Origin of the sequence: Olsenella phocaeensis (assembly GCF_048189965.1) — a bacterium.
Classification (GTDB): Bacteria; Actinomycetota; Coriobacteriia; order Coriobacteriales; family Atopobiaceae; genus Olsenella_I; species Olsenella_I phocaeensis.
In genome coordinates, this window is the sequence record NZ_DBEZHV010000011.1 from 111,027 (window position 1) to 166,043 (window position 55,017).

Genomic DNA, 55,017 nt, shown 5'->3' on the forward strand with positions numbered 1-55,017 from the left:
CGTCGGCTCCTCGATGAGCGTGCGCGAGTTCATGGATCAGTTCCTCGTCTACAAGGAGGGCTCGGGCACTATAGAGCCCTCGACCGTGCGCGGATACCGCGCCGAGGCGCGCCAGATAGACTCCTACATCGGGAACGTCCGCCTGGCCGACCTCTCCGTGGAGGACGTGTCGGGATGGATGCGCGACATGAGCGCCGACGGCTACGCGCCCAAGAGCGTGTCAAAGCCCTTCCGCCTGCTCAAGCAGGCGCTCAAGTGGGGCATGGCTCAGGACCTCATCACCAAGAACCCCTGCGACTTCTGCAAGCCGCCCAAGCGCGTGAAGACGCCCATCAACGCCCTGCCGCGCGAGGAGCGCACGCGCATGCTGGAGCTTGCGAGGCGCGCGCAGCCTGCGCCCCTGGGCATAGCCATAGAGCTCGCCCTCACCACGGGCATGAGGCGCGGCGAGGCATGCGCGCTCAGATGGTCCGACCTCTCCGACGACGGCACCATAACCGTGAGCCATGCCCTGGGGAACGGCGACGGCGGCTTCTACGTGAAGGAGCCCAAGACCTCGAGCTCGCTGAGGACGATTCCCCTTACCAGGCGCACCTTCGACATGCTGCGCCTGGTGCGGGCGGACGCCGTGCGCATCGCCAACGAGTTCGCTCTTCCCTTCGGCGACCCCTACATACTGGGCACGCAGGAGGAGAAGAGCAGGCCCTACAACCCCACGCAGCTCGGGAAGGACTTCGCCGCCTTCTGCAAGATGAACGGCTTCAAGTGCACCTTCCACGACCTCAGGCACACCTTCGCCACCATGATGATCGCGGGAGGCTGCGACGTGAGGACCGTGGCGAGCTACCTGGGACACGCAAGCGCGTCGATGACCCTGGACATATACGCGGACGTGGACCCGGAGGCCAAGCGCGCCGCCGTGAGCAAGGTCGAGGAGAGCTTCGACGCCGAGATGAGCGGCTACGGCGACGCCATCATGGACAACGTCATCGGAGCTCCCAAGCGCCGCGAGCCCGCGATCAGCTTCTCGGTTGACCAGCTCAAGGCGATGCTCGCCGCAGCAGAGGAGAAGGAGGCGGGTCATGGGCGTCTTTAGGCTCGTCTGGCGCTTCGTGCGCTGGCTCTTCCGCGCCGTATCGCGATGGATGTGAGCGCGCGCTTGATAAAATTGCATCAACGGCTCGCGCAGAAAGGCCACGGCTATGCCCGATAAAGAACCTCCCAAGACAGAGGCATCAATCGCGCTCTCAAGCGGTACTCAAATCAAAGACATGATCTACACCGTGCGAGGCCAGCAGGTCATGCTCGACAGCGACCTCGCCAAGCTGTATGGCGTTGAGACGAAGGCACTCAACCAAGCTGTAAGCAGAAACCCCAAGCGCTTTCCCGAGCGGTTCTGCTTCCGCACAACGCGAGAAGAGGCCGAAGGCCTAAGGTCACAAATTGTGACCTTACATCCTGAACTGGTAGAACGGGACACATGGTGGCGCTATATGCCACGCGTCTTCACCGAGCAGGGTGTGTCGATGCTCTCCGCAGTGCTGCGCAGCGACACGGCAATCGACGTGAGCGTGCGCATCATGGACGCCTTCGTCGAGATGCGCCATTTCATCGCATCCAACGCCACCATGTTCGAGCAGATTCGCACGGTTGAGCTCAGGCAGCTTGAGTATCAGAAGAGCACAGATGAGAGATTCGAGCGCGTCTTCGACTACATGGAGACCCACGAGGCGCCGAACCAGAAGGTCTTCTTCGAGGGGCAGGTCTACGATGCATTTGAGCTCTTGGTTACACTCGTGCAGAGGGCAAAGCGCGAGATCGTCTTGGTCGACGGCTACGTGGACACGGGGACACTCAACATCCTTGCTAAGAAGAAACCCGGCGTTTCCGCCACCGTGTGGACGCACCCCAAGACCAGCCTCACCGAGCGCGACGTAGCGACCTTCAACGCGCAGTACCCAACGCTCGTGGTCAAGCACACGACCTCGTTCCACGACCGCTTCCTCATCCTGGACGGAGCCGAGGGCTACCTGATTGGAGCATCGCTGAAGGACGCAGGCAAGAAGAGCTTCGCCATCACCAAGCTCGAAGGCTCAAGCATCATTGAATCGATTATCGCCGCGCTCGACGAGTAAGAGATTAAAACGTGTGACATCTTTGAGGCCGCAGTTTGCGACCTCAAAGCGCCTAAGCCCCTAAGCCAACCTGGCGCGTGATAAATGAAATAAACCGTAACCAGTAAACCCGCCTGGCCTCCGCTTCCGAGCATGCACACTGGCGGGTCTTCTTTATGCGATGCGCCTGCAATCTGCCCTGCCCCGGGCCCGAAGGCAGGGACGGCCGCATGGGCCTACCTCCCGTCGAGACGATCGGCGTGGTGGCGGAGCGACCCTCTCAACCAGCCGCCAGACACAATGTCAAAGCAAACGCCAGGGGCCTCCATGCACCGCAGCGGGCAGACCACGACGCACGAAGCGCCCCGAGCACCTCATGGGCATGACAACCGCACACCGCACGGCATCCACGAGAGCGCCCGGTCGCCCAGTGAAGCCGCCAGCAGCCAGCCAGCCAGCGCACCGCACCTCCGCCAGACGCCCCGGCGCACAGACACGCAACGCCTCGCGGCAACCGCATCGCCGCAATCCCACGGGCAGCCTCCGCGCACGCCCCACCCCGCCTCGCCTTGGGAGCGAAGACTCGCCCACGGTCGCTCTAGAGCAAGGGGCGCGAAAACTTTTCCGAGAGGCACAAGGCGCCCCTCGGAAAACTCGGGCGCATCCGCGTTTCGCTTTTACCCCTTGCGCTGCCGCTTTCCCGCAGGCGCCATCCGCACCACAAGGCGCGCCAAGGGGGCGGGCCCCAACACGAGGAGACAGACAGCCATGGGAAAGAGCATCGACGAGAGGTCGCACGAGGCAATCCGCGCGTACCTGAAGCACAGGGGCGTCGAGGTCCTGGAGGAGGGCTGGGCGCGCGGCTCGGGCAGCATCGACCCCATCGCCATGGACGACGAGGAGCTCGTCTTCGTGGACACCGCCACCAAGTGCGGGGGCTACGACATGCCCCGTGAGGAGCCCGACCAGGGGCGCTTCGAGCGCATCGCGGCGGCCTACCTCGCCGAGGCCGAGGTGGAGGGACTCACCAGCATCCGCTACGGCATCGTGAGCCTCCTGGTGACCGGCTCCGAGAGGGCCCTCCTGCGCCACCACAAGAACGTCCTCCACGACAGGAGGTAGGCCCTAAGGAATCTTGCTCCGGGCCTTCGGACTCGGAGCAGATTGGCTCACATCCGTCTGCGACTCAAATAATCTCCCATAAAACACGGTGAACTATGTCGCACATAGGTAGATATAAAATTTCTAGTGGAGAGTATCGATTGTGCGGAGCGCTATGGGTCAAATTTCTTCACAGCAATTAACTGACAAGCTCAGGGAGCTCATCTTGTCGAGCGAAGACCTTCCTGAAACCTCAACGCTTGAGTACAAGGAAATTCCGCATGACATAAAGCTCCATCGCTGTGAGTTCTATAAGGACATACTCAGTCTTCTAAATTCATCCGAGTTTCCTGATGAGGACAGATTTCTCGTGTACGGAGTCAAAGATCAGGAGCGAACACCATGTGGGTATGACCGAAGTAAAGGAAACGATGATGCCACATACCAGCAACTCTTCGAGAAGATAAGCCCCCGCCCAACGATTCAGTTTGCCGATATCGAAGCGTCTCGAATTTTGGACGATGAGAAGCTCGCGAGGAGGCTCTTCGGGTTCTTCTTCATACCATCGAGTAATTTTGGAAAGGTATATGAGATGGCAGAAGGGGTATCTGATGACATCCCACCAGATGACTCCTCAACTAGACAGAATGCCCTATTGCGCAAACGCAAATCCATTTCTGAAGGAGCATCTTTTACTCGCAACGGCAGCCGCGTTCGCCCATTGATGCAATCCGACAGAACGCGAATCCTCGAATTCAAAAAACAGCCCGAAACTCCCACTAGATTGGTAGATGCCAGTACTTTTGCCTTTGATGCAAGAGGCACCTCTATTTTTGCGCTTGCAGCGATTTTTGGCTCGTGGGATGAAACGCTGCCTGGAGATATTCAGGCTATCGAAGCTGCCGCGAAGATGAAATATGAAGAATGGATTACCCCCTTAAGAGAGCTCAGGGCAAACGAACCCTCAATTCTTGCGGTAGAGGGCTCTGTATGGACCATTCCAAGCAGAGTTGAGAATATTAGGCGCTGTTCAGAGCATCTAACACTCGCGCAGCTTCATGAGATTCAACCGACTATTGGCAGCATCCTATCGACAGTAGACCCCAAGTACGACCTACCGGCGGACAGTCGTTTCGCTGCAGCGATTTACGGGAGGGCCAACCCGTGCTCGACAGGCATGCGCCAGGGCGTTGCCGAGTTTCTCGCAATTATCGGAACCGCAGCTGTTGAATTGCCCCACTGCGATAGGCGAGCAGTCGACCGGTTCGTAAGCGATACTATGAAACAGATAATTTGCACAACAGATTGGAGAGTGCTTGCATCAGCGGACAGCGAGTTTCCTCTACTGGCAGAAGCATCTCCTGACCTCTATCTCGCCTTGGTTGAATGCGCCTATGATGAAGGAGGCAGCCTCGGTGACTTCCTTAAACAAGCACCATCCACTTTTGGCGTTAGCAACGGTTACGGTCTTTTCACAGGCGTACAGTATGCCGCACAAGACCCCAAGACATTCGCAAAGGCAATGTCTCTCCTAGAAAAGCTCCACGACACAACTCCCTTAGCAGCACAGGCGATAGAGAGCGTCCTCCTGCCATGGAGACCGGAGACACGAGCAGACATCCAAACGAGAATTGCGATGGGTCGCAGGCTAGCTGACAAGGGTTGCTGGAAATCGTTATTGAAGCTGCTGCCCGGCGCAACTCGCACCGCGATACCCATTCCTACTCCACGCTACCTACCCGCGATCTCCTTTGATGAGCCTGTTAAAATGGACGAGTATCGACAAGTCAGTCAGGAATATACTGAAGTTGCGATTGATGCTGCTGAGGGTAATGCCGACCGCATCATCGACTTGCTTGGAGCGGTCAACTCTATCGACATGGCTGGAGAGATACCTCGTTTCGCAGAGCTTCTAAACAGGACGCAAAAGCATTTAACAGATGCTGATACATTTAGGGTCTGGAACGAGCTTGAGATATTGTTGCGCCGCTATCGAACATTTGGCAAGGACAATGAGCTCGTTGATCATGATGGATATGCGCTCTTGGGCGATGCGGCACGTGCATTAAAGCCAGATGATCCGTACCTCATAGCGCTGTTCCTCTTTACCCATGCAACATACTCCTTGGCATCCAATACAGAATCCCGCGCAAGTGGAAATGAGGTGGAAGATGAAAGAGAGAAAGCGATTGATGCGCTTTATAAATCTGAGGGGACCGATGCGCTGAAACGCCTTGCATTGAACTGCACAGAGCGTCGCTCGCTCGGCGCAAGTGCGTCCGCAATCGTCCATTCAGAAGATGCAATTTTGGAGGTTATTGACTGGTTAAGTAACGAGAAAAGCTTGGAGGAGACCTTTGCTGGCTTCGTTACGGGTATCTATATCAACGACGCACAATCTTGCCTTGATTTACCTAGAAAGCAGAACTGGTCTGCACAAAAAACCGCCATATACTACGCTCACCTATCCTGTGAACCCCGTGTATGGAAAGCCGTCGAGAACACGCTGGGTACTGAACGGGCTTCCTTGTATTGGCAAATAGCTCCCCCATGCCTGAGCGTTGATTCTGTTGCTGAAGCTGAATACGCCATTAGTATGTACACCTCGCAGGAAAGGTACGGCGTTGCTACTACCTATGCCGGTTTGTGCATTTCGCAAGGACTAGAGCTAGATGCATGTGTAGTAGATAAAGCACTGCAAGGACTTTCTCCCATAGATGCGGGAACGGAGTTAAGCGAATACTATCTGAGCGTTGCATGCTCATACCTTGATGCAAGACATCCTACTGAGGCGCTTGCCTGGAAGGAATTTGAGTGGCTTCCGCTCCTTCGCAATGCAGGGGCTTTATACCCCGATTCAAACCTCCATCTTTTTAAGCTGATGTCACAAAGCCCTGAATTTTTCATAGCAATACTCAGCTTGCTTTACAGTAAAGACTGCGATGAGAGCAATAAAGATCAAGTTAAGAGCATTAAAGAACGAGCCTTTGAAGTACTTAACGCCTGGCGTGTGGTACCAGGAAGCACCGAGGACGAAATTGATCATGACGAATCAGATAGCTGGCTTTTACGTGTAAATGAACTTGCAAGTGATGCCGGACTCATCAACCAAGCCAGCCATGCAATTGGCAGATGCTTCCTCCACGCCCCTGCAGATGTCGATGGCCTCTTTATTGACAAGGGGGTTGCAAAATACTTAGATCAAGATGAACACATGCTTAACGGATATTCTGAAGAAGCAGTTAATTCGCAGGGTGCAATCTGGGTTGGCGAGCATGGCGAATCTCTTTTCGAAATAGCACGCAACTTTGACGTGAAAGCAACTGAGCTGGAGCATGCTGGATTCATGCAATTTGCCGCCGCTATCCGCAACTTAGCCAGGGAATATGAGATGGATGGGAAGCGTGAGCAGAAAGAAGAGCAGACGTAGGCATTGCAACGCTATTTCTGGAATAAGCCTGATATTGCTGCTTCCGAATTATCGCTTCTTGTCGCCGCCTGCCAGTAGTCACTAAATGATTGTTTGGCAGCGATATTAGATACCGAATTCAATAAGCTTGTATCACGCAAACCATCAGATTGGATATCAGCTTCTCTCCTAGATATCGTCAGCTACAAGAATGGTTTAGCAATGCAAAAGTTTCGCTCAACGGGGGGGTAATGTGAGGCCGCTAATCCTAAAGATTTGTGAACTCAGACAAGGTTACTGTGGCTCCGACACTGAAAGACGCCGTAGTGGCATCGATGAATTCGCGCTCGTTCATGATGGCGGCTTAGTCTTTTCATGGTTCAGAACCTTGCTCCTAGATTTCTGAACGGGTGGAAATGCTGGGCTTAGTCAACATCCTTTTAAGGCCACATCAAACAATCGAGCACCTGAGCCACGCGTCCAGCACTACCGATGCCGGTCGTATTTATCAGGATGTCGTTACCCCTTAGCTCCTTTTCTGGCTTCACTGCTTTCTTAGCAGAGTCATGCAATTTTGCAGGAACAAGGCTAAGACGTTGATTTCTAACGCGGCGCTGACCTACGACATAAACCGCATTTGGGTTACCCACGTCGATGTATTTTGGGACGATTCCCTCTGCCAAATAGCCAGTAAAGTCACCTAAAGGAGAGGTACACCACTTAGCACCCATACCTGATAGCCTCCAGGTTCTTCTTAATCTCCACTTGCAGGCGATTCGATTTCTCGAAGCACTTGGAGAGCTCGTCAGTGAGCCTTGCCATCTTCTCCTCGAAAGGCTCGTCATCGTTGTCTCTGTCAACAGTTAATTCCCCGGAATCACGGAGGGAGTTCCCCACCCTCGCGGTGGGGAGTTCCCTCCCTTCACACTGGGGCCAGGAGGCTCGCGTCAGCGCGCGCTTTAGCCTGTGGCTCCCTCCCCCGAACACGACGGGCCGGCCGTGATGGGCGACCCCGTCGATGATGGCAGCCGCCATCTGGCCGCCCGTGAGGACGGACCCCCGCCTGGAGAGGTCGACGTTGGCGGCGATTGCCAGGCCGCGCCCCTCGTAGCTCGCGTCGATCGCCTGGAAGAGCGGCCTCGCGCCGTCCCCGTCCACGGGGACGTAGCCGAACTCATCGATGGGCGGCGGGCCAGTCCCGTCAAGCGACCTCGTCGTCCTCTGGGGCGAGCCCTCGCGCTTGGCCTGCGAGAGCGCGGCGGCGAGCTCGGTGGTGGCGAAGCACCTCGCCCGCACGCCCGTCGGGCGGGCGGCGGTACCGGTCGCCACGAGCGTGCGGGCCTTGCCCGTGCCCACGGGGCCGTAGGGGGCCAGGTTCTGCGACTTGCGGACGAGCGCGCGGGTGACGATGCCCTCCCTCGTCAGCGTCGGCGGCAGCCTCGCCGAGGCCCGGTCGTACCCCTCGTGTAGACGGTAACGTGATTTACCGCGCGTGAGGTAAGTCACGTTACCGTCTACAATCCTCAAGGAGGGCGGCACAGGGCGGCGCTATGCGTCGAGACCGTCGAAGCCCTTCTCCCGCACCCAAGGCGCAAGCGCGCAACGTGGCAACGCCCCAGAACACGCAAGCGTGCACCAACACACACGCCAGCGCGATGATGGAAGGGAAACCCAGCGATGATCGTGAAGACCTACTACCAGGACGGGCGCATGGACGCGTTCGACACCGCCAATCTCACCGACGCGAGCATGCACCGCGGAAACGTCGTCACCGACTGGTCGCTCGACCTCCCAGGCGCCATGCGCGAGGGCGGCACGCTGCTCCTCTCCATGCGCTGGTACCCCGCGCCAGGGCAGGACGCGCCCGCCGGGCCGGAGGGCCTCCCCATAGCCCGCAGGCGCGACGGGCTCTGCGTCGTCGTGGCGGACGGCGAGGACGTGCCGCGGCTCTCCATGGTGACGGTGGACGGCGAGCTCGCCCTCCTGCGCGTGGGAGACGGCCTCGTGGACTGCAACCGCCTGGCGTGGGCCTCGCGCATCGCCGGCGGCCTGCCCGCCCAGGCGGTCTCGGCGCATCGCACGTTCAGCATGCTTGTGGGCGATGATGCAGACGGCACCGACGTGGAAGCGGAGGTCTGCCGCCTGATGGGCTTCGACCCTGCGACGTACGCGCTTGTGGAGGGGATGCATGAGATGACGTGTGCCAATCAAGAAAATACTGATGAGAGATTCAGCAAGGGTCCGCTTACCTAGAAAATACGCATAGCTCAACCCTGCGGATGCAATAATCCTCTTAAGGCAAAGCACGTTATTAGCCAGGTGAAAAATGAAAATTCATTACTTCCAACGCTACCAGCAAAAAGAAAACGTTGCGACTGCGAACACGATGCTGTTACTATCGCGCCTATACCAGTATTCCCCCGATAAGTTCTTCCGCTTTCTAAAGGCAGAATCCGATGCTTTTGAACCGGAGGTTACTTTTACCCTGCAGGAGAAGAACGAGTCCAGCGTTCCCGACGCGACGATTACCCAGGAAAGCTTCAAGGTCGTCGTGGAGACAAAACGGTCCGATAAGTTCGATCTGAATCAGTTAGTGAATCACCTTGCTGCATTCGACGATCAAAAATACAAGCGGCTAGTTACGCTTGCACCTATTCCAATGAGTGAAAGCATAAAGAAGCTCGTCGAGGCTGAGATATCAAAGCACAAAAAAGCCTCGGGCGAAAAATTTGGCATCGTTCATGTAAACATGACATTCAAAGAGTTGGCAGATGCGGTTCAGGACGTCCTCGATGACCATGATTACGATATGCAGGAGGTGCTCGACGATTACATCGACTACTGCCGCCATGACAATCTGATTGTCGAGCAGGACTCTTGGAAGTACCTGCGCATGCGGCTATGCGGCACCACCTTTGACTTCAATAAGAAGAGCGGTCTGTACTACGACAAAGCCGAACATGGATTTAGACCACATGACTATCTCGGCTTGTACAAAAACAAGAGTATCCGGGCGATCGGGAAAATCTGCGTGCGCATTGTGGCGTGGGAAGAATCTGGGAAAATGCGGTATCAGCCTGAATTCGGGGAGTGCACAAAAGAACACATGGACACAATCGTTGAGGCGATAAAGGACGGGAAAAATTACGGCTATGACTTGGCCGCAGAAAAGCATAGATACTTTTTCGTGGACCAATTTGTTGAGACTGATTTCAGAAAAGTCACCCCGTACGCTCCAATGGGAGCAAGGATCTTCGACCTCACTGATGTTTTAGGCGCTGACAGTCTCCCTGACGTACAAGAAATCGCAAAAACACTCAGCACGAAAACATGGAGCTAAGTGCCTGGAAGCTGTTTTTCTGACAATAGGGCAAACACCGAACTGATAGCAGAATGCGCCTCGGATGACCGGGGTGCATTTCGTTCACATTCTCTCTCGTATTCTTATCGCTCCTGTTCCTCCGCCCGCGACGCCGCGCCGGATGCCCTGCAGCAGGCGTAGGCGGCGAGCGTCACGAAGCCGGAGAGGAAGCCGGCTATGTAGGCGATGATGCTAGACCTCCTCCCCCTCGTCCTCCTCGCGGCGCGTGCCGATGCTGCGCGCGATGCCGATGACGGAGGCGGCGCAACCCGTCGCAGCCAGGGCGCAGATGCCCGCTATCGGCAACTCGTCTCCCGTCTGCGGGAGCTTGCCGCCGGGCGCCAGCGCCTCGGGGGTCTCGGGAGTCTCGGGAGTCTCGGGCGGCACGAGCTCCACGGTCTGCCCCTCGTCGTTCACGTCGGCATGGGACGCGACCTCCTGGCCGTCCAGGGCGAGAGACTCGAAGGCCACGACCGCGTGCCCGGAAAGCTCCGCGCCGTCGAAGGTGAAGGTGACCTCCTGCGTGCCGTCCGCCGCGTCGGGCACGAAGGCCACGGTGGAGGTGACGGCCTTGCCGTCCGAGCGCACGGGCTCGCCGGTCTCTTTGTCCACGAGCATGCCGGTGAGCGTGTACTCCTCGCCGGGCGTGAGCCCCGTGCAGGAGACGGTGTCCATGATTGTCACCGAGTCGTCGGCCACGGCCTCGTGGTCGCCGTCGTCCGCGTCGGTCGCCTCGGTCTGCACGCCGGACGCGGGAGGCGTCTGCGTGGGCGGCGCATCGTTGGTGAGCGTGCCCAGGTCCACGGTCACGCCATCGCGGTAGACCGAGACGTCGAAGGCCGGGATGAGCGTGCGGTCGGCATTGGCATCGTAGGGGAGCTCCTCGACCGTGTAGTCGTCGTAGGGCAGCGCGCCCTTGGCGTCGTCGGGGTCGGAGCCTCCGAACCACACGCCGGATTCCGCCGTGCCGCCGTTGGTGTCCGTGGTGTGGGCGTTCCAGCTGGCAGCCGTGGAGGCCTGGCCGTTGCCGTCGGTCACGATTATGTGGCTCTCGCCCGTGGTCTTGCTGGTGATCTTGAAGGGCACGCCCGCGAGTCGCTGCTGGTGCCGTCCGCCACCTTCACGAGCGCGAGGTCGCCGCGCACCACCTGCTCGGTGAACTCGCCTTCGGGCGTGAGCTCGAAGACCGCAGAGCCGTGTGGCCCGCATCCTCATTGGCGGGGCGGCACGCCAGGCCTTCCTGCACCACCTGACCTGCGTGAGGTGCGCCGGGACCGACAGGCGCCAGCTCGAGAGGCGGGTAAAGGAAGGAGCGCGCAAGGGCAGGTGGGCCGCCACCGTGCGCGCCCTCTCCTGCGTCAGGAGCATAGACGAGATAAGCGCGTTCTGCCTGGCCGCGGAGGCTGGCTGCCTCTCGGGGTTCCCCGCTGCACCGGAGTATGCGAGCTGGTGCGGACTCGTCCCCTCCGAGCACTCGTCAGGCGAGAGGGAGGAGACGGGGCACATCGCCAAAGCGGGCAACTCCGCGTCGAGGAGGACGCCCGTCGAGAGCGCCTGGCACCATGCGAGCTGCTCGGCAAGGCCCAAGCGGCTCCCCGGCGAGTGGGGCGCGCCCACTGCCGCCATACGCCCGCGCGGCAACGCCTGCGCCCGCGAGCTCGCCTGCTGGGTCTGGGAGATAGGCCGTGGGGCGGAAGGCACCTATCACAGATAGTTCCCCCGTATCCCATGGGCATCTCTGCCAGGAGGGCCTGCGGCCCTCGACGCACCGCCGGGAGCCGCTCGCGACTCCTTTTTTGGACAACCGCAAGGCTGCGTCCGCCACAAAGACTGACGTTCGCACGAGGCTCCCAGGCGAAGAATCGAACTGCGGCACCACGCCTCCCTACCAATTGCTGGGCCCTATGACCGGCAGGGGCGCGGGCACAAGCCCGCGAACATTAGCTTGCCAGGCAAGCGTCGACCAAGAGATGCGTGCCCCCAGGCCCACGCCTGGCTGGAAGTGACGGCAGGCCGCTTGACAACGCTTCTCTCGCATTAAAAGAAAGGCCAGGGGTTTTCGCCGCTGACCTCCAGTTTTATGGTCGCGGTGGCAGAATTTGAACCTGTGACCTCCGGGTTATGAGCGACCCAGAGGGCGTTTCATACCAGTTCCAGCGATTCCAGAATTGCAGCGAACGGTACCTGAACTGTGGTTTTCCCATTCTCCACGTTCTGTGCGCTCTGGGTTTCCTGTCCTTCCGACATCCGTTTGTCGGTCATTTGTTGGTTCTGATGTCGGTGAGAATGTCGGTTAACAAATGGCTGTGGAAAACGGACGTTTGGAGGACCGATGGAGTACGCGAGCAGGGGGCCTGAGGAGGCGCGGCGACACCGACCAGTGGGAGGTGACGCTCTCCCGCAGGAACCCGATAACCGGGGAGCCCGAGAGGCTCTACTGCATCGCGAGGGGCAGGACGAGGCGGGCAGCCGAGAAGGCGCGCGACGAACTCATAGCATAGTGCAGCTCGAGCTGGAGGGCGGCACCGCGGCGTCCAACGTGTGCGTTCGCGACTTCATGGACGCGTTCCTGCGCTACAAGGAGGGCTCCAAGACGATAGAGTCCTCCACGGTACGCAGCTACCGCGCGAGACAAAGCAGATCTGCCACTACCTGGGCGACGTGAGACTCTCGGCGCTCACCGTGGCCGACGTCAACGGCTGGATGGCCCGCATGACCGCCGACGGCTACGCGCCGAAGTCGGTGGCCAAGCCCTTCCGCCTGCTGAAGCAGGCGCTCAAGTGGGCGATGTCGCAGGACCTGGTGCGCAAGAACGTCTGCGAGTTCTGCAAGCCGCCCAAGTGGGTGAAGACGCCCATAAACGCGCTCGATCGCGCCGAGCGCACGCGCATGCTGAGGCTCGCCGTCGCGGCCGAGGCCACGAGCCCGCTGGGCCTGGCCATAGAGCTCGCGCTCACCACCGGCATGAGGCGCGGCGAGGTGTGCGCGCTGCGCTGGAGCGACGTGGGGGGCGACGGCACCGTGACCGTCTCCCACGCGCTGGGCAACGGCGAGGGCGGCTTCTACCTGAAGGAACCCAAGACCGGAAGCTCCGCGCGCACCATACCGCTCACGGCGCACACGGCGGCGACCCTCAGGGCCAAGCGCGCCGACTCCCGGCGCGTGCTGGCCAAGATGGGAGTCCCCGCCGGCGACCCCTTCGTACTGGGGACGCAGGAGCCCGAGAGCAGGCCCTACAACCCCACGCAGCTGGGGAAGGACTTTCTCGGCGTTCTGCAAGATGAACGGCTTCGACTGCACGTTCCACGACCTTCGGCACATCTTCGCCACCATGATGATCGGGAACGGCTGCGACGTGCGCACCGTGGCGAGCTACCTGGGGCACGCGAGCGTGAACATGACGCTCGACATCTACGCGGACGTGGACCCGGAGGCAAAGAGGGCCGCCGTGGGCAAGGTGGACGAGAGCTTCGACCTGGACATGAGCTCGCCGGCGCTCTGGGAGCCGCAGGTCGCACAGCCAGCCGCCGAGTCGGAGGGCCTCACGTTCACCGTGGGACAGCTAGAGGCCATGCTCGCCGAGACCAAGCGGAGGGAGGCCGGCCATGAGGGCGCTTAGGGCACTGCTGCGGTTGCTGAAGGCCGTCGCGCGCATCGCGCTGCGCTGGATGTAGCCGCGCCGCTAGAGCCTACTCGAACCCGAGGTTCGACCTCCATGGGCCCCTTTACCTGTGAGGCCCTCGGACGGGCCGGCTTTACTCGAACCTACTCGAACCTACTTGGACCCGAGGTTCGACCTCCACGGGCCCCTTTACCTGTGAGACCCTCGGACGGGCCGGCTTTACTCGAACCTACTTGGACCTACTTGGACCTACTTGGACCCATGCAGGGAATAGTACTGCGACGGGTCGTGGGCGCTGTTGCCGTGCCAGTCCAGAATCCCCTTCTTTACCAGGGACTTGAGGACTGGTCGCGAGACCTTTACGCTGCGGCCGAGGTGGTCGGCGAGCTCTCTGGCGGTCACCCGCCCCCTCCCGTACACGTACTGGAGGGCGGCGAGCTCGTACTCGCCCAGGGCGCCAAGCGCGTCCTTGCCGATGTCACTCGCGATCGTGTCGCCCCGGCGCAGGACGCGCGAGGTCGCGCTGTTCTCGAGCGTGAGCCTCACCGAGGCGCCGTTCGGCTCCGAGAAGGTGGGCTCCCTCAGGAAGAAGCTCACCATCTCGTCGTATATGCGCTGCACGCCCTCGTTGAGCTCCCTGACCCAGCCGAACTCGACCAGGGTGCGCGCGATCGTAGGGTTGCGCGACCAGCGGGTGTACTTCATGTTCTCGAGCGTCACGATGTTGGGGAGCTTGCCCGGGCTCGTTATCTCGAGGCGGTCGTCGTACATCATCACGCGGATGTGGTCGCCGCTCATCGCGTAGTCGCGGTGTGTGACCGCGTTAACGAGCCCCTCGAACCAGGCGAACTCCGGGTACTCCGGTATGACCTTGAACCTGCCGTCGTCCCCGAGGTACTGGAACTCCCTCAGCTGGCTCGAGATGAACTCCTTCGCGCCATCGATGGTCTTGGGGAGCGGCCCGTCGAAGGTCCTGTCCTTGACTATGTTGAGCCTGCGCCCCGTCTCCATCTTGCTGCCGTCGAGGCGGATGACGCGCACCCGCGCCCACGGCATGAATCTGGCGGGGCTCTCCGAGAAGAGGAGGACTCCCGCGTTGGTGAGGTGGCCGTCCTGGAGGAAGCCGCGGCTCCGGAGGACCTGCTCGTCGCTCGCCTCCGTGCCGAGCTCGGCCTTGTAGCGGGCCATCACCTCGGGGTCCACGTCCCCTATCGAGGAGCGCTCCTGCACCTCGTCCTCGTAGCGGCGCTGGTTCTTGTCGTACTCGAGCGCCAACACCTGGTCGCGCTCGAGCTCGACGCTGCTGTCCTTCTAGCGCAGGAAGACCGCCTTGTCGCTGCGCCTGGATATGACGTGACCCGACGAGGGGCTTATTTCGAGCACGAGGATGCGGTCGTCCTCTCCTCGCGAGTTGATTACGGGGATTCGCGCGGGATGGACCTCCGGCACGGGCTCGCACCCCGCGAGCGCCGCCTGTTCGAACTCCTCGATGCTGCGCGCTCCGCCCCTCTTGAACCCGGTCACCGTGCCGTCATCCTCTATCCCGATGACCAGCTTGCCGCCCGACGCGTTGGCGAAGGCGCAGATGTGCCGGGCCGTCTCTTTGGGATTGAGCCGGGCACTCTTCCGGTCGAAGTACTGGTTCTCGTCCGCCTCGGCGAAGAAGCCAGGGTCGTTGTTGTCCAATGGCAGCTGCATGCGCGTCTCCTAAAAATCAGAAAGGGTGCAGTCCCGTCCCCTCTGGCTAGCCGAGCAGGGCGTTGAATACCTCCGAAGAGCTGGGATGCGTGTAGATGCCCTGCCCAAGCTCGGTTGCGCTCACGCCGTGCGCCATGCAGACGGCGACGGTGTTGATGAGCTCCTGCGCGTCCGTGCAGAGCAGGGCCGCCCCGAGGATGAGGTCAGTCTCCGTGTCCACGATGAACTTCGCCATGCCCTCGCTCTCGCCGAGGATCTTGGGGCGCGGCATCACCGCCAGGCTCGCGATCGGCGCCTTCCGCACCGCATACGGCCTGCCAGAAGCCGCAGCCTGCTCCTCGGAGACGCCCACCGTCGCGAGCGGGGGCTCCAGGAAGGTGGTCGTGGGCACCGTGCGTCCAGCGGTGCTGCGACCCGCCAGGCCGGGGTAGACCTCGGGCCAGGCGTCGGCGAGAATCACGCGGTGATCGTCGAAGGAGACGTAGGTGAACTGCGGGCCGCCGTTCACGTCGCCGGCAGCCCAGACGCCCTCGACGGAGGTCCTCAGGTGCTCGTCCACCTTGATGGCACCCCGCTCCGTGAGCTCGATGCCCGCCGCAGCGACATCGAGCGCAGCGACTTCCGGGCGACGACCCACGGCCACGAGGGCCGCATCGGCAACGACGCTGCGGCCGTCCTCCAGGACCACCCGCACGGCGCCGTCCACGTCCTCGAAGCGCTGCGTCCGCGCCTGGCAGACGAACTCGACGCCCCGGGCCCGCAGGACGTCCGCGGCACAGGAGGCGACGTCCTCGTCGAAGCGGGAGAGGGGCCGCGCGGCCGTCTCGAGCAGGGTCACCTTGGTGCCGTACGCCGAGAACAGCGTGGCGAACTCGAGGCCGATGGGACCACCGCCGACGATGGCGAGCTGCGCAGGCAGATGCTCGATGTGCTGGATGGAGGTGGAGTCGAAGACGCGGGGGGAGTCGATACCCGGGAGGTCGGGCCTAAAGGCGGCAGACCCGGTGTTGACCACGATGCGCGGGGCGCTCATGCGCACGACGCCCTCCGCCGTATCGACGGCGACCGCATGAGGGCCTACGAAATGGGCCTCTCCCACCACGACCTCAACGCCCGCATCGGCCACCATCTTGAGATTGGCGGCGTTGAGCTTGGCGATGAAGCCGTCACGGTGCTCCTGGGAGCGCGCGAACGCGGCGGCTGCCTCGGCGGGGCCTGCGGCGCCAGCGCTGGCGCGCCTGTGGCGGTCGGCATCCACCAGCAGTGTCTTGGTCGGGATGCAGGCGATGTTGATGCAGGTGCCGCCATACATCTGAGGGTCTCTCTCAATTAGGGCAACTGAATCGCCGGCCTTGGCCCGCTTCATCGCAATAGTCTTGCCCGCCTTGCCGAAGCCGATGACCAACAAATCATAGGTATGAGCCATAGCAACCATCCCAGTCTCCTCTACCGAGCGGCACTGCCAGCATGCACGTATGTGCAAAGCTTATAGCAAAATTCCGCACAATCCAGGCAAGGAAAACCAATGCGCACCCGGTCCTAGGGCCCAGGGTCAAGAGCGTGGCACGGGCACGGTAGCCAGGGCGAGCACAGCCGCAACGCTAACGCACACGCCTCCGGCGCACAGTCACGCGGCAGCTACGCCGTTTTCTGAGCGGCTTCTAACCTGCCAGAAAAAATCTTTGGCGGTCAAATGTTGGTCAAAAGAAAACCCTGACCTGTCTTCACAGGTCGGGGTTGTAGTTTTGGTCGCGGGGGCAGGATTTGAACCTACGACCTCCGGGTTATGAGGGCCTTGGATTGAGTTGACAGAAGGAGACACGAACCGACAATAGTGCCTGTGAGCTGGCCTTTTCGATGACGTTAGTACCGCTGCACGACACAAGATGACACTGGTTTTTTTCGCCAAAGTCACGGCAAAGTCACGGCACCTGGGTTGCAAGTCCGCAGCTCAGGTGCCTTTGCTTTGTGCAGGTGAGAAGAACGGTTGACTAGCGGGGCTCCACCCGAAGCGTCCTGCACAGCTCGGGCACCCACGAGACGACCTTCACCACGCCGCCCTTTGCCGCGAACTCGTCCATATGCTCGCGAGGGAGGTCCATTGAGCGCAGCACGGCCCAGCCGTCCGCATCCTCGGGCAAACTCTTGTCCAGCACGCTCGACCCGCGCCAATCGGACTCCCCGACGAAGGCGATGGCAAACCGCATGTCCCCGGCAAGGATGGCTCTGATATCACGCTTCAAGAAACGGTAGTCTCGTTCGTAGCCGTCGTAGTGCGTGTGCCAGCCGCCTATGCCCAGCGTGTACTCGCTGCCGAACTCCATCCAAATGCCCTCGCCGCCGGAAGGGTTCGCGACCTCGACCTCGGTCTCCTCGTCATAGAGGCGGCCGTAGCCCTCCTCGGCGTTGGTGTGCTCGACGATCTCGCAGCCCTCAAACAGCTTGAGGATGTCGGCCTTGCGCTCCCAAGGCCGCTCGATCTCCATGAAGAAGTCAACGGAGCGATAGCCATACGCGCCAACCTCTTCTTTGTCGAACGTAACACCTTCGAGCTTGAGTCGGTCACCCATCGGGTCGACCGCCAGCCAAGGATTGGTGCGGCTCTCGTCGTCGTAACCCGTTATCCAGCTCACGCCGAAAACGATCCACTGCGCCTTGGCATCCACAGGCAGCTCCACGGTCGCGGTCAGCCCGTCGGCGGTGGCGGTGTAGTCGTACTCGTGCTCACCGTGCCCGTGGGCGAAGTCCTCGAAGTCGTATTCGACGCCAATCACGAGCACGGTGCCTCCGCCCTCGATCTCGGTGGCCTCGAGACGCTCGCCGCTGTCCATGCTGCCCTCGCACGCGCACGAGGGGTCAAGCCTGCATTCCAGCACATGAGAAGCCCCGTCTGGCTCGTGCCGGTAGGCAATGCGCATATTGCCATCAACGGGGTGCCTCGTGCCGTAGTCGGAGGTGTCCACGACCTCCCACAGCCCGTCGGCTGAGTAAGGCTCGTTATCCAGCCACAGCCCCACGTTGCCCAGCGGCATCTCGATAAGCTCCATGACTACGCCTCCTCACCCAAGCTTTGCCAGCTAATCTCGTGCTCGTTGCGGAACCAATGGCCGTTCTCCTCGAAGGGCGATACATCCGCTTCGGGCTTGATGCTGCTCACTGCTTCGGGCCCGCGCACGATGTCGATGTCCTCCATGAAGTGCCAGTTGCGGTCGAAGACGATCTGCTCGTCATCGAAAACGAACGCCACCGCCCGTGTAGTGACGCAGACGCCCATGCGCTCGTCCTCGAAGTCGCGCTCCATCTCAGTGCATACCAACACGTCGCGGATGGTCGTGCCCACAAGCTCGTCAATCATCTCGTAGCCATCGGGACCGGCGGACTCGCCATGTTCCAATCGTCTGAAACGCAGGAGGCACATGTCCTCGAGATCCTTGTAGTAAGAGGCGCACACATTTGTGGCCGTCAGCTGAAACATGACGCCATCGACCTCGATGCCTATGTACTCCCAGCTCGTATCGACACCACCCAGTTCGCGCATGCGCTGAAACTTCCCCATGGTCTTGCCGATGAGCGACCCTAGCAGTTCAAGCTCTCCATCCTGTAGTTGCTTGGGATTGACCGTGCCGATGAAGGGTTCGATACCGAAGAAGTGCGGCCACGACATCTCCTCGGTCACCTCGTCGAACACCGTCCAGAAATCCACGTCGGGGTCGTCCGATATGTTGTCAACGAACTGGTAGAGCGGCTGCATCCGGTCGCGCAGGAATTCCTCAACGACATCCGCCGACTGGCAGGGCTCGGCCTTGCCGGTCGGGAAAGCCTTCTCGAACATCTGCCTGAACTCGCTGTAGATAGCCGGGTCTGCAGAGGTCTCGCCAGCCCACAGATGGGGATTGGCCTCGGAAAGGAAGTATCGTGCCTTCTCAGGAACGTCATCGCCGGGATGGTACCGCACTTCCAGCACATCGACCATAGCGCAGAACGTCTCCCACGCATCGAACTCCTTCATAACCGCCCCCTTCCAGAACAATGGCTGAGGACATTATCTCACGCGAGTAGGACACGAATATAACCAGCAAATGCAACAGTCTCCGATACTTCTTGCCAGACCGCCTAGCGATTGAAAGTCCAGGTTACTTCCAGGTAGTCCCTGCTGATGGTGTAGACACCGATGGTCTCGTGATCGGCATCGAAGAACTCCACCTCAAAGTCATCGTCGTTGTACTTGTAGACTATGGCACCCTCGACGCCGGCTTTGAGGTCTTCGAAGTCGCGCGTTAGGCGCACACAGTCAAGCTCGTTCATGAAGTTGCTCCCATCGCGTTAGCCCTTCCTCAGCCAAGTGCTGTCATCATCCACCTTGATGCCCCAGTGCTGCTCATAGGCTTCGACGAAATCAAGCACGACTTTCTTGAAGGTCTCAGCATCAACGCGCGTCCCGCCGAACTCGCAGTCGAACACGACGCCGTCTCCTGCGTTTCGGTTGTCCCACGACAGCTCGATCATACCGTTCTTATATTCAAAGAAGATGTCGGGGAGGATTGCGCCACCACGCTCGCTAATCCAAGTATGCTCAAAGGACCAGTTACCAAAGAGATCGTATTGAGCGTCAAGCTCGTCCATCTCTTCGTCCGTGCTATCGTCGTCGACCTCCGGGAGCTGGGCACGAGCGTACGCGTCCTTCTCCGCCGCGAACTCGCCCTCAGCTTCGATGGGGAACGGGTCTTCCGTTATATTGCGGGCAAAGCTGTTAAGCCATGCGACAAGACCCTCGAGATATAGCCACCTCGTGGTGTAGTGGCAGTCCTCTTTGGTGAACCCCAGCAGGTTAATCCCATTGGCCCACATGCTGATTTCCGTGCAACGATTGTCGCCGAGAAAGGCGCAGCCGATGGCAAAGCCGGAAGGATCGCCGACAACGATCTGCTCAGCGATAACCTCCCGTGCTCCCTCCATCTGTGATGCGCCCATCTATCGCTCCTTGATTGAATAGGGAAAAGTGGGGCTTATCGAGTATGGCAAGCCCAACCCTTCGAGCTGTAGCGCAGCGCACTTAATATCCTCAGCCTTGGCGGCAAGAAGGACGGTGGGCGCAGCCTCAATCATCCGCTTCGCGCCGAGATAGTTGCAGGCCGCTATGTCGGCCACAGCACGAATGGACTCCTTGGAATTTGCCGCGCCTTCCTCAATCGATAGCTCGTAGACCGTCTCGTCCGTGCGGATGGGGTCGATGTAGGTCCTCGCCAAGGCATCCCCGCAGTTCGGGCAAGTCCAGGTGAGCGTTGACCCATCAATGCTCTTCTCCATCTCGGTGCCGCAGTTGTCGCACTTCATCGACTTCCCCTCCTTTGCGGGTAGAACGTCTTGAACGTTCCCATTTTACGACGGTTTGCCCGGCCATGACCATCATCGTCGGCCACATAGTGAGTTCCGCTTGGCCTGGCCCAAAGAATGCTCGTCGGTGCTGTAACGGCAACGCCAAGCTTATTGGCCAAGTTCTGAGCGAATCCGTCATCGAGCTTGCCCGTGCTGCACAATAGCAGCCTGATTTCCTGCCCATGGTACCCAGTGCTGTGCTTGATGAGCTTTGCCGCAACGCGATGGTCTATCAGCATCTTGCTACCGTTGTGGGTGATTTCAATAGATGTGGGCGATCCGTGGGCAATTACGTCGAATGTGCCATTGGCATCTACATCACGTCTGCGAGCAATGAACTTGGCAAAGTTGTCGTTCGAATCCATGTAGGTGACGTCACCCGCAGCTGCAACAATGACGGCGATGGAACCAGGCGCGTCCAACAGTTGTTGTGGGTTGCCTCTCGTCCCATGGAAACGGTTGCTGCTTCCTTTAGCCACGCTCGCGGCCCCCAATCTGCCCGCGACCGCGCCCCTCGAAGGCGTAGATAGGAATCCCCAGCTCGCGTGGGTAGTCGGACACGCCATACGCCTCCGACCCGTACCACACCAGCCCGCTCGGGCGCAGCTCGTCGCAGGCGATGCGCAGCCCCTCGCAGAAGAGCTTGCGGTCGTCAACATCCTTGATGCAGGCCCTCGCGCCAACGCCGATAAGCGACCCGTGCGGCAGGCCGTCGAGCGCCCAAGAACGGGTCAGCTCCTCCACGCGCACGTTGGGGATCACCTCCATCCCCAGGTGGTGCTGCATCCAGAATCCCGTGGCCCGGTCGCGGTAGGTGTTCCACACCTTCATTGCGCCTGGGAAGTCCGTGCAGGAGGAGAAGTCCGCCGAGACGGCACCTGCGAACTTCTTGAGCCGCTCGGCGTACCGCTCCGGCTGCGTCCAGACCCGCTCGAACCGGAAATCGTCCTCGTAGAACATCACGTAGCAGTGGAAGTCGCGGCACTTGTCGTTCACCGCCTCGGAGAACGGGATTAGCCCCTCGGGCACCCTCTGCGTACCCTCGATGCAGGGCATGTCGAACTCGCCCTCGAACCTCGCCCCGCGCACCAGCTCGGCGTGGAACACGTCGCGCTTGTGCATGGGCTTCCACTTGTGCGACCTATCAGCCATTGGTCACCTGCTTTCATCGTCGAAATGCTGACGATGTAAGCTTCGCCCCATGTCACAAGCTCGCTCTAGGAACGGTTCACAAGCGATTTCACAGAGATTTGGTGCGCGGTAGCCGGTTCTAGGCGGCGGTGAGGTAGCCTGCTTGCCCGGTCTTGTCGATGCGCATGTAAGTGTAGCTCGTGTTGCCCGAAGACCACGCCGTGCCGTTGCCCCCGACTAGCGACCGGTAGTTGTAGAAACACTGCATGCCGGATATGCCGCTCGTGGGCAGTGCCCAGGTGGCGTCGGCGTAGATCGTCGTGAGCGACCCGCAGCCGGCGAAGGCATAGAAGAGGTCGGTGAGGTGAGACGGGTCGAAGCCCCGGAAGTCCATCTCGGTGAAGGCGCAGGAAGAGAACGTGTAGCGCAGGGACGAGACGTTCGCCAGGTTGCCCAGCCCGGTGATGGTGGCGAGGTTTGAGCAGCTGTAGAAGAGGTAGATCAGCTTGAGGTCGGCGAAGCCTCCCATGTCGGAAGCGAAATGCACGCTCGTGAGCTGTGGCCTGTTGGAGGCGTCCCAGGGCGTGAACCCCATGCCCTGGTACTTGCCTATTGCGCAGATCCGCCCGGATGCCAGCAGCTCACGCGTGGAGTCGGGAGTTGCCGTCGCCGTGAGCACCGCCTGCCCGTCCGCGTAAAAGTGCCCCCAGAACCACGTGCGATTGTCGGCGTTGGGGTTGGTCAGGACGCCGCCCGCCCCCAGCTTGCAGACAGACCCCGCGCTCGTCGTGGAGGGCACGAAGCCGTCCGTGCCGCCCACGAGCCGGGAGCACCCGTAGAACATGGAGCCGGAGCTGGCGATGGCGTTGGTGAAGCTCGTGGCGTAGATGGTCTCCAATGCCCCGCAGGAGGTGAACATCTGCGTGCCGTTGGTGAAGTCGGAAAGGTTCTCGAAGCCCACCACCTCCGTGCAGTTGGCGAAGGCGTTGAACCAGTAGGCGCAGTTGGTGATGCCCAGCCCCGCGATGGACGAGTCGATGTAGACCCGCTTAACGTCAAGCTTGATGGAATCCCAGGGACGGGCGGATGCGGACGAGTACCCTGCGGTATCCACCTCGAACACCTGCTGGATGGTGCCGCCGGATGCCGAGTAGCGCCGCTCGTAGTAGTTGATTTCGAGAGTGCCGTTCGTGAGCAGCAGCGCGCGCACCTTGAAGCCAACGTCCCACTCCAAGGCAAGAATGGCAGGCGCCATGTCCTCGGGCCGGTAGAGCGTGCTTTCCCCGTTCTGCCCGCGAATGGCATCCGCGATGCCCTCGAAGACGCGCTCGCTCAAGATGCCCGATTCAAGCGCCTTGTAAGGCTGCGCCTGGTAGTTGCCCGCATCGGTGCCGTCAAGCGCCGCGACCGCCGCCGCCATTTGCCTGGGCTTGTAGAGCGTGGCCGTGCCGTTCTGGTAGCGGATCGCGTTCGCGATGTCCGTGAGGATGCTCGTGTTTATGGTTCCGACAGCCATCAGAACTCCTGATCAGAGAGGTCGTTGAGGTCGGCGATAGCCGCGCTGATCTGCTGGTTCACCCAGGTCTGTGTTGCGTAGGCAGAGAGGTCGATGGAGAGCGTGCCGTTGGAAAGCGACAAAGGCGAAGCAGGTGAGAAGGTCGTCCCGTCTGCGCCCGCCGGCCCGGTCGGCCCCTGGATGCCCTGCGGCCCCTGCTCGCCCGTCGCACCCGTCTCGCCCTTAAGCCCGTGGAAGTCGAAGGCGAAGGTGCGGGCTGATGCGGTCCCGCCCAGCGTGACGCCCACGGTCGGCGTGCCTGTGGCGGCATCGACCGTGGCGGACGCACTGGTTATCGTCGCGCTCACGCCGTCATCGCCCGGATCGCCCTTCGGCCCTTGCGGCCCCGTGTCGCCGGTCTCGCCCTTCTCACCCTGGGGGCCGGTCGCACCCTGCGGCCCCATCTCCCCTTGGACGCCTTGGATACCCTGCGGCCCGATAAGGTTTGCGGAGCTTGAGCCGGATGCGGAAGTCACGGTGAGCACGGTGTCGTCCCAGGAGTGGGTGCAGCTCACGCCGTCACTGCCAGCGGGTCCAGTCTCACCTTGTGGCCCGGTCGCACCAGTCGGCCCGACCTCGCCCTGCAAGCCCTGCGGGCCTTGCTCGCCGGTATCTCCCTTGTCACCCTTCTGGCCCTGCGGCCCAGCCTCGCCCTGGATGCCTTGCGGCCCGGTCTCGCCTGTGTCCCCCTTATCGCCCTTGACGCCCTTGGCAACGTCGGCCGTGGTGGTGCTGTTCCTATCGGTGATGGTGATGGTCGCGCCTTCGGCGGTCTGGATCACGGTCGCAACCGGGCTGAACCCGTCCAACTCACCGCTTGCAGCCGCCTCCACAAGCGCCACCCGCGCCTCGTCGGCGTTGCCCGCAGCCGTGTTGGCAAGCGCGGCGGCCCGGTTCGCCGCATCCGCCGCATCGGTCGTTACGCTCGTGGCGTTCTCGTAGGCGCGGATCGCCTCGATGAAGAGCGAGAACCCATCCCCGGATTCGGCTCCGCCAATGACGACCTGCTCCACGTGGATGCAGAACACCCGCGAGGAGATTGCGGCCTCATCCTCGGAGACGACCACCTGCGCATACACGATGCCCTCGTGCCCCGCCATCGTAGCCGGGTAGAAGATCTGGAAGGTGCCAGCGGAAGCATCAACAGCCACGAACTCCTCTGTGCCGCGCACGTGCGCCTCCTGGTGCCGCCAGGCAAGGTAGACGTTGGCATTGGAGAGGTCGACCGCCTCGCCGCCGCGCTTCACGGCTAGCGAGATCCCGCGCCCGTGCGCATCGGCGGGAGAGGCCACGAAGACATCCCCGATCACGTCGTCGGCGGTCTCCCACACCAGCTCGTGCAGCCCGTATCCGTCCAGAGCGCCCATAGCACCTCGTTCCAGCTCGAAGTTCCCGAGAGAAGCTTACGTTGCCGTCACGAGCTGGCCTTTAGAAGTCCAGGCCGGACAGGTCATCAAGTGCTGCGATGGCATCATCCACGTAAGACTGCGTAGCAATCGTCTCGACCGTGCCGGTAGAGGTATCCACTGTGACAGCATCTGCTATGGCGTTCACGTTGTCGGTCGCCACACCAGCAGCGTCCTCCACAACGGCCATGCGCTCCATGAGCGAGCTCGTGGCAGAGTAGGTGGCCTGCTGCACCGTGCCGATAACCACGCGCACGGAAACCGTGTCGCTGAACGTCCGCACCTGCTTGACCACCCGCGCCTTCAAGCGTCATTCGGGATCGCGCGACGTGTCGATGACGGCAACCGTGTCGCCCAGCATCACGGGCACGTCGCCCTCGACCAGCGCCACGTCGATGTCGTAGGAGACCTTGGGCTGCGTGCAATCGGCCAGGGCCGCGCGGGTGACCGCAAGCAGCAGGGTCGGGTCCTCGATCTCGCTGAAAGTGACTTGACCAAATGAATGCACTTTGGCCGTTCTGTCCGCGTTCCACCGCCCCCAGGCAAGCCGCGCCTGCTCGTCGCCGACCCAGTTCACGCCATTGTTCACGCTGCCGAAGGTCAGCTTCCTGCGGTAGCCGCCCGTCCAGTTGCCGTTCTCGTCCACGTTGGGCAACCCCGCACCGAAGCCGTAGAGCGCCGTGTAGACCTCATCCTCAAGAACGGTTCTCGTGCATCGCGCCAGGTTCTTCCCGTAGGTGAACCGCGCCCCGCGCCATGCCCCGACCCGCTCCACGATAGAGAGCGTCCGCGATGTCACGCGCCCGTCGGCAACCGTTATCACGCCCGAAGCCTCGCCGCCCCAGACCTCGCATACGCGCCGCAGGGCAGCCAGCGCGTTAACGTGGTAGAGCCAGCAGCCCCTGCGGCCAAGCTCGCCGCACGCTCCCACGGCCCAGCGCGAGTTGGCAAGCGCCGCCGTCAGCGCCCTCGTTGCCGTGGCGTTGGCAAGCACCGTATCCTCGATGAAGTCGTCCAGCAGCTCGCACAGGGAAGACTCCGCATACACCGAGCAAAGCCCCTCAAGCGGCTCGTCCGTGCGGACCACGACAAACTCCCGCCAGCGCCCGTCTAGGTCGTCGTGCCACACCAGTCTATCGCCCTTGGCCGGAACGTCCCGGCACTCGAACTCAAGCGTGTCCTCGCCGCCCAGCTCCTCGGTGTGGACCAGGGCACCCGCGACGGCAAGCACACCGATCCGCTCGTCGAACCGGTCGAACCAGTGCAGGGTGGGAACGGCCCCGGCCATCACAGCCACCTCTCGCGCCAGACCACCACATGGGAGGAGCATCCCGAGAAGGTCAGCTCCACCTGCCCCGGCTCCAGGCAGAAGAAGTCGCTCGATAGCGAGACGTCCGCACGCGCGTCAATGCCGTCCAAGGTGACGGTCTCGCGCCCGCAGTCGATGATAACGTCCTCGCCGCCGATGAACTCATGCTCGACGCGCACGAATGCGCCACCGCACCCGACCTCCACGGCAGAACCAGCCGCAGCCTCCACGATGAAGACTGGCCACGTGGCCCACGTCCCGCCGACCGTGAAGCTGGTGCCGTCGCTCGTGCGCGAGGCCCCGTAGGCCACCGGATCGTAGCAGGTGAAGGTGACATCGCACGACGCATCCCCGGTCACCGAAGACCAGGGAGAGGCCGCCGTCACCACTGCGTCATGCCATTCGAGCCCGGGGTACCCCGGCAGTACCAGCACGCCGCCGTCAGGGGCATAGAGCCATGAGCAGATCCGCCGTTTCAAGGCCGAAAGCCCCGCCTCATCCAGCGCCTCGCGAGCGTCCAGGAACAGCCGCACCCGAACAATGCGCGGGACCAACCTGCTGCCCAGCAGCAGCTCGCCCGCACGCCCCGGTACCACCTTGGCCGTCGGCACCACAGCATGCGGCCCCTCAATGACCTCGCAGGTCGTGCAATCCGAGAAGTCGTGCCCGCCGTAGGTGATGGAGCTCATACCAGCCCCCTCGCACGCGAGTAGGCGATGGAGCGCCGCTGAGTCTCGAGAGCGATCTCGTCGACGCCCCTCAGCTCCGATTTGCGGCCCTCGTCGGCGCCGTCCGGCTCTTTGCCCATGTTGGGCACAACAGCCCGTTCAACGGGCTTCTGCGCCCTCCTGCGCACCTTGCCCGCGTTCATTGCGGCCTCGCAACCGTCACGTACACAGCAAACCCCCACAGATACCGTCCCGACCCGTCGCGCCCACGGTACTCCGGCGCGTCCGTGTCCAGCCCCACGATGCGGTTCAGGAAACCCGCAGCGTGCTCATCCCAGTCGGCAAATCGCAGCGCCCGCTCGCACGCCAGCGCCACGGCCTCGGCCACAGCATTGACCTCCCTGCACACCACGACCTCCACCACGCGCTCGCCGCGCTCGGCACCCACCTGCTCGGAGTCCCGCTCGTACCCGCCCGGTACCACAACAATCGGCTCGGCGCACACGAGCGGAGACAAAGATTGTGTGAAAACGGATGTGAATTGGGCCTCTACCAGCATCTTCGCGACCAGCCCGCACACGGAGCCGCGCGCCGCCTCGTACTCAGCCATCACCGAAGCGTCGCTCATCGTACCGTCAGCTCCCAATGGTGCACGCGCCCGCCGACCGTCTCGCACCGCTTGCAGGCCGCGACCAGCAGAGACGCCCCGCCAATCTCCACCCGCGACCCGGCGGGCACCTCGAAGGCCCCAGCCGAGTTGACGGCATCCACGTAGACCTTCCCGGCCCCGCCATCGACCGGCCTATGCACGTCATCCACCACGCTCTGCGTCCGGCAGAACCTCACGTTGCGCACGAGTCGCCCATCGGCGAACGTCCCGTCCGCCCGCACGACCCGCACCACCATCGTGTCCGGCAGCAGCCGCCTGGGTATCGGCCGAAGCACAACCATCACCGCACCCCGCAGAAGGCAAGCCCGGTCCCATATAGCTCGGCCACAGCGGCGGCGGTAGCCTGCTCGGCCCCGGTCGCAACCCGGTCGCTCACGTACTGCGACACCTTGAAGTCTCCCAGCGAGAACCCGCCCACCTGACCAGACCCGAACTCCGCAAACGCATCCACAGCCGCACACACCGCCCGCTGGTAGGCCGCGTAGGCCGCAGCGTTCGCCTCCGCGTCCACCACGGCCCCGCCCGTCAGCTCCACCAGCAGCCGACGCGCGGCGGGCATCGCCGAGTGGAACCCCTCCACCGGCAAATCCCCGCAGTACTCGTCCCGGTAGAACTCGTATGTCACGGCCACGGCACCCACAATAGTCCCTACGCCTTCGCCGCGCTCACGTGGACACCCGCCAGCTTGTTGTCGAACAGCTCAACGATCCCGTACTTGCGGTACTTCATCATGTAGCTGTCCAGGTTCTCGAGCTCCGAGGGGTCGAACACCTTGCTCGCCACGTGCTTGTCGAACTTGATCACGGCCGACCGTTCCACCACCATGAAGTTGATGGCCTTGCCGGACGCCGCCTTGCTGTAGCCGAAGCTCGCCTCGCCCGAGTTCAGCGTGATCGCCGTGTAGAACCGCGTCTGCGGCACCTCCACGATGCGGGCGAAGCGCGTGAGCACGGCGTTGGAGCGCGTGGGGTTCGCCAGCGAGAAGTCGTCGAGCGTCCCCTTGAGCGTCGGCGTGATGAAGAGGATGCGCGACCCCGTGGAGACCTCGGCCTCGTCCATAGCGTTGGTCACGTCCCGCAGCGACGCCAGCACGTCCGCCGCCGTGGCCTTGGAAAGGTCCTCCTCAACCGGCGTCACGCCCGCATGCGAGGCGATGGTCGCGAAGGTGAAGGCGTCGGCCTCGGGCGCCACCTGGGTGCGCTGCAGCTCCGCGCCCGCCTCGATGAAGCAGTCGAGCACGCCGGCCTCCTCCACGTCCATCACGTCGGCCACCAGCTTGATGCCCCGGTCGTAGTTGAAGGTCTTGGTCTCGAACTCGTAGGTGATGGAACCCGTCTTGTAGCCCTCGTTGCGGGTGTAGTCGCCGAGTCCCGTCACGGAGATCTTGGGGATCATGATCTCCTTGGCGTTGTGCCCCGCACGCCGCATGCGCCGGGGGCTGTTCAGCACGGTGGAGACCGCCGCCCGCTGGTAGACCTCGTCCAGGATGGTCGTGTAGTTCTTGGTGTACGCGATGTCGTTTGCCATGTCAGCTCACTACTCCTTGTCGTCGTCGAGGCCAGCCAGCTTGCGCCACCGCCTCATCTGGTTCTCGTCCCTGCTTGCCACCCCTGCGGGGGACAGACCCGTGGTGCCAGCCTCCGGCTTGGCCTTGGCATCGGAGAAGAGCCACGGCTCCGCCTCCTTGAGCACAGCAACGTCGCCGCCGTGGTCGTCCAGCAATGCCTTGGCCGCTTTCACGTTGCGCACGCCCGCAAGGCGTAGCTCGAACTCGACTCGCTCGGAAGCCGCCTGGGCCTTCACCCGCTCGATCTCGGCGGAGAGCCTGTCGGCGTTGGCCTTGGTCTGCGCCGCCTCGGCCACCTGACCCTCCAGCTCCTTGATGCGCTCCTCCTGCTTGGCGAGCAGCGCCTTGAACTCGTCGGTGCCACTGTCCGTGGCGGTCACTTCTTCTTCCGCGTGCTGCGTTTGGTTGTCCGCTTGCCCTTGCGAGTGCTGCTGCGTCTCTGCCGCCTGCCCGCCATCGGTACCCTCCTTCATCGGTGGACCGCCTTTCTGCTCGGGAGGCGAGATACGAAACGCCCGCCTCATCTAGCTCGTACAAGAGCAGATTAATCAGGTGTCACAAGGTCACGTCTTGCGTGTAAAACGATGCTGAATGCCCACGGACATATGATGCGCTGGTATCATAGAGAGCTGCTTGGCAAGGTGGTTGTTCTTAGCCTGCTTGCCATGCGGCGATTCATCACCGCAAACAGGGATTGAGGTGTTCCATAATGAGCGAGCAACCAAACATTCTGGCTGAGATTGCCAATCAGATTCGCGAAAAGAAGCAAGAGGTGCGTTACAGCACCCGCGAGTATGTTGCGGAATACCTCATAGCGAAGTTCAAACAGGATGATTTCTATATTCCGTTGGAGTACCAGCGAAACTTTGTCTGGACAGACAAGGAATGCAGCTACTTCATAGAATCTGTCCTCATGGGCTTGCCTATTCCCTACATGTTCTTTGCCGATGCGGATGAAGGGAAAATCGAGATTGTCGACGGTGCCCAGAGGATGACCGCCTTAGCCAACTTCGCTAACGGCGAGCTGACCCTGACGGGACTTGAAATGCTCACTACGGTTAACGGCAAAACATACGCGGACCTTCCTAGAGAAGTGCAAAGACGATTTGACAATTCCAATTTCCGTGTGGTTTTCCTAGAAGAGGGCACAACGGTTGAGGTTAGACAAGAGATATTCCGACGTATCAATTCTTCTGGCAAGAAACTTCGCTCACAAGAAATCAGGCGAGGATCGATGGATGGTGGTTTCAGCCGTCTCGTGTCAGAGTTGGCGCAAAACACCTTGTTCAAGGAACTTGCCCCTCTGAGCGAGACCGCGCGCAAGCATTTTGATGACCTGGAGCTCATTACGCGGTTTTTCGCTTATGCAGATGGCTACCCGGCGTTTGATGGCTACAAGGATCGCGTGGCCGAATATCTCGATAAGTACACCGAGGCCATGGATCGCAAATTCGAAGAACAGGCTGACCTGAGAGAGCAATATACGGCTCGATTCAATGACATGCTCAACTACGTCAAGGGCGCAATTGGGGATCTTGGATTCAGGAAGACGCCGACGGGCAACTCAACACCGCATGCTAGGTTCGAGGGAATATCTGTGGGTGTTGCAATCGCGTTGGAAAAGAAACCCGATCTGCCAGTTCAAGATATGTCATGGGTTATGGACGAGGAGTTTCAGCAATTGGTACGCTCCGATTCTGCCAACGTGAAGGCCAAGCTGAGCTCACGCATTGACTATGTGGCCGAGAAGCTGCTAGGAAATCGGTAGGCACTATGGCAGACAGCAATTTGAACCTCGCCTATGAGCAGGTCTATCAGGATAGACTTGCGGAAACCAAGAGCATGATCACCCTTGCAACATTGCTTGATGTGCTAGACCAAGGCATTGCTGGAAGCATGACTTACCAAGACGTTATGGGCAAGGCATACGAGGAGGCTCATAGCGCAAATCCGAATGGTGTCCCTACGAACCTCCCTGACGTCACGCTCGTCTCAAGCGTCATCCGCTCGAACGTGAAAATCATGATCTACAACATTATCGAGTTCTCCGTCACAAGCCTATTCCAGGCTATTTATGATCGCCTTGAAGATGAGAATTGCAGCTATGTCGATGTCTCGGAGAAGCTGCGCACGCTATGGCACCATACGCGCATGCGCAAGCTAAATGACCCAAACGCAAGTAACGAGACGGCAGAACGGACAAGCAAAGAGCTTCTTGATGAGGTGATTGCTAAAACGACGGTACATATCACCGCACGTCAAACCATGCCCGGTGGCAACCTTGATGGAAAAGAGATTCTCAAGCTGTTCGATAACCACGGAATCTCTGTTCACGCGGCTGGTAGTGGCTATAGAGAGGACGAGCTTAAGGACATCAAGGATCGCAGAAACGCTTTGGCTCATGGATCCATCTCGTTTGCTGATGCAGGCAATCAAGTGACCACCTCCGAGCTTGCAGAGCTAATCACTCATGTCGACTCGTTCCTCATGCAGCTTCGCTCGGATGTCATCTCCTACCTCGATTCCGGCGAATACAAGGCGGACGGGACAGTCGCGAGCGAAGCCTAGCTAGCACAGGCTGCAATAATGCTCTTGCCGACAGCCTCGCCGAGCTTCGGCGGCACAGCATTGCCGATGTGACGCGCAATGGCCTTGCGGCTCAACTTCTCGCCCGGCTGGATGAATTTGTATCCAGCAGGGAAGCTCTGCAAGATTGCCCCCTCGCGCAAGGTAAGCGCACGGTCTTGCTCAGGATGACCAAAGCGCCCCGTGCCATACATGTAGAACTGCGTGGTGATGGTCGGAGATGTCTCGTCCCAGGCCATCCTGCCATAGACAGATGGATAGGTCTGCCCGCTGTCCTTCTTGTGGCAGGCAAGCTTCAAGTCTTCCGGCCAATCCCTCCATGTGCCATTGGGCACCGATGCCTGAATCCGTTGCAAATTAATCTTGGAAAGCGCAGACGCCGTTTGCAATGGATCGCCTTCGTACACTCCGCCAGCCTTCACGGCGGGGAGGCTACCGATGGCTTGCCGCACCGTAACCGCATTCGCCTCGTCATTGGTCGGCTCGATCAAGCTAATTGCACCCTTCTTAGATGCAAGCAAAAGCAAACGTCGACGATGCTGGGGCACTCCATACTCCTCGGCCTTTACCACGCTATAGGTTACGGAATACTCCAACTCCTCGAGCTTGACCACGAAGTCCGTGAAGATGCTCTCCTTCACCAGCTCGGGCACGTTCTCCATCGAAATGTAGTCCGGCTTGACCTCTTCCGCAAGCCTGCCGAACTGGGCAAGAAGCCCCCAGTCCTTGTGGCGGTCACGGTGCTTCTTGTCCTTGCGGTGGGTGGAGAAGGGCTGGCAAGGCGCACAACCAACAAGAACCTTGATGTCGAAGTCCTCAAGGAGCTTGTTGATCTCCTCGCCGGTGACCTCGCCGACGTTCTTGCAGATGAAAGAGCCCTCGCCGTTGTTCGCCTCGTAGGCATACTTGCAGGAGGAGTCGAGGTCGATTCCGGCAACCACATCAATGCCGCTAGACCGAAGGCCATACGTCAGCCCGCCTATTCCGCAGAATAAGTCAACAGCCCCGATCTTGGGGCTGTCCGCAATCGTGGGTATGTCAGCCCTGGTACCTATGACTACTCCCAACCTGCGCTCAAGCCTCGTATCACCTTTTGGAGCCAACCGCAAGAGCCGACTCGTTTGCAACTTCCTACAATATCAGCTCGTGGAGAGTTTGTGAACGAGCAATCGTCAAACTGCACCACCACTCCACCGAACTAACAGGCATGGCTCCGCGTCCTGTCTGCGCGTGCACGTCATGAGCCGGCTTCATGGTGGCCGACCGTCACAAAGTCACTTGGCGAGATGGGGCAATCTAGCGTGTCCCGCACATCTAATCCCGAAGCTGTTACGTGGAATCGCCCAACATAGCCCCCAACATGTCCGCACTCAGCGGCACCCCGGCTAGATACGCATCAAACACCACCCGCGCAGGCAACGCATACAGCTCCACCACGTTCGATAACGGCGCTTCCTCATCGGCGATTACACCGGGGAACCGCACCCGCCCCCTGTGCTCTATCACGTCACCCGCAGACGGCGCAACGAAGGCGTTCACCACCGCATCGAAGCAATGGTCGATCACGAACCCGCGATACGCCGCCTGGTAGAGGAACTGCTTGGTCACCGACTCCACGCCCGGCACGCCGCGCACCTCGGCGCCCAGCGTCGGCGTGTAGTACTTGGCGTCGAGGATGGCGAACACGCGCCGCCCGTCCGCGCCGCGAGCGAGCAGCACCGTGTCGGGGATGAGCGTGGCCACCTCTCCGCAGCCGGACTCGTCGCCGACATTGCCCATCGCGCTCCACTCCGGCCTCGGGATGATGTCGAGCAGCGTCTCACCGCACCTCGCGTCCCAGCCTTCGGCGAGGTCCAGCCCCAGATCCCCGAGGCGCTTGCCCAGCGTATCGTCGAATGCCACCTTGCAGGCAAGCTCCCACACGTGGTAGAAGGTCGACGTCCCCAGGCAGAGCGGCGTGTCCGCCCGCACGGTCGTGTCGTCCTCGCCCACGTAGCGCAGCAGCAGGTCTATCACGTCCTGCTTCCACGTCACGTACTGCACGCCGCGCTCCCGCTCCAGGCGGTAGGAAACGAAGTCTGCGTCGCCGAAGTCCTCCACGTCGGCGTCCGACAGCCATACCTCGTCGAGCGCCAGCAGGTCGGCAAGTTCGCTCTCCTGCATGAACTCCGAGCACTTGGTCAGCACGCAGCGGTGCAGCCGCATCACGAAGTCGGCGGCATCCTGGTCGCTCTCGTTGGTCTTGTAGTCCACGTATATCGGCCTGCCGCCGCTCAGGTAGGGCAGGTTCGTGTTGATAGTACGCTCCCAGTTGATGTCGCCCGGCCCGTTGTCGGCCAGCGTGCGCACGTAGTTCGAGTACACGCCGTACTCGTCGTACATCTCGAGCAGAGCGAGCATCAGGGCAAGGCGGTCGTTCGCCCTCATGCCCTCCTCGGTCATGGCCGCGATCTGCGAGTAGCTGCCACCGCTCTTGCGCAGCACGCGGAAGACCTGGCGCATGGCCGCCCGCAGCCCGTCGCCGGGATCGTGCGCGTCGGCCACGGGCAGGTACTTCGGGTACACAATCAGGCAGAGGTCATCCACTAGCACCAGCCCCACGTAGACGAACTGGTACTTGCCCCGCGCGTCCGCCTCGAAGTCCGCGTCGTACTCCTCGCCGTCGTCGCTTGTGCGCAGCTTGAGCACCCCATGGGCGCACAGCCGCTCGACCAGGCGCATCGTCGCGGCGGCGTCGAGGCCCAGCAGGCGGGAAAGGCTCTGAGGCGTGTGGAACGACAGCTCGCGGACATAGGCCGTCTGCATGGGCCTACTCCTCGACTTCTGCGGTGTCTTCGCCCTCCGGCATGCCATCGTCCGGCGCGTCCTCGGCAAGCGGTGCGCCTATCCACTTGAAGGCCCGCTCACCCTTCTCCCGGAAGTCCTTGCACACCAGCGAGTAGGTGAGCGTACCCTCGCGCGAGAACACCTTCGACTTCTTGGTCTTGACCGCGTCCTCGAACAGGTAGAGCAGCACCTTGTCCTGGAAGGTCTCGGTGAAATGCTCGGCGTCTTCAAGCCGCGGCGGTGATATGAAGAACGGACCCAGCAGCTTGTCCTCGTTGATGCCGGCCTCGAGCAGCACGCGGTTGATGCCGCGCCGCAGCTCGTCCCAGCTCACCAGGCCGCCGTGGCCCGCCACGGGCACGCGGTACCGCCCGATGGCGGCGCTGCCTGCGTCGATGTCCATGTAGTGGAAGTCCCAGCGGCGCTTGAAGGCCGTGTCCATTGGGAACACACCCTGGTCCGCGCTGTTCATGGTTGCCCAGATGTAGAGATTAGGCGGCAGGCACAGCCGCTCTGTCTCGGCCTTGAGGCGCATCTGTTCGGAAATCAGCTTCATCGGGTCGCTGATGTGCGCGTTGGTCGCGTACTCGGGCAGGAAGACCCGCAGGTAGTTGCGCATCTCTATGGGCGTGGCGACCTCGTACTCGCTCGTCCCGTCCGCCTTGCGGTCGAGCAACTGGAATATGTCGCCGAAGGCTGCGGCGGGGTTGGCGCGGTTGATCTCCTCGATTACGAGCAGGTAGTTCGTGCCGGGGTTCTGCACGGCCTTGATGTAGGTCTCGAGGAAGGGCCCGGGCACAAACCGGTAGGTTATCTCCTCCTCAATCTTGCTGGCGGGGTCGCCCTCGCCCTGCTCCTTGACCTCAGAATAGGGCTTGTAGCAGCCGACGAACTGGGCATAGGTGTAGTCCGGGTGGAAGGTCACGCGCGTCACGTTGGTCTTGTCGAAGCAGCCCGGCTCGTCCGCCGTGCCGACTGCGAGCTTGTTCAGCTCGTATGACTTGCCCGTGCCGGGAGCGCCGAAGAAGATGAGGTTGCGGGGTTGGTTGATCTCGGGTGCAATCTCGTTCTGATAGCGTTTCATAACGTCATCGAAGGAAGAACGGTCGTCTTCCTCCTTCGCAATTATGGGTTCCAACTCGGGATATGCCTCAACGATGCCGGCGAACGTCCCGGGCTGTGCAATGTCACAGGATAACAACAAGGCGCCTATATCGCTCTTCGGGGAACTCTCGACCACACGAATCGTTTGGTTCGCGAAGTCATCCATGCCGAACAGGGCCATCTCCGAATACCTCACGTATACCGATGGCGCAACTTCAAGCAGATCAGGCTTGGTAAGCGACTCTTCGAGAACGTAACCGATGGAAAGCGCAGTAGTAGTGTCATCATTGTGCCCAGCACCGAGCTTCACGTCTTCGATTCTTGCCAAGGCGCGGAATCCCTGCTTCCAGGAAGTCGGGATGCCCTTTGAGTTGTCGGAGCCAAGCCAAATGAGAGCATAAGAGCCAACAGCGATAGTGCGCGGAACCTGTTTGCACACGACAGGGTGCCTGGACAAGAATGATGCACCAAAAAGCTCCCCAAACGTGTCCCGCATCATGGACACCAACAGCGGAGATTAGAATGTGGCTCACGCACAACCGTCTTGCGCTTGCGGCGTTTGAAGATTTCTTTGCCGCCACCCCTGGCCGCTGGCCTGGCCGTGCGCTGCCAACCTCGGGTTGGGCCGCAGCTCGGCCAGTCCATCGCCCAGCGCAGGCGGCAAAACACTCCCAGCAGCGGTCACACCAGCAGGCACCGCACACCTCCGGCCAGTCCGCCTCAGCAGCTCCACCAGCGACCCCACACAACCGCACAGCAGCCCCTACGCGCTCGCATGCGCCAGCATCCCATCCGAGCCCGCCAGAGCCACCAGCGACCGCATACGCGCCTCGTAGCAGTCCGCACAGTGATACGGCACCCAACCGCCCGAATTGTCGCCAGGAAGCCCGCATGCGGCCCCAGAGCGCCCCCACAAAACCCGGATGTCCCCACACAGGCAAGCCCATCCCGAGAGCGCCATACGCAATCGCATCCGGCGGCTCTACGCGCCCTCAGAGACGGTGCCGACGGTCCCGGACACCCCCTTGCCCTTGAGGCCCCGCGCACGCGCCTTGGCGGTCTTCTCGTCCTCGCCGTACCACTTGACGCGGTACTCCCAGGCGTTCATGGTGACGCCCACCTCGGCCATGTCCTGGGCCTTCTCCGCCGCCGTGTCGGTCACGATGGAGTCGTCGAACATCACGCCTATGGTGCCCTCGTCGGGCACTTCCGCGCCCAGCGTCCGCGAGCAGGCAAGCGCCGCGTGCGAGATCTGCGCCAGCGCTCCCTGCAGCTGGTTCTCGTGGTGGCGGATGTTGCGCATGAGCGCCGAGTTGTCCGACGAGACCTCCGTAGCCGTCTTCACGTAGCCCGTGTTGTCGAAGTCGAAGTAGCTGATGCCCAGACCGCACAGGTCGCCCATTATCTGCAACGCGATCCGGAACGCCTCGGCCTGAGCATCCGTGCGCAGCGCGGGTGCGAACTCCTGGATCGTGTCCTCCGTGCTCATGACCTTGCGGAACACCGTGCAATCGCCCTTGCCGAAGGGTATGGGCGTGCTCTTGCCCCCGTCGCGCTCGTGGTCGAACATCACGTCCGAGAGGAACACCCGCATCTTGCTCACGTCCACCTCGTTTATGAGCGCGTCGAAGGCAAGATCGACCGACTGTATGGCATCCACCGCATCTGCGAACACCGACTGCCCGTAAGGCGACATATCCACGCGCGTGTTGGTGATGGCAGGTTTCACGATGGCGAAGGTGGGAAAGGCACTGCCCGTGTCGAAGTCGCCAACCACGCCCGCAGGCTCGATGACGTTTCCCTCCTCGTCAAAGCACACGGTGATGATCCGATAGGTGGAAGGTGAAGAAGAGCCAGCCGAGAAGGGCACTCCATCAGCCGCATTTGGTGAAGGTGAGAATGGCGAAGATGCCGATAAACCCTCGCCACCAAGCACGTGCATCTGCAACTGGTCCACCGGCTTCCCCTTGTAGAAGGCCCGCGTGCAGAAGGCGCATTCCGTCACCCCCTCGGCATCCCAGGTGAGAGGAACCACCATTCGCGCATCGTAATGCCGGATCTTCACCGCCTTGCGCCCCAAGTCCATCCATATGGCGAAGGCACCGGTACCAAGCCCAAACGCCCGCATGACGGTAGCCTGCGCCAGGCTCATGAAGTTGTTTGCCGAGAAGAACGTGTCGAGGAAGTCCGTGCAAACCTGCTCCTCACACACCACCCGCGTTTTCTCGTTCAGAAGCAGAGAACCCCACTCCCGGCATACGCGCATGGCCGGCATGATGGATCGCCGATGCACCTGGTACACCCGCCCGAACCCGTCGGTGTCCCGATAGTCGTAGAACGACCCCTGCGCCCGCATCCACATGTCCCACGATTGAATATGAGGCTCCATGTCCTCCAGCGGCAGCCGATACCCCAGCCCCCGCAGATACCCCCTCACATGCTCCGGCAACCAATAATCATGCTCGTCAAACCCGCTCATGCGCAACCTCCGTCCTCCGCGCAGATTTACAAGGCCAAGTGTCCGCCCCCGTCACAACATCGCCTTTCACGCATGGCACATTCCCGTTGACCAGCAGCGGTATAATTGCGAGGTAATGACGATTGGGCGCAGAGGTGAACACGATGGCAATTCTTCCCGCGAAGAAAAACGAACCCGTCCGACTCCTTTCTGAGGAGGATGTGAAGAAGTTCATTGGCGTTGAAGATTTTCGCCATGTGACGAAAAACCAGGTGGTGCAGCTGGTTAGCTCTTTGTCGCAGATGGATCCCGAGGTTGCAAAGAGAGTAATCGAGCAAGTGCCCGAGATGGGTAAGATTGCCCTTGGCATGGCGCAGGAACTGAAGGAGAGCTACGAGTCATCTCTGAAAGCAAATGAAGCATCTAGTAGCGACACGCTCAAGCAAATCAATGCCATCATCGACATCCTCTCTGAGCAGCTAAAGAACGACGGCGTTACGCCCGAGGAAAGAATCCATATCTATGACTGCCTTAACAGCCTTGCCGATAAATCCGTTGAGGTCCACCGCTTAAATCAAGACTTCATCAAGGAAGGTCTAAGGATAGTTGCCGGCTTTGCGGGATTTGCCCTAATTGGCATAGGTGCCGTTTTGGGCACGAATGGCAAGTTTGAACTTCCCGATTTACGTAGATAATCCAACGCATCGCATTTACCCCCGCAGGATGTCGTCCATCATGGCATAGCGAACGGCATCGATGGAGTGGTCCTGACCGTCCGGGATCTCGTCCACCCACGTCCCATCGGGCATGCGCAGGTACTCCTTCAAGGTGAACTCCTCGAAAGTCCTCGGGCACCTCACTGGGTCGATCACGATCTCCCGCAGCCCCGCCAGCCACTAGTACGAAAGCTTCCTCATTCTTGCCTTCCGCGCCGGTCGTATGCGGATGCCGAAGTCCCGCCTATACACGGCCATCTGCTGCTTGCCGTCCGGCGTGTCGTCGCACCACACCAGCTCATTGTGAAAGTAGGTGTCCTCGCCCGGCTCGTCCGCGTAAGTGAGAAAATCCACCACCATCTGCCCGGTCTCATGCGGCGTCTTCCGGTTGGCCGAGTGCTCCTCGAAGATGAGAAGCCGCCTGGCCCCAGGCTCCCAGGCGCACCGCACAAATCGCCACGGGTCGGGGAACCAGCCCCAGTCCACCCCATTCCTCGTTCGCTCGAAGTTCCGGATGCGGCCAAGTGAAAGCCTCTCGTCGCGTATGTTGGTGAAGACATTGCCCCCGGTGCCGGTGACCTCGCCCAAATACTCCCACCGCCAGGCCGTCTCGTTCACGTCCCGCAGATATTCCGCCTCGTCGATGAAGGGGTCTCCCAACCACTCCGGATGCGCCTCGACCACATTGAGGTAAGAAGACCGCCTCACCAGCGTGTCCGCCCGCTTCACGCGCTCCAAGCACTCCACGTTCACCCAGCTCCACATCGTGCGTGGGGGTTGTACGAGTAGAAGATCCAGAAGCTATCTCCACCGCGCCGCAGCGAGTTGAGGATCGACCTCACCGCCTCGATCCCGTCGAACTGGTCCAGCTCCTCGAACCAGACCACGGCCGGGTATCCCTTCGTGAACTTGAGACCCTTGAGCTTCAACGGGTCGTCCGCCCCACGGAAGACAATCCGCTGCCCCGTGGGAAGGTAGGTGATCTCCATCGGCGACAGCTTCGCCTTGAAGTAGCCCTCAAGACCAAGCGCCGAGATGGCCCACAGCACCTGCTGGTAGACGGAATCGCGCAGCGTGTTCCCGAACCGCCTCACCACCACCGCATTGGCCTGCGGGTTGGCGATGACGAGAAGGACGATGCAAAGACTGATGAAGGAAGACTTCGTGCTGCCTCTTCCCCCGTGCAGCCAGTAGTGCGTGTGCCCGTGCGCCATCACGTCGCCTAGCACGTCGTGGAAACGGGGGATGACGAGATCCGCCGCGCTAATCATCGTTGCCGCCCTCCACAGTCCGCACCTCCACGCCCAGCACGATCTGCGGCACGTCCTCACGCCCGTCGTCCCTCTGCCGGGTGGTCTGCGCGTACTCGTCCGGATACTTGCGTTCCAGCAGCCACGCCGCCGCTGTCCATTGCGGGTTTTTCTCGCGGGTGGCCGTCGTAAGGATGGTCTGCAGAAGCTCGGCCTTGTAGTCGGCCTCTGCCTTTTTGATTGACTCACTTAATGAACGATGCAGCTTGCAGCTCGGCTTGCTCAGCCAGCGGTAGAAGGTCTGCTCGGTAATGCCCAGAGCGGCACAGATGTCCTTGTTCGTGAGGCCGCTGCGTTTGAGCTTTGCAGCCCGATCAATCATCTCTTGGCTTATCTTCGGCCTTGCCATGACAACAGCCTCCTTTCCATGGGGCCATTGTCTGGTTGCGTCACAAGCTGGATTCGCCGTCTTCTCCCTTGTTTGCTCGCTCGATTCTCTTACGCAAACGCGAGTTACGCTGCCGCAGTGTGGCGTACTCCCTAGAAGCTGCCGCACGTTGCGACTCTGCTTCCGCCGCCTCCTCTTCAAGAATCTGGTTGTATGCCCGCGCCCGCTCCACGTGATAGACCTCGCTGCACCGTGCGCACATACCGGTCTGCCGGTTCAGGTGGTCCACCAGGTTGCCGCACTCGGGACACTCTTGCATCTTCCGCAGGCTCACATGCACCCGATGGGCGAACTGCTCCACGGCATGCGGAGAGTGGTACGCGCCGAACTGCTCCATGATTGCATCACTTACCGCCTGGGCGCCCTGATGGGCGTATTCGCGCAAGACCTCCTCATGCCCGGTTGTCCAGAAGCTCATGCGGCCACCGCCCCGTGAAGAGGGGCCACATGCGCCCGGCAACGACGATGGGCGGGCGAAAACGTGTGCCCCGGCACGTTTTTGGCCCGCTCGTTGTATGCGCCATGCAGGGGTACACAGCATGCAAGGCCCCTATAAGCGTGCTGCCTCCCCGCAAGGTCTGCATTTTGCAGAGTTTGCATACCGTGTCACCCCCTGTCCCTCACGCGCCGGATTGTGGCACTCGATGGCCCGGTCTCAAGTTCGAAGAGCGGGCTCTGCTCCACGTATTTGTTCACCGTCCGGGTGTCCTTGCCCACGTGCTCCACAAACGACTTGCGATCCACCTCGTCACGCTCGCCCATGAACTCGTCCAGCGAAGACTCGATGGCGCTGAGCGCCTTCTTGCCTTGCTCCTTGTGCCACGCCTTCGCGCCGCCCGGCTTTCGGGGCTTGCTGTCGGCCAGCATCCCGCTGATGTCCTCCTCGTGGATGGGGTAGCGGAACCACACGTCCTTGGGCCGGGGTGCCTTGAAGTCGCGCAGCACGAACTCAAGCCGGAAGGGGATGGCGTCGTACCAGCGCAGCAGCTCCTTGGACTCCTGCACGTTCTCGTCCCACTCCAGCTCGGTCATGTCGATGAGCGCGTCGGCATCGCGGGCGAACACGCCAGAACCGGAGGCACGGTCCTCGGCGTTCTTGCTGCCTTGGGCGCCCTTGGAATGATGATGCGTGTAGGCGATGGTGCATCCCAGGCCCTCGGCCAGGCGGTCGAGCTGGGCACAGAAGGCCGTTATGGCGTCGGCGTCGTTTTCGGAGCCCGGCTGCACCTTGTATGCCGGGTCGATGATCACCAGGTCATAGGTGCCCCGTGCCACCTTGGCGAGAAGCGCATCCACCAGCTCCTCGATGCCGCTCACCTTGCCGCGCAGGTTGGCCACGTCGAAGTTGGCGGCGACATCCTCTGCGGTCACGCCCATCTTGTCGTAAACGCGGTAGATCCGGTGCATGAACTGCGGCTCCTGGATCTCGAGGTTCACGTAGAGCACGCGCCCCTTGGCGCAGTCGAAGCCGCACCAGCGGGCTCCGCACGCTACGGCCACCGCCAGCTCTATGAGCAGATAGGACTTGCCCGACTTGGAAGCCCCGGCGATGAGCAGCTTGCCGCCGCGCCTGACGATACCCGAAATGGCCTCCGGCGGCAGGTCGGGCAGGTCCTCGCGCACGGTGATGGCGGGCACGATCTTCACTGCCGGTCCCGCATCGGCGTCGGCCCCTTCTTCGGGCTTGTGCCGGTGCCCTTCATACCACGTGCGGAAGTCCTTGGCACCGATGCTGGTGTAGAGCAGGGTCTGCCGTTGCGTGCCGCGCCGTATCCCCGCGATCCGGGTGAGGCGGCTGCAATCCTTGTTGGCGGGGTCCTCCTTGAGACCCGCCTCGTTACAGAGCTCGTGAAGGGCCTGGACCCGGTCCTCGTAGTGGTTTGGACCGTCGGCATCGACGCGCACCAGGGCATGGACGGACTTGCCGCCGCTCATGGTCATCGTGGCGATGGGCAGATCCAGCGTCCGCATGATGCGGATCTGGTCTGCGATGGGCGGCTCGTCGCTCTCGATGAGCGCGTGCCGGTAAGCCGTGGTCCTGGCCTTGCCGCGCCCCGTGCCGTCGGTGGGGTTCTGGCAGAGCCACACTCCGGCTTCCGGCTCGTATCCGTCAAGCACCCCGCCGCAGCCAGGCGACTCCAAAAGGCCGATGAGCTGGTCGCGCTCGTAGCACCTGCCGCCGTCGGCCGGCTCCCACTTGTGCCGCTTCTCGTCCCAACGGGCACCAACTGATATGTTCACCTGCTCGCCTGGCTCGAAGAGCACCCGGAGCTGTGCGGCCATCTGCTCCACCGGAGCGAGGTCAAGCGGCCTCGGGGTCTTGTCGGCCTTCGTCGGCACCCAACCACCCTCCACGCCGCCGCCCTGCCAGCCAGCCTGCTGGGCATGCCAGAAGAGCGTACCCGCCGTGATCCTGCCCTCCTGCTCCACGTGCTCGAAGAGCCGCCGAGCTTGGGCCTCGTCGTAGTTGCTGGGGTCAGACCCCGACCAGGCAAGGAACGTCTCGAGGTCGCCGCCTGCGGCCTTGTAGCTGATGCCGATGTTCTTCCAAGTCTCGTAGTCGGGCGGGGGTGCCATGAAGAGAAGCGCCGAGTCCGCCCGCTCCTTGTCCGTAGCGAACGCGCCCACTAGGCACCGCCGCCCTCGGGCTTGTGACGGTCGCATACCATCGGAACCGAGGAGGTGGTGGTGGTATGCTTTGAACGCAGGCCACAAGTGGCCTCACCAGTGGCGTCCGCCGTGCGCTGTCCTCGCCAAAAGACCAGCACGGTGGGCGTCCCCTTGTCTGCCAGCATGACTACACCACCTCCACCAGCCGTAGCTTGTCCGCCACCTCGTGCTTGGGGAAATACAGCCGCCTGCCAACCTTCACGTAGGGCAGCTCGTCCTTGTCGCAAAGCCGGTACACGGTGCGCTTGGAGGAGTCGAGTACCGCCGCCATCTCGTCGACGGTCAGCAGGTCGCCGAAGTTGGCAAGTTTGCGAGCGCTGCCCTCACCGCTCATCTAGCCCACCTCCACGGCATCGGGGATCTCATCGAGCAGGGAGGACGTCTCGCCCCTCCACCCCCGGCTGCGGTAGACCTTCGCTATCTTCTCGATCTGGTTGTCGTAGGGGATGAAGCGCCCCGTCTCGATCCACGTGATGACGCCGGGTTGCATCTCGACCTCGCGGGCGAGCTCGGCACGCCGCATGTTCAGCGACTCGCGCACCATCCCGGACCTCACCGGAACCATCTGCCTCATTTGCCCTCCTTCCATCCGATTCGCGGTAAAATATGGTTGCCGCTAATTTGTGCTTGCCTTTGTGCGAGCACCATGCTATCTTTGTACAAGTTTCGAGTAAAGTAGTTTTACCGATAAATTTTGGAAGGCGAGAAAAGATGGAAGAGAAGCAGTTCACAGGCATAGCTCTCGCTAAGAAGGACGAGCAGGGCATCTGCATCCTCTATGACATCGAAGCTCAGAGAAAGCGGTTGAAGAACGAGAAGGGCCTTGAGGAAGACCCCTACGTTGCCTTGGTCAATGCGACAACCTTGACCGAACTCATGCTTGCCTACGAGCAAATCCGACTCGATGACACCGAGACCCCTTTCGTCTCCGGCCATTTTGTCGTTGACCCCCAGCCAGTTACCTATGAGGACGTCCAGGGCATTTGCGCCCTATTCGGCGACGAGACCCCAACGAAGACCACTGTCGCTAAGGTTCGTGACGCGATTGATGCCTGGAGCGTTGAAAACGTCACCGAGGAAAGTGGGGAGCCGCTGGAAACGTCAGATGGGGAGAGGCATTGGACCTTCAACTGCACGCCGCTATCGATTATGGTTGAGGCGCTTGACGACCTTCGCAGGCACGCCCTGCTCCTTTCGTGGTTGGTGGGCAAGACCGACTTCGCGTCTGCTCATGGCCTTCCGGCAGGTGACAGGACGGCAAAGTTCAAGAAGCTCGGCGACGCCTACGAAAAAGACCTCGCGTATTATTACAGCCAGCTTGAAGAGGCACCAGGCAACTACTGGAACAGCATCAACGCTAACGCCCAGATCCAACAGATGCATCTGTATGAGCCAAAGACGATAGAGCGCGACCTAACCTACTACATAACGTCGGTGTTCGATCTCCTCATGTCGGATGACACGCGCAAGCTTGACCGCGATCTCAGGCCGTACATGTCCTGCAACACGCTGCTTGCCGCTGCGTGGACTCGCTTCGCAAAAGGCGTGAGCCAGGAGGACGGTTCCGGCGCGTTGGGAATCTGCAGGCGTTGCAACAAGTTCTTCGAACAGCAGCGCAATACCAAGCAGTATTGCAGCGAGTCTTGCAGAGTCATGGCGACGCGTGATAGAGCCGAGGGCATAACGGGGAGGCCCGACCCGGAACCAACAGTGATCTCGAAGCGTCGAGCGGAGCAGAAGGCACGCGCGGCAGAAGAGAGGGCCCGCATCGACGCCCTCGTAAAGAAGTACGGCTCATACACGGCTCCAGGCGGAACCATCTACTTCTAAGGCCAAACCCGCCCATCAGGGCGTTTGGACATACGTCATCGAAAGCAAAAGCCAGCGAGCAAGCAGAAAGGAGGGAACCCATGAGATTCACTGGAGGAAGCGTAAGCGAGGAAAAGCGCAAGAACGGCAAGAGCTACAACCCCAAGCACTGACGCGTCTGCCTGTCCTTCACCTTCGAGGAGGAGGAGCCCGACGGCACCACTAAGAAGAAGCGCAAGCGTGTCACGCGCATCGTTGAGGGCACCAAGACCCATGCCTACGAGGTGCGCGACCAGCTCATCGAGGAGCTTGATGACAAGGGCGAGACCCTTGACTCGGTAGTGCAGGCACAGAAGGAGCAGCAGCAGGTCGAGGAAATGACCCTCTCCAAGATGATCGAGCTGTGGGACGGCGCACGCCGCACCGCCGGCAAGGCGTCCGAGCGCACCCTGCTTGACGGCCGCCGGTGGCTGGGACACGTGGAGAAGCACCTGGGCAACGTGCCGCTCAAGGATATCAACGCGCAGATGGTGGAGCGCACCTACGCCGCCATCCGCGAGGAACGCAATCTATCCGGCACGTCTATGAACCACATCCACACGCTCTTGAAGAACGTGTTCCAGAAGGCCATCGACTACGACTTCATCTACAAGAACCCCTGCGCCCACGTGGATACCCCGCGCCGCAACGACCCCAAGCGCCAGTCGCTCTCGGCAGACGAGGGCGCACGCCTCATGCGCGAGGTTAACGAAGCCGAGGAAGAAGCCTACGCCGCCATGGACGAGAAGGAAGAGCGCCGCCGATACCGCGAGGACCACGGCATCGCCCGCGACCGAGCGGCCCTGCGCGGCCTGCACCACATCGGCTGCGTCATGGCCGTGCGCATCGGCCTTGCCACCGGCATGCGCCGGGGAGAGGTGTTCGCGCTCACATGGGAGAACGTCGACCTCGACCAGCAGACCATCCGCGTATGCCAGTCCATCACCTATAAGTGCGTGGTCAAGTCGCCCAAGACCCAGGCGGGCATCCGCACCGTCGCCATCGATGACACCACCGCCGCCCATCTGGCCGCATGGAAGCAAAGCCAGGCGGAGGAGCTTGCCAAGATCAGCGTGAAGCAGGTCGGCCCGTGTGCTGCTCGGATGTGGGCACGTGGTACCGCATCGACAACTTCGACCACTGGTGGCGTGAGTGGCGCAAGGCGCATGGCTTCGAGGGCTTGAAGTTCCACGAGCTTCGGCACACGCAGGCCACGCAGCTCCTCTCGAACGGCGTGGACGTCAAGACCGTCCAGACCCGCCTGGGCCACGCCAGCCCGTCCATCACGCTGGGCTGGTACGCCCACGCAATCCCGCAGAACGACCAGGCGGCCGCGCAAATGCTTGGCAACCTGTTCTCTGCACCAAGCATCGGCGACGACCAGGCAAAACAGCCTGCAGCCGCCAAAACCCAATCTCAATCCAAAGTCACGGCAAAGTCACGGCGCGAGCCAAGGCCCCAGCAAAAGAAAACAGGCCAGCTCGCCGTAATGGCAAGCTGACCTGCATCTTTTTTGGTCGCGGGGGCAGGATTTGAACCTACGACCTCCGGGTTATGAGCCCGGCGAGCTACCAGACTGCTCCACCCCGCAATGTTTGGGCGCAACCTGTGCGCAAAGAGATAATATAGGGACCCGAAGGCAGACGGTCAAGCTCCATCGTGACTTCCAACATATCCCTTCACAATTGCGCCACGATTCGTCCGCTCTATGCAATTTCACGCGGATTTGCTCACAAGAGAGGTCTTACATGGACACCACACCCCTCGCCGCTGCCCTTGCATCCCTGCTCGTAGGCTATGCCTTCGGCAACTTCCTCACGGCCGATGTCGTGGCCCGCGCCCTCACCCGTAAGAGCGCCTTCCAGACCGGCGTGGGTAACCCAGGAATGGCAAACATAGGTCATGAACTGGGCAAAGGCGCGGCCCTTGTCGTCCTTGCCGGAGACATCCTCAAGGTGGTCGCTGCCTGGGTCCTCTGCCGCACGCTCTTCCCCGGCAGCACCGAACTCGCTGGCAACGCCGCTGCCCTTGCGACCACCCTCGGCCACAACTTCCCCGTCTGGCATCGGTTCCGCGGCGGCAAGGGCGTGACCACCACCTGTTCCGCAATCATCCTTGCCACGCCGGCCATCGGCATCACGAGCTGCCTCTTCGGGCTCGCCGTGGTCATCATCTCCGGGTACCTCTGCTACGGAGCGGTGGCAATCACCCTCGCCTACCTGGTGGGGTCTATCTTTCTGGCGGTAGTGGGCGTCACCTCTCCCCCACTCGTGGCCTTCGCGCTCGTACTCTGCGCGCTCATGTTCGTCGCGCACTGGAGCGCCATCCAGGCGGCACGCAACGGAACCGCCCGCCGGGCGAGCATCTCGACCAAGCTGAGGGAGAGACTGGACCTGAACGGGTAGCACCGAACGCGTCTGACGCGCCTGTTGATAAGCGTCAGCTGCTATCGAGCACGCTCAACGCGTTCGATTGTCTCGCCAAGACGTCCAGCGCGTCCGAATGCCGCCCTGCAACGTTCGATGCGTCTGAATGTCGCCCTGCAACGTCCAATGCGTCCGAGACTCCCGTCACCACGTCCAACATGCGTGAATTTCTCTCCACTACGTCCAACACGTCTGATGGCATAGCGTTTGCCCAGTTCAGCGATTTCAGAAAAACGCGTTGGACGTTCTCGCAACAAATTCGCACGCATTGGACGTTCTCGTGACGCAGGCACGCGCATTGGACGTTCTCGCGACACAAGCACGCAGGTTCGCACGCGTTGGACGCGCTCGTAGCAGGGCCACACGCGTCAGATGCCCTAGCCGCAGTGGAGAGAAACGCATACGACGTTCTCGCAGCCGCAACCATGCTCTATGCGCGCATGAAATCCGCCGGCTCGTCCGTCCCAGCCACGCGTGCGAGCTCGCGCAGCGCCACGGGCACGCCGTCGTCCAGGCAGGCACCGATGTGCCAGCGCGCCGCCTCGGCGGCCGCGGGCATCGCGTTTGCCACCGCGACGGAGTTCGGCACGCGCCCCATCATCTTGATGTCGTTCTCTCCGTCGCCGAAGAAGGCAACCTCCTCGTCCGAGATGCCCATGGCGGCGATGAGCTCGTCCAGGCCGGACGCCTTGCTCACGCCCTTGGGAAGCACGTCGAACCAGTTGGCGATGGGTGCCACAATGTCGAACTCCGGAGCCAGGCACGCAGCGATGCGTCGCACGTTGTCCATGTTCTCCTTCGAACCGCTGCAGGCCATCGCACCGGCAATGAAGTCGATGTCGGGCAGCTGCTCGCAGGGTATGCCGTTGAAGCGCAGGCGGCTCTCGTAGGCGGCCATCTCTGCCGTTCGGGCGCCAAGCACGTATACCGGGTTGGTGTAGTCGGTCTTGGCGGGGTACGCGCAGAGGAAGACGCCTGGCACGGCAAAGAAGGCGTCCGCGAGTCGCTGGAGCGCCACCTTGTCCATATAGTGCACCGCGACGAGCTCGCCGTCGAGCTTGACCTTCTTGCCGTTGGAGAGGATCCCCGTCTCGAAGCAGGACTCGTCGCCACCAAAGAAGCGCCTGAGCTCCTGCTCGTCGCGACCGGTCGCGGGGCCAAAGCGCAGGCCAGCCTCGCGCACGAGGGACACCGCCTCGAAGACTGAGTCAGAGACGAGGTCCTGGCCAAAGGGAACCAGCGTGTTATCCATGTCCGTGAGGGCGAGCTTGATCATTGTGACTCCCGTCGGGCGGCGCACCAAAGGCTGCCGCATGCCAAAAGAGCAGATGGCCCACCGGGGTACCCCCTCGAGCCATGCAGCCCAGTCTAGCACGCACGACTCGCAGTCCTCGCAGCGCGGAGGGGCCACCCCTGGGCCGGCTGCCGGGACCGCGCCTCTTCCTTGGCGTCGCTTGCTGTAGGACCTGCTACAGGACCTGCTCCAGGCAGATGAACTGGTCCGTCATGCCCATCTTGCGATAGAAGCGCAGCGCGGCGTCGTTCCCTCCCCACACGTGGAGCGTGACGTTGTGGAACCGGTTCCTCCTGGCGTAGTCGAGCACATGCTCGTAGAGCGACCTCCCCACATGCATCCCGCGCACGCGCTCGTCGACGCACAGGTCGTCGATGTACAGCGTGCGGATGCCATGGCGGAGCTCGGACTCCTCCGTGACCTCGACCTGGCAGAAGATGTATCCGAGGAGCGCGTCGTCCTCGTCCACGCAGACGAAGATCGGCTCCTTGTCGTCATCCAGCTTCGCCAAGAGCTCCCGGGCGTCGTACTTGGTGGCAGGTCCCTTGAACAGGTCCGGGCGAATCGCATGGTGGACCATGTTCACCTCGACCAGGAGGCGGAGAATGTCGTCTACGTCTCGCTCCTGCGCCCTTCTCACATGCATTCGCTTGGCTCCCCTCGCAGACGTCATTTGCCGTGGCCGCCTGATTCTACTCGGCGGCACGGCGGGACGAGGCAGGGCGGACGGTCAGGTTACCCGACGTTCACCGAGGCCATACAGGTTACCCGACGTTCACCGAAGCCATGGGGGCGACCCCTCCGGCCTGGGCGAGCGGAAGCACGATGGCGGCACGCGCCCCCAGGATGGCTCCCCCGCCATCCTGGCGGTTGGAGAGCTCGAGCCTGCCTCCGTGCGCGGAGGCGACGTCTGACGCGATCGAGAGCCCGAGCCCGAAGTGGGAGCCCGCACCGGAGGTGCGCGACTTGTCCTCGCGCCAGAAGCGCTCGGCCCCGTGCGCCAGGACGTCGGGCGAGAAGCCTTCCCCGTCATCCTCGACGGCGATGGAGATGCCTCGCGAGTCGCCGGAGAGCACAAGCGTCACGCGGCCGCCCCTCGCGTGCTCGCAGGTGTTGCCAGCCAGGTTGAGCACAGCGCGCGCGAGGGCGTCCCCGTCCCATCGCGGCTTCGGCAGCTCTCCCCTCGCGACCGCGTCGCACAGGCCCCGGAAGGACGGCTCCCGCGACGTCTCGAACTTGAGGCCATGGGCGGAGACGAGCCTCCCCACCTCGCCCTCCAGACCGTCTGCCAGGGCGGCCGGGTCCACGGGCGCGAGGTCCAGCACCTCTGCATGCCCGCGGGACGCCTCGACGATCCTCCCCACGAAGGCGTCCATGGAAAGCGTCGCGTCGCGTATGGCACGAACGCAGGTGGCCTGCTCGTCGCCGAGCCTCCCCTCCCCGACGTCCTCGGCCAGCAGCTCGGCGTTGCCGAGCGCGACCGTGAGCGGCGTCTTGAGGTCGTGGGCGAGCGCCGCGACCTGCTCTCGTGCCCGCCGCTCCGCCGCCCTCTGCGCCTCGAGCGAGCCCTTCAGCGAGAGGCGCATCTCCTCCATGGCGCGCAGGACGTCGTCCACCTCGGCAACGTCGCTCTTCCCCACGGGTGCTTCGAGGTCCTGCCTCCCGACGGCTTCCGCCGCCTGCACCAGGGGAGCCATCTTGCGCGTCAGCACGCGGCCGGCACGCAGGGCGATGAGGGTGACGGCCGCGACCAACGGGAGCAGGATGGACCACATCATCAGGTCCTGAGGATTGGGCAACGCGTCTCGCAGACCCTTGTCGGCCCACTGGGGGACGATGTCGTAGCAGAGCACGCAACGGCCCCCGTCCGGCAGGTCGACGGCAGCATAGAAGGACGAGCCGGACGTCGTGGGTCGGGAGTCCCCGCCTTCCCGCCCGGCGGCCAAGACCCGGGCCACGTCGAGCCGGCGGCCGCCCATGTCGGACTCGAGCAGTCCGCCGTCCGCACCGAAGCGCGCATAGCGGTATGCCGACGGGATGCCGGAGGGGTCGAAGGAGGACTGGCTGGCAAGGACGGACGCGACCTCGTCCAGGTACGTCTCGCCATAGTTGGCCACCAGAACGGTCCCGGACTGCATCTGCCCGCCGAAGACGCCCAGTGGGATTCCCAGGGCGAGAAGCGCCGCCACGAGCACATAGAGGAAGTAGCGCGAGATCACCAGGGCGAGGGGGATCCGCGTGCGCCGCATCGGGCCTACGAGGACCATCGGTACCCCATCCCCCGCACCGTCTCGATGGGGTCCACGCCCGCGGCATGGAGCTTGGCGCGCGCGTTGCTCACGTGCATCGACACGGCGTCGTCCCCCGCGTCCGACGCCCACCCAAACGCCCCGTCACGAATCTGGTCGCGCGAGAGCACCTGCCCGTCGTGCCGCACGAGGAACTCGCAGATGGCATACTCCGTGGGCGTGAGCGCCACGGGCCTGCCAGCGACGGAGAGCGCCCGGCCGCCGAGGTCGAAGCGGACGTCGCCGAGGGCAAGGACGTGGGTGTGGGTACGTCCCTCTCGCCTCAGGTGGGCGGCCACCTTGGCGCGCAGCTCGGCCACCCCGAACGGCTTGCGCAGGTAGTCGTCTGCGCCCAGGGCGAGCCCGCGCACGGCGTCCTCCTCGGCCACCCTGGCGGTGAGGAAGACTATGGGGGCGTCCACGAGCTCGCGGATGCGCCCGACCAGCTCGAAGCCGTCCATCCCGGGCATCATCACGTCGCAGAGGACGAGGTCGTAGCGCGAGAGGTCACGCCCGGGCACGGATGTTGGATCGTTCTCGACGTCGACCACATGCCCGTCGCGCGCGAGGGCACGGGCGAGCAGGTCCGTGATCGCCCGCTCGTCGTCTATCGCCAGGATCCGCGCCATGGGACCCCACCGTCCTCTCCCTCCGGCCCCGGGGACCGCAGTTCCGTCACCGCCATGATAGGCAAGGAGGGCGCCCGCACGCCATCCCCCAGGCCCGCGTCACCCCACACCGAGGACGTCGTGCGCGGTCTGCGGGACCTCGGACTCGTCGACGCCGTCATAGCGCACGCCCGAGCTCCCCTTCGCCTCGATCCTGAGCCACCCCTGTCCGGACGCCTCGCGCCCGAAGAGGATGATGGTCACCATGAGACGCGTGCCATCCTCTGCGGCCGCCTCCACGTCGTAGACGTAGTTCACGCCCGATCCGGACGCGTCCGGATATGAGTCCACGTGGGCCCCCGGAGCCGGACAGCGCGCCCACACCATGCGGGACGGCACGGGCAACAGCCTGTCGGCCGTGCTCTTGGCCACCGTTCCGGCACCAGAGCATCCCTGAATCGCGGCGCATGCGAGCATGGCTCCCGCTGCGAGCGCAAGGGTCACGACGACCCGTCCCCACGTTCTTACGACCATGCCGAACACCCCCTACTCCCCGCGACGCGCGGGCTCGAAGCGCGCGACCCACCACTGCACGGCCACCGCGAGCAGGGCGGTCGTCACGACGCACGCACCCGCGAGCCAGGTCAGCGCAGCCGCGACGGCACCCGCCCCGCCAGAGACAAAAAGCTCCACGCCGAGGGAGCCCAGGCGCGCGGCCCAGCAAGCGGGAACCAGGCCGAGCGCGCTCGTCCCGACGGCGGTGAGCTCCCCGGTCATGAGGCCGTGCGCGAGCCCGCCCACCGAGAAGAACGCGAGCATGAGCCCCGCCGCGCCCACGGCGATGGCCACGTTGCGGCCCCAGCGCAGCGCAACCGCGTAGAGGAGCAGGTAGAGCAGGATGCTGCCCAGGGACAGGCCCGCAAGCGCAAGCACCCACACGCCCGCCCCGAACGGACTCCTGCCCGCCACGTGCAGCACGGTGGCGAAGGTGCCCAGCGAGAGGGCGAGGGCGGCCGTCCCCATCAGCCACAGGACGCAGAGGCGCGCAGACAGGGCGACCCGACGCGACGGGACGGACAGCAGGGCCGAGAGTCCCGTGGCCTCCCCCTCGCCGTCCGCGTCCAGGCCGCAGACGATGCCCGCCATGAGAGGCATCAGGGCCCCCAGCAGCTGCACGAAGGCGTCCGACCCCATGGCCGGGTCCCAGGGCGCATAGGCGAAGTACGCACCGCAGGCGAGACCCGCCGCAAGCGCACAGGCGAGGTGGAGGGGCACGAGGGGCGACCGGCGCAGCCGCAGCGCCTCCGCATGCAGGGTGCGCGGAAGGGTCGTCCTGGGCACGGAGCCCCTGTCGGAAGCCTGCGACCCGCCCTTGCGCGCCCTCATCTGAGCTCCTCCGAGCGAGAGACCCATGCCGCCCCCGCCGCCGTCAGGGCGGCGGTGAGCGCGCAGGCCACGGCGAGCGCGAGCGCGATATCGCCTGCCTGGGAGACCGCCTCCACCGTCGCCATGCCGGCCGACGCCGGCTCGCCGCTGGGCAGCACGGGGAGGAACGCCGTGGGCAGCACGATGGTGGCCGTGGGCGGGCAGGCGGGCCAGAACGGCACGGCCGACCAGCCGAAGCTCAGGACCAGCTGAATCGCCAGGGGGACGAAGATGCCCGCGAGCATCCCCACACGCATCGCGAGCAGGAGCGTCGCCGGAACCATCCACGAGCTCGCGACCACGAGGGAGAGCGTCGCCGCCAGCATCGCCCCCATGCCCGCCGCCCCCTCGGGAGCCGCGATCGCGAGGGCCGCGTACACGGCGAGGACCACCAGGTTGGCAAGCAGCGAGAGGCCCAGGCACCAGACGACCTTGGCGCACCACGCCCTCCCAAGCGGCACGCCGCTGGAGAGCAGGGCGCGGTTTCCCATGCGCGCGTCCGCATTGGCCACCGTGGCGGCGACGAGCGAGAGCATGACCGGCATCAGCAGCACGTACCAGTAGTTCCAGGGCGTGTAGGAGATGCTCGCCCCCGGCACGATCAGGACCGCCAGGGCAGCAAGCAGCGGGAAGGGCAGGGCGAGGGCGACCGCCAGCCGCAGGGGCGCGGCGTGCCTCGACTTCAGCGCCTCCGCGCGCAGCGCCGAGACGAGCGTGGCGCCCACAGCCCCGGTCCCCTTGGTACTCTCGCCCCTCCGCGCCGCATGGCGCGACGTGGCGGTCATCTGGACCCCTCCTTCCGGCACACGTCCATGAAGAGCCTCTCCAGGTCTTCTCCCTCGCGCAGCGCGTCCTCGTAGGCGAGCCTGCCGCCCACGATGATGCCCACGGAATCGGCCATGTGCTGGACCTCGCCCAGGATGTGGCTGGAGAGCAGCACCGTGATGCCACGCTTCGGGAAGCTCCTGACCAGCCCGCGCAGGTCCTCTATGCCCAGGGGGTCGAGGCCGTTGGTGGGCTCGTCCAGGATCAGCAGGCGGGGGCTCGCGAGCAGGGCGAGGGCGATTCCCAGGCGCTGCCGCATGCCCAGCGAGAAGCGGCCCGCACGCTTGGAGCCCGTGTCGGTGAGGTCAACCGTATTCAGGACCTCGCCGATGCGCCCCTCCGGCAGGCCAAGGAGCGTGGTGCGCACGCGCAGGTTCTCGCGGGCGGTGAGGTTGGGGTAGAGGGACGGCTGCTCCACGAGCGAGCCTATGCGGTACAGGTCGTCGCGACGCCAGGGGCGACCCTCGAAGAGCATCTCGCCCTCCGTCGGGCGCAGCATGCCCGTGATCATCTTGAGGGTGGTCGACTTCCCCGCCCCGTTGGGACCAAGGAGCCCGTACACCCTCCCCTCCTCGACGTGCAGCGAGACGTGGTCGACCGCCGTCTGGGCGTTCGCTCCACGCCCGAAGCGTTTGACCAGCCCGCGCGTCTCCAGGACGCATGTTGCCATGGGGTCTCCTTCCGTTCTGGCTTCTCGTCTTCGAGAACCAGTCTGGGGGCGATCCCTAAAGGAACGCTAAAGGCTCGTCGCGAAGTCCAAATCCCTCGTTGCGCGGGCGTCGGGAATGCGCGCAAGAAGCCCGCTTCCACCCTTGAGAACGAATGTCTCGTTGGCGTCAGCGAACACGCGACAGAGGAACCTGTCGCGTAAGGCCTGGCGATAGCCTTCTCCCGGATTCGTGCCCGACTCCCTCACTGCCTTCTTGATCGCACGATCGAAGGCAGCTGGCGTGCTGTAGACGAAATCCATCCGTCATCCCCTCTTCAGATACGCGTAGAGATCAAAGCCTTTGCCGAATCCGCATTTTGCTGCGCGAGAGTTGACCTCGTCTCCAAGGTTCATAGCGAAATCGGCAAGTTCGGCGTCGCGCAGGACAGAGGTGACCAAGCTCAAGTCCTCTCCGTGGTCGAGCAGGTCGAGAATCGTACGCCTGGGAGTGGTCGTAGGCATCCCAGCCACCATGCATACATCTTCCTTGGGAAGCTGTCGCCTGAGGAACCTCAGGGAGGGATTTCTCGACTGCTTCCTCTTCGGACA

The 55,017-nt window shown here is 62.2% G+C and carries 60 protein-coding genes, 1 tRNA gene and 2 pseudogenes (2 of these 63 running past the window's edge); 17 read left to right on the forward strand and 46 right to left on the reverse strand.

All coding sequences use genetic code 11. From position 1 onward, the window contains the following. From ACMPH2_RS05475 to ACMPH2_RS05490, 4 genes are all read left to right on the forward strand, one after another. Positions 1-1,096 carry the 3' portion of a tyrosine-type recombinase/integrase gene (locus ACMPH2_RS05475; protein ID WP_417118824.1) on the forward strand. It extends 197 nt beyond the left edge of the window, so only the last 1,096 of its 1,293 coding nucleotides appear in the window; the start codon falls outside the window, past its left edge; its stop codon occupies positions 1,094-1,096. 106 nt (positions 1,097-1,202) lie between these two features. Continuing rightward, complete coding sequence (locus tag ACMPH2_RS05480) at positions 1,203-2,135, forward strand: ORF6N domain-containing protein (RefSeq protein WP_417118825.1); 933 nt, start codon at positions 1,203-1,205, stop codon at positions 2,133-2,135. A gap of 747 nt (positions 2,136-2,882) precedes the next feature. Next, positions 2,883-3,236, forward strand: coding sequence for a YraN family protein (locus tag ACMPH2_RS05485; RefSeq protein ID WP_417118826.1), 354 nt, complete (start codon positions 2,883-2,885; stop codon positions 3,234-3,236). 205 nt (positions 3,237-3,441) lie between these two features. Then, complete coding sequence (locus ACMPH2_RS05490) at positions 3,442-6,645, forward strand: RNA-binding domain-containing protein (protein ID WP_417118827.1); 3,204 nt, start codon at positions 3,442-3,444, stop codon at positions 6,643-6,645. Positions 6,646-7,344: 699 nt separating this feature from the next. Here the strand turns inward: ACMPH2_RS05490 and ACMPH2_RS05495 are convergent. Continuing rightward, positions 7,345-8,130 (reverse strand): ATP-binding protein, encoded by a 786-nt coding sequence (locus tag ACMPH2_RS05495; protein WP_417118828.1) that lies wholly within the window; start codon positions 8,128-8,130, stop codon positions 7,345-7,347. A 171-nt stretch (positions 8,131-8,301) separates the two neighbouring features. Between ACMPH2_RS05495 and ACMPH2_RS05500 the strand changes: the two genes are divergently transcribed. Both ACMPH2_RS05500 and ACMPH2_RS05505 read left to right on the forward strand, forming a co-directional pair. Next, positions 8,302-8,877 (forward strand): hypothetical protein, encoded by a 576-nt coding sequence (locus ACMPH2_RS05500; protein ID WP_417118829.1) that lies wholly within the window; start codon positions 8,302-8,304, stop codon positions 8,875-8,877. 73 nt (positions 8,878-8,950) lie between these two features. Beyond that, complete coding sequence (locus ACMPH2_RS05505; protein ID WP_417118830.1) at positions 8,951-9,964, forward strand: hypothetical protein; 1,014 nt, start codon at positions 8,951-8,953, stop codon at positions 9,962-9,964. Positions 9,965-10,177: 213 nt separating this feature from the next. On the opposite strand, the gene ACMPH2_RS05510 is transcribed toward ACMPH2_RS05505, so the two are convergent. Then, positions 10,178-11,071 carry a VaFE repeat-containing surface-anchored protein gene (locus ACMPH2_RS05510; protein ID WP_417118831.1) on the reverse strand — a complete coding sequence of 298 codons (894 nt, stop codon included), beginning with the start codon at positions 11,069-11,071 and terminating at the stop codon, positions 10,178-10,180. A 112-nt stretch (positions 11,072-11,183) separates the two neighbouring features. Between ACMPH2_RS05510 and ACMPH2_RS05515 the strand changes: the two genes are divergently transcribed. Further along, positions 11,184-11,699: a transposase gene (locus tag ACMPH2_RS05515; RefSeq protein ID WP_417118832.1), complete on the forward strand. Its 516-nt coding sequence runs from the start codon at positions 11,184-11,186 to the stop codon at positions 11,697-11,699. 786 nt (positions 11,700-12,485) lie between these two features. Further along, a complete protein-coding gene (locus ACMPH2_RS05520; RefSeq protein ID WP_417118833.1) occupies positions 12,486-12,650 on the forward strand; it encodes a hypothetical protein in 165 nt (54 codons plus the stop codon). A gap of 61 nt (positions 12,651-12,711) precedes the next feature. Here the strand turns inward: ACMPH2_RS05520 and ACMPH2_RS05525 are convergent, their stop codons facing one another. Further along, the gene (locus ACMPH2_RS05525) at positions 12,712-13,005 is read right to left on the reverse strand and encodes a hypothetical protein (RefSeq protein WP_417118911.1); all 294 of its coding nucleotides are present in this window, start codon (positions 13,003-13,005) and stop codon (positions 12,712-12,714) included. Here ACMPH2_RS05525 and ACMPH2_RS05530 point away from each other — a divergent pair. Continuing rightward, positions 12,950-13,063 (forward strand): annotated as a pseudogene (locus ACMPH2_RS05530) (hypothetical protein); the annotation flags it as partial. The gene ACMPH2_RS05525 and the pseudogene ACMPH2_RS05530 sit on opposite strands and share 56 nt — an antisense overlap. 157 nt (positions 13,064-13,220) lie before the next feature. Then, a pseudogene (locus ACMPH2_RS05535) lies at positions 13,221-13,604 on the forward strand (tyrosine-type recombinase/integrase); the annotation flags it as partial. Between the two features lie 252 nt (positions 13,605-13,856). On the opposite strand, the gene ACMPH2_RS05540 reads toward ACMPH2_RS05535, so the two are convergent. The 21 genes from ACMPH2_RS05540 to ACMPH2_RS05640 form a co-directional block, all read right to left on the reverse strand. After that, complete coding sequence (locus ACMPH2_RS05540) at positions 13,857-14,885, reverse strand: ATP-binding protein (RefSeq protein WP_417118834.1); 1,029 nt, start codon at positions 14,883-14,885, stop codon at positions 13,857-13,859. A 33-nt stretch (positions 14,886-14,918) separates the two neighbouring features. Next, the gene (locus ACMPH2_RS05545) at positions 14,919-15,305 is read right to left on the reverse strand and encodes an AlbA family DNA-binding domain-containing protein (RefSeq protein ID WP_417118835.1); all 387 of its coding nucleotides are present in this window, start codon (positions 15,303-15,305) and stop codon (positions 14,919-14,921) included. 46 nt (positions 15,306-15,351) lie between these two features. Next, entirely contained in the window at positions 15,352-16,731 is a 1,380-nt protein-coding gene (locus ACMPH2_RS05550) for an FAD-dependent oxidoreductase (protein WP_417118836.1), read from the reverse strand. Positions 16,732-17,296: 565 nt separating this feature from the next. Further along, positions 17,297-18,352, reverse strand: coding sequence for a hypothetical protein (locus tag ACMPH2_RS05555; RefSeq protein WP_417118837.1), 1,056 nt, complete (start codon positions 18,350-18,352; stop codon positions 17,297-17,299). A gap of 2 nt (positions 18,353-18,354) precedes the next feature. Next, positions 18,355-19,314, reverse strand: coding sequence for a hypothetical protein (locus ACMPH2_RS05560; protein WP_417118838.1), 960 nt, complete (start codon positions 19,312-19,314; stop codon positions 18,355-18,357). 104 nt (positions 19,315-19,418) lie between these two features. Continuing rightward, positions 19,419-19,610: a DUF4926 domain-containing protein gene (locus ACMPH2_RS05565; RefSeq protein ID WP_417118839.1), complete on the reverse strand. Its 192-nt coding sequence runs from the start codon at positions 19,608-19,610 to the stop codon at positions 19,419-19,421. Between the two features lie 18 nt (positions 19,611-19,628). Further along, positions 19,629-20,276 carry a hypothetical protein gene (locus ACMPH2_RS05570; protein WP_417118840.1) on the reverse strand — a complete coding sequence of 216 codons (648 nt, stop codon included), beginning with the start codon at positions 20,274-20,276 and terminating at the stop codon, positions 19,629-19,631. Next, entirely contained in the window at positions 20,277-20,639 is a 363-nt protein-coding gene (locus tag ACMPH2_RS05575) for a hypothetical protein (protein ID WP_417118841.1), read from the reverse strand. Beyond that, the gene (locus tag ACMPH2_RS05580; RefSeq protein ID WP_417118842.1) at positions 20,636-21,160 is read right to left on the reverse strand and encodes a hypothetical protein; all 525 of its coding nucleotides are present in this window, start codon (positions 21,158-21,160) and stop codon (positions 20,636-20,638) included. Before ACMPH2_RS05580 ends, ACMPH2_RS05575 begins: the two co-directional genes overlap by 4 nt. Continuing rightward, the gene (locus tag ACMPH2_RS05585; protein WP_417118843.1) at positions 21,153-21,833 is read right to left on the reverse strand and encodes a DUF4417 domain-containing protein; all 681 of its coding nucleotides are present in this window, start codon (positions 21,831-21,833) and stop codon (positions 21,153-21,155) included. The genes ACMPH2_RS05580 and ACMPH2_RS05585 overlap by 8 nt, the downstream gene beginning before the upstream one ends. 118 nt (positions 21,834-21,951) lie before the next feature. Beyond that, positions 21,952-23,328: a leucine-rich repeat domain-containing protein gene (locus ACMPH2_RS05590; protein WP_417118844.1), complete on the reverse strand. Its 1,377-nt coding sequence runs from the start codon at positions 23,326-23,328 to the stop codon at positions 21,952-21,954. Further along, on the reverse strand, positions 23,328-24,734 hold the full coding sequence (locus ACMPH2_RS05595; RefSeq protein ID WP_417118845.1) for a collagen-like domain-containing protein: 1,407 nt from the start codon (positions 24,732-24,734) through the stop codon (positions 23,328-23,330). Before ACMPH2_RS05595 ends, ACMPH2_RS05590 begins: the two co-directional genes overlap by 1 nt. 61 nt (positions 24,735-24,795) lie before the next feature. Next, positions 24,796-25,068 (reverse strand): hypothetical protein, encoded by a 273-nt coding sequence (locus tag ACMPH2_RS05600; RefSeq protein WP_417118846.1) that lies wholly within the window; start codon positions 25,066-25,068, stop codon positions 24,796-24,798. 15 nt (positions 25,069-25,083) lie between these two features. Further along, on the reverse strand, positions 25,084-26,061 hold the full coding sequence (locus ACMPH2_RS05605) for a phage tail spike protein (protein WP_417118847.1): 978 nt from the start codon (positions 26,059-26,061) through the stop codon (positions 25,084-25,086). Continuing rightward, the gene (locus ACMPH2_RS05610; RefSeq protein ID WP_417118848.1) at positions 26,061-26,771 is read right to left on the reverse strand and encodes a phage distal tail protein; all 711 of its coding nucleotides are present in this window, start codon (positions 26,769-26,771) and stop codon (positions 26,061-26,063) included. The genes ACMPH2_RS05605 and ACMPH2_RS05610 overlap by 1 nt, the downstream gene beginning before the upstream one ends. After that, the gene (locus ACMPH2_RS05615) at positions 26,768-26,953 is read right to left on the reverse strand and encodes a hypothetical protein (protein WP_417118849.1); all 186 of its coding nucleotides are present in this window, start codon (positions 26,951-26,953) and stop codon (positions 26,768-26,770) included. The genes ACMPH2_RS05610 and ACMPH2_RS05615 overlap by 4 nt, the downstream gene beginning before the upstream one ends. Beyond that, positions 26,950-27,378: a hypothetical protein gene (locus ACMPH2_RS05620; protein WP_417118850.1), complete on the reverse strand. Its 429-nt coding sequence runs from the start codon at positions 27,376-27,378 to the stop codon at positions 26,950-26,952. The genes ACMPH2_RS05615 and ACMPH2_RS05620 overlap by 4 nt, the downstream gene beginning before the upstream one ends. Further along, positions 27,375-27,701: a putative minor capsid protein gene (locus ACMPH2_RS05625; protein ID WP_417118851.1), complete on the reverse strand. Its 327-nt coding sequence runs from the start codon at positions 27,699-27,701 to the stop codon at positions 27,375-27,377. The genes ACMPH2_RS05620 and ACMPH2_RS05625 overlap by 4 nt, the downstream gene beginning before the upstream one ends. Then, positions 27,701-28,000, reverse strand: a complete 300-nt coding sequence (locus ACMPH2_RS05630; protein ID WP_417118852.1) for a hypothetical protein — start codon at positions 27,998-28,000, stop codon at positions 27,701-27,703. Before ACMPH2_RS05630 ends, ACMPH2_RS05625 begins: the two co-directional genes overlap by 1 nt. Positions 28,001-28,068: 68 nt before the next feature. After that, positions 28,069-28,947 carry a hypothetical protein gene (locus tag ACMPH2_RS05635; protein WP_417118853.1) on the reverse strand — a complete coding sequence of 293 codons (879 nt, stop codon included), beginning with the start codon at positions 28,945-28,947 and terminating at the stop codon, positions 28,069-28,071. A gap of 9 nt (positions 28,948-28,956) precedes the next feature. After that, positions 28,957-29,367: a hypothetical protein gene (locus ACMPH2_RS05640; RefSeq protein WP_417118854.1), complete on the reverse strand. Its 411-nt coding sequence runs from the start codon at positions 29,365-29,367 to the stop codon at positions 28,957-28,959. Between the two features lie 329 nt (positions 29,368-29,696). Here ACMPH2_RS05640 and ACMPH2_RS05645 point away from each other — a divergent pair, with 329 nt between their 5' ends. After that, a complete protein-coding gene (locus ACMPH2_RS05645; RefSeq protein WP_417118855.1) occupies positions 29,697-30,755 on the forward strand; it encodes a GmrSD restriction endonuclease domain-containing protein in 1,059 nt (352 codons plus the stop codon). Positions 30,756-30,760: 5 nt separating this feature from the next. Then, complete coding sequence (locus tag ACMPH2_RS05650; RefSeq protein ID WP_417118856.1) at positions 30,761-31,555, forward strand: MAE_28990/MAE_18760 family HEPN-like nuclease; 795 nt, start codon at positions 30,761-30,763, stop codon at positions 31,553-31,555. On the opposite strand, the gene ACMPH2_RS05655 is transcribed toward ACMPH2_RS05650, so the two are convergent. From ACMPH2_RS05655 to ACMPH2_RS05670, 4 genes are all read right to left on the reverse strand, one after another. Next, entirely contained in the window at positions 31,552-32,700 is a 1,149-nt protein-coding gene (locus ACMPH2_RS05655; protein WP_471752467.1) for a DNA cytosine methyltransferase, read from the reverse strand. The two genes, ACMPH2_RS05650 and ACMPH2_RS05655, sit on opposite strands and share 4 nt — an antisense overlap. Before the next feature lie 202 nt (positions 32,701-32,902). Beyond that, a complete protein-coding gene (locus tag ACMPH2_RS05660; RefSeq protein WP_417118858.1) occupies positions 32,903-34,378 on the reverse strand; it encodes an LlaJI family restriction endonuclease in 1,476 nt (491 codons plus the stop codon). Between the two features lie 4 nt (positions 34,379-34,382). Further along, positions 34,383-35,483 (reverse strand): McrB family protein, encoded by a 1,101-nt coding sequence (locus ACMPH2_RS05665; protein ID WP_417118859.1) that lies wholly within the window; start codon positions 35,481-35,483, stop codon positions 34,383-34,385. Positions 35,484-36,485: 1,002 nt separating this feature from the next. After that, positions 36,486-37,982 carry a hypothetical protein gene (locus ACMPH2_RS05670; protein ID WP_417118860.1) on the reverse strand — a complete coding sequence of 499 codons (1,497 nt, stop codon included), beginning with the start codon at positions 37,980-37,982 and terminating at the stop codon, positions 36,486-36,488. A gap of 143 nt (positions 37,983-38,125) precedes the next feature. Between ACMPH2_RS05670 and ACMPH2_RS05675 the strand changes: the two genes are divergently transcribed. Next, on the forward strand, positions 38,126-38,656 hold the full coding sequence (locus ACMPH2_RS05675) for a hypothetical protein (RefSeq protein WP_417118861.1): 531 nt from the start codon (positions 38,126-38,128) through the stop codon (positions 38,654-38,656). A 201-nt stretch (positions 38,657-38,857) separates the two neighbouring features. Here the strand turns inward: ACMPH2_RS05675 and ACMPH2_RS05680 are convergent, their stop codons facing one another. The 7 genes from ACMPH2_RS05680 to ACMPH2_RS05710 all read right to left on the reverse strand — a co-directional run bounded on the left by ACMPH2_RS05680 (position 38,858) and on the right by ACMPH2_RS05710 (position 43,619). Continuing rightward, positions 38,858-39,406 (reverse strand): hypothetical protein, encoded by a 549-nt coding sequence (locus ACMPH2_RS05680; protein WP_417118862.1) that lies wholly within the window; start codon positions 39,404-39,406, stop codon positions 38,858-38,860. 20 nt (positions 39,407-39,426) lie between these two features. Then, entirely contained in the window at positions 39,427-39,948 is a 522-nt protein-coding gene (locus tag ACMPH2_RS05685; RefSeq protein ID WP_417118863.1) for a PBSX family phage terminase large subunit, read from the reverse strand. Continuing rightward, positions 39,941-40,336: a helix-turn-helix domain-containing protein gene (locus ACMPH2_RS05690; RefSeq protein WP_417118864.1), complete on the reverse strand. Its 396-nt coding sequence runs from the start codon at positions 40,334-40,336 to the stop codon at positions 39,941-39,943. The genes ACMPH2_RS05685 and ACMPH2_RS05690 overlap by 8 nt, the downstream gene beginning before the upstream one ends. 40 nt (positions 40,337-40,376) lie before the next feature. Then, positions 40,377-40,793: a hypothetical protein gene (locus ACMPH2_RS05695; protein ID WP_417118865.1), complete on the reverse strand. Its 417-nt coding sequence runs from the start codon at positions 40,791-40,793 to the stop codon at positions 40,377-40,379. Positions 40,794-40,981: 188 nt separating this feature from the next. Next, positions 40,982-43,003: an AAA family ATPase gene (locus tag ACMPH2_RS05700; RefSeq protein ID WP_417118866.1), complete on the reverse strand. Its 2,022-nt coding sequence runs from the start codon at positions 43,001-43,003 to the stop codon at positions 40,982-40,984. A gap of 169 nt (positions 43,004-43,172) precedes the next feature. After that, on the reverse strand, positions 43,173-43,379 hold the full coding sequence (locus ACMPH2_RS05705; RefSeq protein WP_417118867.1) for a helix-turn-helix domain-containing protein: 207 nt from the start codon (positions 43,377-43,379) through the stop codon (positions 43,173-43,175). Further along, entirely contained in the window at positions 43,380-43,619 is a 240-nt protein-coding gene (locus tag ACMPH2_RS05710) for a helix-turn-helix domain-containing protein (RefSeq protein WP_417118868.1), read from the reverse strand. 137 nt (positions 43,620-43,756) lie between these two features. On the opposite strand from ACMPH2_RS05710, the gene ACMPH2_RS05715 reads away from it, so the two are divergent. The 3 genes from ACMPH2_RS05715 (at position 43,757) to ACMPH2_RS05725 (ending at position 46,394) form a co-directional block, all read left to right on the forward strand. Then, complete coding sequence (locus ACMPH2_RS05715) at positions 43,757-44,875, forward strand: hypothetical protein (RefSeq protein ID WP_417118869.1); 1,119 nt, start codon at positions 43,757-43,759, stop codon at positions 44,873-44,875. A gap of 263 nt (positions 44,876-45,138) precedes the next feature. Further along, a complete protein-coding gene (locus ACMPH2_RS05720) occupies positions 45,139-46,077 on the forward strand; it encodes a tyrosine-type recombinase/integrase (RefSeq protein ID WP_417118870.1) in 939 nt (312 codons plus the stop codon). Next, complete coding sequence (locus ACMPH2_RS05725; protein WP_417118871.1) at positions 46,074-46,394, forward strand: tyrosine-type recombinase/integrase; 321 nt, start codon at positions 46,074-46,076, stop codon at positions 46,392-46,394. The genes ACMPH2_RS05720 and ACMPH2_RS05725 overlap by 4 nt, the downstream gene beginning before the upstream one ends. A gap of 13 nt (positions 46,395-46,407) precedes the next feature. Here the strand turns inward: ACMPH2_RS05725 and ACMPH2_RS05730 are convergent. Then, positions 46,408-46,484: transfer RNA gene (locus ACMPH2_RS05730), tRNA-Met, on the reverse strand. A 157-nt stretch (positions 46,485-46,641) separates the two neighbouring features. Here ACMPH2_RS05730 and ACMPH2_RS05735 point away from each other — a divergent pair. Further along, complete coding sequence (locus ACMPH2_RS05735; RefSeq protein ID WP_417118872.1) at positions 46,642-47,298, forward strand: glycerol-3-phosphate acyltransferase; 657 nt, start codon at positions 46,642-46,644, stop codon at positions 47,296-47,298. A 451-nt stretch (positions 47,299-47,749) separates the two neighbouring features. On the opposite strand, the gene ACMPH2_RS05740 is transcribed toward ACMPH2_RS05735, so the two are convergent. From ACMPH2_RS05740 to ACMPH2_RS05785, 10 genes are all read right to left on the reverse strand, one after another. Further along, positions 47,750-48,595 carry an HAD family hydrolase gene (locus ACMPH2_RS05740; RefSeq protein WP_417118873.1) on the reverse strand — a complete coding sequence of 282 codons (846 nt, stop codon included), beginning with the start codon at positions 48,593-48,595 and terminating at the stop codon, positions 47,750-47,752. 193 nt (positions 48,596-48,788) lie between these two features. After that, complete coding sequence (locus ACMPH2_RS05745) at positions 48,789-49,259, reverse strand: GNAT family N-acetyltransferase (RefSeq protein WP_417118874.1); 471 nt, start codon at positions 49,257-49,259, stop codon at positions 48,789-48,791. Between the two features lie 118 nt (positions 49,260-49,377). Next, a complete protein-coding gene (locus ACMPH2_RS05750) occupies positions 49,378-50,880 on the reverse strand; it encodes a sensor histidine kinase (RefSeq protein ID WP_417118875.1) in 1,503 nt (500 codons plus the stop codon). Then, a complete protein-coding gene (locus ACMPH2_RS05755) occupies positions 50,868-51,530 on the reverse strand; it encodes a response regulator transcription factor (protein WP_072500518.1) in 663 nt (220 codons plus the stop codon). The genes ACMPH2_RS05750 and ACMPH2_RS05755 overlap by 13 nt, the downstream gene beginning before the upstream one ends. A 99-nt stretch (positions 51,531-51,629) precedes the next feature. Continuing rightward, positions 51,630-52,043 (reverse strand): hypothetical protein, encoded by a 414-nt coding sequence (locus ACMPH2_RS05760; RefSeq protein ID WP_417118876.1) that lies wholly within the window; start codon positions 52,041-52,043, stop codon positions 51,630-51,632. Between the two features lie 12 nt (positions 52,044-52,055). After that, positions 52,056-52,895 carry an ABC transporter permease gene (locus ACMPH2_RS05765; RefSeq protein ID WP_417118877.1) on the reverse strand — a complete coding sequence of 280 codons (840 nt, stop codon included), beginning with the start codon at positions 52,893-52,895 and terminating at the stop codon, positions 52,056-52,058. Then, positions 52,892-53,719 carry a lantibiotic immunity ABC transporter MutE/EpiE family permease subunit gene (locus tag ACMPH2_RS05770; RefSeq protein WP_417118878.1) on the reverse strand — a complete coding sequence of 276 codons (828 nt, stop codon included), beginning with the start codon at positions 53,717-53,719 and terminating at the stop codon, positions 52,892-52,894. Before ACMPH2_RS05770 ends, ACMPH2_RS05765 begins: the two co-directional genes overlap by 4 nt. Continuing rightward, positions 53,716-54,429: a lantibiotic protection ABC transporter ATP-binding protein gene (locus ACMPH2_RS05775; protein WP_072500519.1), complete on the reverse strand. Its 714-nt coding sequence runs from the start codon at positions 54,427-54,429 to the stop codon at positions 53,716-53,718. The genes ACMPH2_RS05770 and ACMPH2_RS05775 overlap by 4 nt, the downstream gene beginning before the upstream one ends. Positions 54,430-54,495: 66 nt before the next feature. Continuing rightward, on the reverse strand, positions 54,496-54,729 hold the full coding sequence (locus ACMPH2_RS05780; RefSeq protein ID WP_072500520.1) for a nucleotidyl transferase AbiEii/AbiGii toxin family protein: 234 nt from the start codon (positions 54,727-54,729) through the stop codon (positions 54,496-54,498). A gap of 3 nt (positions 54,730-54,732) precedes the next feature. After that, positions 54,733-55,017, reverse strand: the 3' portion of a protein-coding gene (locus ACMPH2_RS05785) for a type IV toxin-antitoxin system AbiEi family antitoxin domain-containing protein (protein ID WP_159430834.1). Its footprint extends 321 nt past the window's final position; 285 of the gene's 606 nt are visible here — the last part of the coding sequence; its start codon lies beyond the right edge, outside the window — the gene reads right to left on this strand; it ends in the stop codon at positions 54,733-54,735.

Excerpts from the sequence above, each read along its gene's own strand:
- ACMPH2_RS05480 (WP_417118825.1), top strand. The coding sequence starts at position 1,203 with ATGCCCGATAAAGAACCTCCCAAGACAGAGGCATCAATCGCGCTCTCA.
- ACMPH2_RS05485 (WP_417118826.1), top strand. The coding sequence starts at position 2,883 with ATGGGAAAGAGCATCGACGAGAGGTCGCACGAGGCAATCCGCGCGTAC.
- ACMPH2_RS05500 (WP_417118829.1), top strand. The coding sequence starts at position 8,302 with ATGATCGTGAAGACCTACTACCAGGACGGGCGCATGGACGCGTTCGAC.
- ACMPH2_RS05505 (WP_417118830.1), top strand. The coding sequence starts at position 8,951 with ATGAAAATTCATTACTTCCAACGCTACCAGCAAAAAGAAAACGTTGCG.
- ACMPH2_RS05545 (WP_417118835.1), bottom strand. The coding sequence starts at position 15,305 with ATGCAGCTGCCATTGGACAACAACGACCCTGGCTTCTTCGCCGAGGCG.
- ACMPH2_RS05550 (WP_417118836.1), bottom strand. The coding sequence starts at position 16,731 with ATGGCTCATACCTATGATTTGTTGGTCATCGGCTTCGGCAAGGCGGGC.
- ACMPH2_RS05555 (WP_417118837.1), bottom strand. The coding sequence starts at position 18,352 with ATGGAGCTTATCGAGATGCCGCTGGGCAACGTGGGGCTGTGGCTGGAT.
- ACMPH2_RS05560 (WP_417118838.1), bottom strand. The coding sequence starts at position 19,314 with ATGAAGGAGTTCGATGCGTGGGAGACGTTCTGCGCTATGGTCGATGTG.
- ACMPH2_RS05565 (WP_417118839.1), bottom strand. The coding sequence starts at position 19,610 with ATGAACGAGCTTGACTGTGTGCGCCTAACGCGCGACTTCGAAGACCTC.
- ACMPH2_RS05570 (WP_417118840.1), bottom strand. The coding sequence starts at position 20,276 with ATGGGCGCATCACAGATGGAGGGAGCACGGGAGGTTATCGCTGAGCAG.
- ACMPH2_RS05575 (WP_417118841.1), bottom strand. The coding sequence starts at position 20,639 with ATGAAGTGCGACAACTGCGGCACCGAGATGGAGAAGAGCATTGATGGG.
- ACMPH2_RS05585 (WP_417118843.1), bottom strand. The coding sequence starts at position 21,833 with ATGGCTGATAGGTCGCACAAGTGGAAGCCCATGCACAAGCGCGACGTG.
- ACMPH2_RS05590 (WP_417118844.1), bottom strand. The coding sequence starts at position 23,328 with ATGGCTGTCGGAACCATAAACACGAGCATCCTCACGGACATCGCGAAC.
- ACMPH2_RS05595 (WP_417118845.1), bottom strand. The coding sequence starts at position 24,734 with ATGGGCGCTCTGGACGGATACGGGCTGCACGAGCTGGTGTGGGAGACC.
- ACMPH2_RS05605 (WP_417118847.1), bottom strand. The coding sequence starts at position 26,061 with ATGGCCGGGGCCGTTCCCACCCTGCACTGGTTCGACCGGTTCGACGAG.
- ACMPH2_RS05610 (WP_417118848.1), bottom strand. The coding sequence starts at position 26,771 with ATGAGCTCCATCACCTACGGCGGGCACGACTTCTCGGATTGCACGACC.
- ACMPH2_RS05615 (WP_417118849.1), bottom strand. The coding sequence starts at position 26,953 with ATGAACGCGGGCAAGGTGCGCAGGAGGGCGCAGAAGCCCGTTGAACGG.
- ACMPH2_RS05620 (WP_417118850.1), bottom strand. The coding sequence starts at position 27,378 with ATGAGCGACGCTTCGGTGATGGCTGAGTACGAGGCGGCGCGCGGCTCC.
- ACMPH2_RS05625 (WP_417118851.1), bottom strand. The coding sequence starts at position 27,701 with ATGGTTGTGCTTCGGCCGATACCCAGGCGGCTGCTGCCGGACACGATG.
- ACMPH2_RS05635 (WP_417118853.1), bottom strand. The coding sequence starts at position 28,947 with ATGGCAAACGACATCGCGTACACCAAGAACTACACGACCATCCTGGAC.
- ACMPH2_RS05645 (WP_417118855.1), top strand. The coding sequence starts at position 29,697 with ATGAGCGAGCAACCAAACATTCTGGCTGAGATTGCCAATCAGATTCGC.
- ACMPH2_RS05650 (WP_417118856.1), top strand. The coding sequence starts at position 30,761 with ATGGCAGACAGCAATTTGAACCTCGCCTATGAGCAGGTCTATCAGGAT.
- ACMPH2_RS05660 (WP_417118858.1), bottom strand. The coding sequence starts at position 34,378 with ATGCAGACGGCCTATGTCCGCGAGCTGTCGTTCCACACGCCTCAGAGC.
- ACMPH2_RS05665 (WP_417118859.1), bottom strand. The coding sequence starts at position 35,483 with ATGAAACGCTATCAGAACGAGATTGCACCCGAGATCAACCAACCCCGC.
- ACMPH2_RS05670 (WP_417118860.1), bottom strand. The coding sequence starts at position 37,982 with ATGAGCGGGTTTGACGAGCATGATTATTGGTTGCCGGAGCATGTGAGG.
- ACMPH2_RS05675 (WP_417118861.1), top strand. The coding sequence starts at position 38,126 with ATGGCAATTCTTCCCGCGAAGAAAAACGAACCCGTCCGACTCCTTTCT.
- ACMPH2_RS05685 (WP_417118863.1), bottom strand. The coding sequence starts at position 39,948 with ATGATTAGCGCGGCGGATCTCGTCATCCCCCGTTTCCACGACGTGCTA.
- ACMPH2_RS05690 (WP_417118864.1), bottom strand. The coding sequence starts at position 40,336 with ATGGCAAGGCCGAAGATAAGCCAAGAGATGATTGATCGGGCTGCAAAG.
- ACMPH2_RS05695 (WP_417118865.1), bottom strand. The coding sequence starts at position 40,793 with ATGAGCTTCTGGACAACCGGGCATGAGGAGGTCTTGCGCGAATACGCC.
- ACMPH2_RS05705 (WP_417118867.1), bottom strand. The coding sequence starts at position 43,379 with ATGAGCGGTGAGGGCAGCGCTCGCAAACTTGCCAACTTCGGCGACCTG.
- ACMPH2_RS05710 (WP_417118868.1), bottom strand. The coding sequence starts at position 43,619 with ATGAGGCAGATGGTTCCGGTGAGGTCCGGGATGGTGCGCGAGTCGCTG.
- ACMPH2_RS05715 (WP_417118869.1), top strand. The coding sequence starts at position 43,757 with ATGGAAGAGAAGCAGTTCACAGGCATAGCTCTCGCTAAGAAGGACGAG.
- ACMPH2_RS05735 (WP_417118872.1), top strand. The coding sequence starts at position 46,642 with ATGGACACCACACCCCTCGCCGCTGCCCTTGCATCCCTGCTCGTAGGC.
- ACMPH2_RS05740 (WP_417118873.1), bottom strand. The coding sequence starts at position 48,595 with ATGATCAAGCTCGCCCTCACGGACATGGATAACACGCTGGTTCCCTTT.
- ACMPH2_RS05745 (WP_417118874.1), bottom strand. The coding sequence starts at position 49,259 with ATGCATGTGAGAAGGGCGCAGGAGCGAGACGTAGACGACATTCTCCGC.
- ACMPH2_RS05750 (WP_417118875.1), bottom strand. The coding sequence starts at position 50,880 with ATGGTCCTCGTAGGCCCGATGCGGCGCACGCGGATCCCCCTCGCCCTG.
- ACMPH2_RS05755 (WP_072500518.1), bottom strand. The coding sequence starts at position 51,530 with ATGGCGCGGATCCTGGCGATAGACGACGAGCGGGCGATCACGGACCTG.
- ACMPH2_RS05760 (WP_417118876.1), bottom strand. The coding sequence starts at position 52,043 with ATGGTCGTAAGAACGTGGGGACGGGTCGTCGTGACCCTTGCGCTCGCA.
- ACMPH2_RS05765 (WP_417118877.1), bottom strand. The coding sequence starts at position 52,895 with ATGAGGGCGCGCAAGGGCGGGTCGCAGGCTTCCGACAGGGGCTCCGTG.
- ACMPH2_RS05770 (WP_417118878.1), bottom strand. The coding sequence starts at position 53,719 with ATGACCGCCACGTCGCGCCATGCGGCGCGGAGGGGCGAGAGTACCAAG.
- ACMPH2_RS05775 (WP_072500519.1), bottom strand. The coding sequence starts at position 54,429 with ATGGCAACATGCGTCCTGGAGACGCGCGGGCTGGTCAAACGCTTCGGG.
- ACMPH2_RS05780 (WP_072500520.1), bottom strand. The coding sequence starts at position 54,729 with ATGGATTTCGTCTACAGCACGCCAGCTGCCTTCGATCGTGCGATCAAG.